This is a genomic window from Paenibacillus sp. ACRRX, assembly GCF_022346885.1.
Classification (GTDB): Bacteria; Bacillota; Bacilli; order Paenibacillales; family Paenibacillaceae; genus Paenibacillus_B.
On record NZ_JAKRNK010000009.1, the window covers coordinates 1 to 57,671 of the forward strand.

44 protein-coding genes (1 of these 44 running past the window's edge) are annotated in these 57,671 nt (G+C 47.2%); 22 read left to right on the forward strand and 22 right to left on the reverse strand.

Going from position 1 to position 57,671, the window contains the following annotated elements; all coding sequences use genetic code 11:
- Positions 1 to 651: 651 nt before the first annotated feature.
- Positions 652 to 3,351, reverse strand: coding sequence for a calcium-translocating P-type ATPase, SERCA-type (locus MH117_RS21655; RefSeq protein WP_239332402.1), 2,700 nt, complete (start codon positions 3,349 to 3,351; stop codon positions 652 to 654).
- An 804-nt stretch (positions 3,352 to 4,155) separates the two neighbouring features.
- Here MH117_RS21655 and MH117_RS21660 point away from each other — a divergent pair.
- The gene (locus tag MH117_RS21660; protein WP_239332403.1) at positions 4,156 to 5,832 is read left to right on the forward strand and encodes a glycoside hydrolase family 13 protein; all 1,677 of its coding nucleotides are present in this window, start codon (positions 4,156 to 4,158) and stop codon (positions 5,830 to 5,832) included.
- Between the two features lie 145 nt (positions 5,833 to 5,977).
- On the opposite strand, the gene MH117_RS21665 is transcribed toward MH117_RS21660, so the two are convergent.
- The 8 genes from MH117_RS21665 to MH117_RS21700 all read right to left on the reverse strand — a co-directional run bounded on the left by MH117_RS21665 (position 5,978) and on the right by MH117_RS21700 (position 15,768).
- Positions 5,978 to 6,751 carry a DeoR/GlpR family DNA-binding transcription regulator gene (locus tag MH117_RS21665; RefSeq protein ID WP_239332404.1) on the reverse strand — a complete coding sequence of 258 codons (774 nt, stop codon included), beginning with the start codon at positions 6,749 to 6,751 and terminating at the stop codon, positions 5,978 to 5,980.
- Positions 6,735 to 7,769: an ABC transporter ATP-binding protein gene (locus tag MH117_RS21670; RefSeq protein ID WP_239332405.1), complete on the reverse strand. Its 1,035-nt coding sequence runs from the start codon at positions 7,767 to 7,769 to the stop codon at positions 6,735 to 6,737. The genes MH117_RS21665 and MH117_RS21670 overlap by 17 nt, the downstream gene beginning before the upstream one ends.
- The gene (locus MH117_RS21675; protein WP_239332760.1) at positions 7,766 to 8,530 is read right to left on the reverse strand and encodes an ABC transporter permease; all 765 of its coding nucleotides are present in this window, start codon (positions 8,528 to 8,530) and stop codon (positions 7,766 to 7,768) included. The genes MH117_RS21670 and MH117_RS21675 overlap by 4 nt, the downstream gene beginning before the upstream one ends.
- A gap of 71 nt (positions 8,531 to 8,601) precedes the next feature.
- The gene (locus MH117_RS21680) at positions 8,602 to 9,447 is read right to left on the reverse strand and encodes an ABC transporter permease (RefSeq protein WP_239332406.1); all 846 of its coding nucleotides are present in this window, start codon (positions 9,445 to 9,447) and stop codon (positions 8,602 to 8,604) included.
- Positions 9,448 to 9,525: 78 nt separating this feature from the next.
- Positions 9,526 to 10,362: an alkaline phosphatase family protein gene (locus MH117_RS21685; RefSeq protein ID WP_239332407.1), complete on the reverse strand. Its 837-nt coding sequence runs from the start codon at positions 10,360 to 10,362 to the stop codon at positions 9,526 to 9,528.
- Between the two features lies 1 nt (position 10,363).
- On the reverse strand, positions 10,364 to 11,407 hold the full coding sequence (locus tag MH117_RS21690; RefSeq protein ID WP_481857291.1) for an ABC transporter substrate-binding protein: 1,044 nt from the start codon (positions 11,405 to 11,407) through the stop codon (positions 10,364 to 10,366).
- 701 nt (positions 11,408 to 12,108) lie between these two features.
- Positions 12,109 to 14,223 carry a polyphosphate kinase 1 gene (gene ppk1, locus MH117_RS21695; protein WP_239332409.1) on the reverse strand — a complete coding sequence of 705 codons (2,115 nt, stop codon included), beginning with the start codon at positions 14,221 to 14,223 and terminating at the stop codon, positions 12,109 to 12,111.
- A 21-nt stretch (positions 14,224 to 14,244) separates the two neighbouring features.
- On the reverse strand, positions 14,245 to 15,768 hold the full coding sequence (locus MH117_RS21700; RefSeq protein ID WP_239332410.1) for a Ppx/GppA phosphatase family protein: 1,524 nt from the start codon (positions 15,766 to 15,768) through the stop codon (positions 14,245 to 14,247).
- 591 nt (positions 15,769 to 16,359) lie between these two features.
- Here MH117_RS21700 and MH117_RS21705 point away from each other — a divergent pair.
- Positions 16,360 to 17,973 carry a Ppx/GppA phosphatase family protein gene (locus tag MH117_RS21705; protein WP_239332411.1) on the forward strand — a complete coding sequence of 538 codons (1,614 nt, stop codon included), beginning with the start codon at positions 16,360 to 16,362 and terminating at the stop codon, positions 17,971 to 17,973.
- Positions 17,974 to 18,028: 55 nt separating this feature from the next.
- Here the strand turns inward: MH117_RS21705 and MH117_RS21710 are convergent, their stop codons facing one another.
- A complete protein-coding gene (locus MH117_RS21710; protein ID WP_239332412.1) occupies positions 18,029 to 18,997 on the reverse strand; it encodes a zinc dependent phospholipase C family protein in 969 nt (322 codons plus the stop codon).
- Between the two features lie 478 nt (positions 18,998 to 19,475).
- On the opposite strand from MH117_RS21710, the gene MH117_RS21715 reads away from it, so the two are divergent.
- The 4 genes from MH117_RS21715 (at position 19,476) to MH117_RS26595 (ending at position 22,626) form a co-directional block, all read left to right on the forward strand.
- Positions 19,476 to 20,798 (forward strand): glycoside hydrolase family 125 protein, encoded by a 1,323-nt coding sequence (locus MH117_RS21715; RefSeq protein ID WP_239332413.1) that lies wholly within the window; start codon positions 19,476 to 19,478, stop codon positions 20,796 to 20,798.
- Positions 20,799 to 21,168: 370 nt separating this feature from the next.
- Positions 21,169 to 21,621 (forward strand): chemotaxis protein CheX, encoded by a 453-nt coding sequence (locus tag MH117_RS21720; protein WP_239332414.1) that lies wholly within the window; start codon positions 21,169 to 21,171, stop codon positions 21,619 to 21,621.
- 16 nt (positions 21,622 to 21,637) lie between these two features.
- Positions 21,638 to 22,414 carry an SDR family NAD(P)-dependent oxidoreductase gene (locus MH117_RS21725; protein ID WP_239332415.1) on the forward strand — a complete coding sequence of 259 codons (777 nt, stop codon included), beginning with the start codon at positions 21,638 to 21,640 and terminating at the stop codon, positions 22,412 to 22,414.
- 77 nt (positions 22,415 to 22,491) lie between these two features.
- Positions 22,492 to 22,626 carry a GNAT family N-acetyltransferase gene (locus MH117_RS26595; RefSeq protein WP_275444778.1) on the forward strand — a complete coding sequence of 45 codons (135 nt, stop codon included), beginning with the start codon at positions 22,492 to 22,494 and terminating at the stop codon, positions 22,624 to 22,626.
- A gap of 5 nt (positions 22,627 to 22,631) precedes the next feature.
- On the opposite strand, the gene MH117_RS21730 is transcribed toward MH117_RS26595, so the two are convergent.
- Positions 22,632 to 22,907 carry a DUF2573 family protein gene (locus MH117_RS21730; protein WP_239332416.1) on the reverse strand — a complete coding sequence of 92 codons (276 nt, stop codon included), beginning with the start codon at positions 22,905 to 22,907 and terminating at the stop codon, positions 22,632 to 22,634.
- Between the two features lie 147 nt (positions 22,908 to 23,054).
- Between MH117_RS21730 and MH117_RS21735 the strand changes: the two genes are divergently transcribed.
- The 5 genes from MH117_RS21735 (at position 23,055) to MH117_RS21755 (ending at position 29,366) form a co-directional block, all read left to right on the forward strand.
- Positions 23,055 to 24,362, forward strand: coding sequence for a DEAD/DEAH box helicase (locus MH117_RS21735; protein ID WP_239332417.1), 1,308 nt, complete (start codon positions 23,055 to 23,057; stop codon positions 24,360 to 24,362).
- 549 nt (positions 24,363 to 24,911) lie between these two features.
- Positions 24,912 to 26,327, forward strand: a complete 1,416-nt coding sequence (locus MH117_RS21740) for an ABC transporter substrate-binding protein (protein WP_239332418.1) — start codon at positions 24,912 to 24,914, stop codon at positions 26,325 to 26,327.
- 296 nt (positions 26,328 to 26,623) lie between these two features.
- The gene (locus tag MH117_RS21745) at positions 26,624 to 28,021 is read left to right on the forward strand and encodes an ABC transporter substrate-binding protein (protein WP_239332419.1); all 1,398 of its coding nucleotides are present in this window, start codon (positions 26,624 to 26,626) and stop codon (positions 28,019 to 28,021) included.
- A 242-nt stretch (positions 28,022 to 28,263) separates the two neighbouring features.
- A complete protein-coding gene (locus tag MH117_RS21750; protein WP_239332420.1) occupies positions 28,264 to 28,794 on the forward strand; it encodes a hypothetical protein in 531 nt (176 codons plus the stop codon).
- Positions 28,795 to 28,832: 38 nt separating this feature from the next.
- Positions 28,833 to 29,366, forward strand: coding sequence for a hypothetical protein (locus MH117_RS21755; protein ID WP_239332421.1), 534 nt, complete (start codon positions 28,833 to 28,835; stop codon positions 29,364 to 29,366).
- Positions 29,367 to 29,530: 164 nt separating this feature from the next.
- On the opposite strand, the gene MH117_RS21760 is transcribed toward MH117_RS21755, so the two are convergent.
- Genes MH117_RS21760 through MH117_RS21770 form a run of 3 tightly spaced genes read right to left on the reverse strand, consistent with a single transcriptional unit; the run spans position 29,531 to position 33,454 of the window.
- Entirely contained in the window at positions 29,531 to 30,736 is a 1,206-nt protein-coding gene (locus MH117_RS21760) for a Ger(x)C family spore germination protein (RefSeq protein WP_239332422.1), read from the reverse strand.
- Positions 30,720 to 31,823 carry a GerAB/ArcD/ProY family transporter gene (locus tag MH117_RS21765; protein ID WP_239332423.1) on the reverse strand — a complete coding sequence of 368 codons (1,104 nt, stop codon included), beginning with the start codon at positions 31,821 to 31,823 and terminating at the stop codon, positions 30,720 to 30,722. Before MH117_RS21765 ends, MH117_RS21760 begins: the two co-directional genes overlap by 17 nt.
- A gap of 5 nt (positions 31,824 to 31,828) precedes the next feature.
- The gene (locus MH117_RS21770; protein WP_481857292.1) at positions 31,829 to 33,454 is read right to left on the reverse strand and encodes a spore germination protein; all 1,626 of its coding nucleotides are present in this window, start codon (positions 33,452 to 33,454) and stop codon (positions 31,829 to 31,831) included.
- 294 nt (positions 33,455 to 33,748) lie between these two features.
- Here MH117_RS21770 and MH117_RS21775 point away from each other — a divergent pair, with 294 nt between their 5' ends.
- Together MH117_RS21775 and MH117_RS21780 are read left to right on the forward strand one after the other, a co-directional pair.
- Positions 33,749 to 34,540 carry an ABC transporter ATP-binding protein gene (locus MH117_RS21775; RefSeq protein WP_239332425.1) on the forward strand — a complete coding sequence of 264 codons (792 nt, stop codon included), beginning with the start codon at positions 33,749 to 33,751 and terminating at the stop codon, positions 34,538 to 34,540.
- The gene (locus tag MH117_RS21780; protein ID WP_239332426.1) at positions 34,528 to 35,802 is read left to right on the forward strand and encodes an ABC transporter permease; all 1,275 of its coding nucleotides are present in this window, start codon (positions 34,528 to 34,530) and stop codon (positions 35,800 to 35,802) included. Before MH117_RS21775 ends, MH117_RS21780 begins: the two co-directional genes overlap by 13 nt.
- A gap of 219 nt (positions 35,803 to 36,021) precedes the next feature.
- On the opposite strand, the gene MH117_RS21785 is transcribed toward MH117_RS21780, so the two are convergent.
- Positions 36,022 to 40,161, reverse strand: a complete 4,140-nt coding sequence (locus MH117_RS21785; protein ID WP_239332427.1) for a collagen-like protein — start codon at positions 40,159 to 40,161, stop codon at positions 36,022 to 36,024.
- A 312-nt stretch (positions 40,162 to 40,473) separates the two neighbouring features.
- Here MH117_RS21785 and MH117_RS21790 point away from each other — a divergent pair, with 312 nt between their 5' ends.
- Entirely contained in the window at positions 40,474 to 40,971 is a 498-nt protein-coding gene (locus MH117_RS21790; RefSeq protein WP_239332762.1) for an 8-oxo-dGTP diphosphatase, read from the forward strand.
- Positions 40,972 to 41,016: 45 nt separating this feature from the next.
- Here the strand turns inward: MH117_RS21790 and MH117_RS21795 are convergent, their stop codons facing one another.
- The 4 genes from MH117_RS21795 to MH117_RS21810 form a co-directional block, all read right to left on the reverse strand.
- A complete protein-coding gene (locus tag MH117_RS21795) occupies positions 41,017 to 41,787 on the reverse strand; it encodes an HAD-IIB family hydrolase (RefSeq protein WP_239332428.1) in 771 nt (256 codons plus the stop codon).
- 105 nt (positions 41,788 to 41,892) lie between these two features.
- Positions 41,893 to 43,290, reverse strand: a complete 1,398-nt coding sequence (pdxR, locus tag MH117_RS21800) for a MocR-like pyridoxine biosynthesis transcription factor PdxR (RefSeq protein WP_239332438.1) — start codon at positions 43,288 to 43,290, stop codon at positions 41,893 to 41,895.
- A gap of 102 nt (positions 43,291 to 43,392) precedes the next feature.
- Entirely contained in the window at positions 43,393 to 44,688 is a 1,296-nt protein-coding gene (locus MH117_RS21805) for an aminotransferase class I/II-fold pyridoxal phosphate-dependent enzyme (RefSeq protein ID WP_239332764.1), read from the reverse strand.
- Positions 44,689 to 44,827: 139 nt separating this feature from the next.
- Positions 44,828 to 45,457 (reverse strand): pyridoxamine 5'-phosphate oxidase family protein, encoded by a 630-nt coding sequence (locus tag MH117_RS21810; RefSeq protein WP_239332440.1) that lies wholly within the window; start codon positions 45,455 to 45,457, stop codon positions 44,828 to 44,830.
- Between the two features lie 146 nt (positions 45,458 to 45,603).
- On the opposite strand from MH117_RS21810, the gene pdxR (MH117_RS21815) reads away from it, so the two are divergent.
- The 3 genes from pdxR (MH117_RS21815) (at position 45,604) to MH117_RS21825 (ending at position 48,560) form a co-directional block, all read left to right on the forward strand.
- The gene (gene pdxR, locus MH117_RS21815; protein WP_239332442.1) at positions 45,604 to 47,106 is read left to right on the forward strand and encodes a MocR-like pyridoxine biosynthesis transcription factor PdxR; all 1,503 of its coding nucleotides are present in this window, start codon (positions 45,604 to 45,606) and stop codon (positions 47,104 to 47,106) included.
- A gap of 13 nt (positions 47,107 to 47,119) precedes the next feature.
- Positions 47,120 to 47,905 (forward strand): helix-turn-helix domain-containing protein, encoded by a 786-nt coding sequence (locus MH117_RS21820; protein ID WP_239332444.1) that lies wholly within the window; start codon positions 47,120 to 47,122, stop codon positions 47,903 to 47,905.
- A gap of 169 nt (positions 47,906 to 48,074) precedes the next feature.
- A complete protein-coding gene (locus MH117_RS21825) occupies positions 48,075 to 48,560 on the forward strand; it encodes a DinB family protein (protein ID WP_239332446.1) in 486 nt (161 codons plus the stop codon).
- 286 nt (positions 48,561 to 48,846) lie between these two features.
- On the opposite strand, the gene MH117_RS21830 is transcribed toward MH117_RS21825, so the two are convergent.
- Positions 48,847 to 49,533 (reverse strand): MIP/aquaporin family protein, encoded by a 687-nt coding sequence (locus MH117_RS21830; RefSeq protein ID WP_239332448.1) that lies wholly within the window; start codon positions 49,531 to 49,533, stop codon positions 48,847 to 48,849.
- A 189-nt stretch (positions 49,534 to 49,722) separates the two neighbouring features.
- Here MH117_RS21830 and MH117_RS21835 point away from each other — a divergent pair, with 189 nt between their 5' ends.
- From MH117_RS21835 to MH117_RS21845, 3 genes are read left to right on the forward strand one after another with little or no spacing between them, the layout of a single operon-like run.
- On the forward strand, positions 49,723 to 50,199 hold the full coding sequence (locus MH117_RS21835) for a GNAT family N-acetyltransferase (protein ID WP_239332450.1): 477 nt from the start codon (positions 49,723 to 49,725) through the stop codon (positions 50,197 to 50,199).
- Positions 50,200 to 50,248: 49 nt separating this feature from the next.
- On the forward strand, positions 50,249 to 50,578 hold the full coding sequence (locus MH117_RS21840; RefSeq protein ID WP_239332452.1) for a hypothetical protein: 330 nt from the start codon (positions 50,249 to 50,251) through the stop codon (positions 50,576 to 50,578).
- Positions 50,579 to 50,592: 14 nt separating this feature from the next.
- Positions 50,593 to 51,060 (forward strand): DinB family protein, encoded by a 468-nt coding sequence (locus MH117_RS21845; RefSeq protein WP_239332454.1) that lies wholly within the window; start codon positions 50,593 to 50,595, stop codon positions 51,058 to 51,060.
- Between the two features lie 143 nt (positions 51,061 to 51,203).
- Here the strand turns inward: MH117_RS21845 and asd are convergent, their stop codons facing one another.
- Both asd and MH117_RS21855 read right to left on the reverse strand, forming a co-directional pair.
- Complete coding sequence (gene asd, locus MH117_RS21850) at positions 51,204 to 52,007, reverse strand: archaetidylserine decarboxylase (protein WP_239332456.1); 804 nt, start codon at positions 52,005 to 52,007, stop codon at positions 51,204 to 51,206.
- Positions 52,008 to 52,165: 158 nt separating this feature from the next.
- On the reverse strand, positions 52,166 to 53,278 hold the full coding sequence (locus tag MH117_RS21855) for a YheC/YheD family endospore coat-associated protein (protein WP_239332458.1): 1,113 nt from the start codon (positions 53,276 to 53,278) through the stop codon (positions 52,166 to 52,168).
- 141 nt (positions 53,279 to 53,419) lie between these two features.
- On the opposite strand from MH117_RS21855, the gene MH117_RS21860 reads away from it, so the two are divergent.
- Both MH117_RS21860 and MH117_RS26740 read left to right on the forward strand, forming a co-directional pair.
- Positions 53,420 to 54,586: a glycosyltransferase family 4 protein gene (locus tag MH117_RS21860; RefSeq protein WP_239332460.1), complete on the forward strand. Its 1,167-nt coding sequence runs from the start codon at positions 53,420 to 53,422 to the stop codon at positions 54,584 to 54,586.
- 125 nt (positions 54,587 to 54,711) lie between these two features.
- On the forward strand, positions 54,712 to 57,671 hold the 5' portion of the coding sequence (locus MH117_RS26740) for a WIAG-tail domain (RefSeq protein ID WP_239332462.1). It continues 2,224 nt past the right edge of the window; only the first 2,960 of its 5,184 coding nucleotides appear in the window; it begins with the start codon at positions 54,712 to 54,714; its stop codon lies beyond the right edge, outside the window.

Below are 57,671 nucleotides of genomic sequence, written 5' to 3' on the forward strand. Positions count from 1 at the left end.
GCTCGCCGCGTGCGATAGCGTAGGCATAGCAACGGACCTATCCCGCGCAAGGTCAACTAAGGCCGAAATTCCACCTTAGTAGACGATCCAGATGCACATGAGCGCCTGATAAGGCGGGATACCCGCCTAAAGGAGGCTCGCCACGTGCGATAGCTTAGGCATAGCAACGGACCTATCCCGCGCAAGGTCAACTAAGGCCGAAATTCCGCCTTAGTAGAGGATCCAGATGCGCATGAGCGCCTGATAAGGTGGGATAGCCGCCTAAAGGAAGCTCGCCGCGTGCGATAGCGTAGGCATAGCAACGGACCTATCCCGCGCAAGGTCAACTAAGGCCGAAATTCCACCTTAGTAGACGATCCAGATGCACATGAGCGCCTGATAAGGCGGGATAGCCGCCTAAAGGAGGCTTGCCGCGTGCGATAGCTTAGGCCTCGCAGCGAGGTAAAGCTCAGGCATGGCAACGCGCCTATCCCGCGCAAGGCCAACTTAAGGCCGAAATCCCGCATTAGTTGGGGATCTAGATGCGCATGGGCGCCTGATAAGGCGGGAAAGCCGTCTAAAGGAGCTTGCCGAGTGCGATAGCTTAGGCCTCGCAGCGAGCATTCCCTCTAAAGTCTGTGTCCCTCTTTTTATGGAGAAACTGCTCCATCCTTAGGAATCGCGCCCTGTTGCCCGAACGATCAGTTTTACGATCTCCACGATTGGTATGATCGCAACTGCACAAGCAATAACGATTAGCCATTGTTCGCCGTTAAGCGGCACAACATCAAACAGCTCATTCATAAATGGCAGCAAGATAACGAGCACTACAAGCAAGCCAGATACGATTGCAGCGCCGTTTAAATATTTGTTGGAAAAAAAGCCTATCGTAAACAGCGACTTTCGATTGGATCGCACGTTAAATGAGTGCGTTAATTGAATTAAGCCTAGTGTGGCAAATGCCATCGTCACCGCAATATCCTCGGCGTAGTGTGTATGGCCCCAGTAGTAGGCAAACAAAGTCAAGGCGGCCTCCATAAGGCCTTGATAAATAATCCCACTGCCAACACCGTCTGCAAAGACACTCTCAGATGACTTGCGCGGCGGCCGTTTCATAATATCGGCCTCAGCTTTTTCCAATCCAAGCGCTAATGCCGGCAGCGTATCTGTCACAAGATTAATCCATAAGATATGGATTGGGAATAAAATTTTCCAATTGAGCATTGTAGCTATAAACAAGGTTATCACTTCGCCTAAGTTAGCAGATAATAGAAACTGAATAGTCTTGCGGATGTTGCTGTACACCTTACGTCCCTCTTCAACAGCTACTACGATGGTCGAGAAGTTATCATCGGCGAGCACCATATCAGAAACACCCCTTGACACATCCGTTCCAGTGATCCCCATGCCAACACCGATATCAGATGTCTTTAAGGCGGGTGCATCATTGACACCGTCGCCTGTCATCGCGACTATTTTGCCACGTTTCTTCCACGCCTGCACGATTCGAACTTTATGTTCCGGAGACACTCTCGCGTATACCGAATACTCTGTTACCTTCTGCTCGAAGTCTTTTTCGCTGATCTTGTTCAGTTCGCTGCCAGTCAGTACGCCGCTATCATCTTGGATAATGTTTAGTTCCTTGGCTATTGCAGCAGCCGTATCCCGATGATCACCTGTAATCATAACCGGACGAATACCCGCCGCCTTGCACACACGGACGGCTTCCTTGACTTCCTCGCGCGGTGGATCAATCATGCCGACGAGACCGATAAATACGAGATCGCGTTCTACCGCATCAGGTGTCAGCTGCTCAGGCAGAGACTCACAGTCACGATAGGCAAGGGCCAACACACGCAGCGCCTTGTCTGCAAGCGCTTTGTTGGCAGCAGCAACTGCTGTACGATGGGCGTCTGACATCGGCTCAATGCTGCCATCGCGTAAAATGCCGCTGCATCGTTCAAGCAGCACGTCTGGCGCGCCTTTTGTCATGACGCGATATGGCTGTGCATGATCCGCAGTCATATCGTGTATGGTTGTCATTAGCTTCCGCTCTGAATCAAACGGAAGCTCCGCCCGACGTGGATAACGGCTTTCTCCATCACGTTTGTCAAAGCTCTGCTTTAACGCAAAATCGACCAGGGCCGTTTCTGTTGGATCGCCAATAAAGCCGATACCATCTGCACGATCGCCGCTTGTAATCTTTGAATCGTTGCAAAGCGCCATGACTTGCAGAAATACTTCATGCCCGGCTAGCTGCTGCACAGGGTCTTGAGAAGGCTGCATCACGTCCCCCACATAGGCTTGCAGTACCGTCATTTTGTTCTGTGTTAGTGTTCCTGTCTTATCTGAACAAATAATCTCGGTGCTTCCAAGTGTCTCAACAGCAGGCAGTTTGCGTATGATGGCTTTGCGTTTGGCCATCTTTTGTACGCCCAGCGCCAAAATAATCGTCACGATAGCAGGCAGTCCCTCAGGTATGGCAGCCACAGCAAGCGAAATGGAGGTAAGCAGCATATCCAGCAGTTCTCGACCTTGCATGTAGCCAACTACAAAGATGATAACAGCTACTACGACGATAATGATGGTAAAATATTTGCCCAATTCATTAAGCTTCTTCTGGAGAGGCGTGACCTCGTCTTCCTCCTGCGTGATAAAGCCTGCAATTTTACCAACCTCGGTATTGGCACCTGTGCCGGTTACAACACCTACACCACGTCCATAGGAAACATTGCTGCTCATATAGGCCATGTTTTTGCGATCGCCGATGACGACGTCGGCTTTGTCGAGCGGTTCAACATCTTTCTCCACCGGGACAGATTCTCCGGTCAGGGCTGCTTCTTCGATTTTTAGAGATGCAGACTCCAAAATTCGGATGTCTGCTGGTATAACATTGCCAGCTTCAAGCAGAACGATATCGCCAGGAACAAGATCTTCCGCTCGAATCGTGATCGTCTCGCCACCGCGACGCACCTGAGCATTAGGAGAAGACATCTGCTTTAACGCAGCGAGTGCTTGCTCTGCCTTGTTCTCCTGAATGACACCAAGTACGGCATTCAGCACGACAACAAACAAAATAATAAAGGCGTCTGTCCATTCTCCTAAAATGCCAGAGATCAAGGCGGCAGCCAGAAGAATAACGATCATTACATCTTTGAACTGGGCCAGCAGCTTGGCGATTATAGATTTGCCTTCTTGTTCCTGCAATGCGTTTTTGCCATACTTGCTTATTCTGTTAGCTGCCTCAGCAGTAGATAACCCTTGCTCACTGCTGCCTAGATGATCAAGCGTGTCGGATGTACTCCACGTATGATAAGGCTGAATGGATTGGTCTTGCTGTGAGTGAGATTGTTCATTTTCCAATACTGTCATCTCCTATCCACTTCTATTTTGAGTGTAGATTCGTCAGATTATGTATGGGGGAAAATATGAGCATTTATATTTATAATACCCCCAATCAGGCGGTTCAAGCTGTGCGTTAACAGCGAGGATGGATCTAATGGTGGAGTGGTGGAGCGTAAGCGGTATAGCAGCGAGTGGTAGCAGGTGCGGATGCGCTGTATCTTATGCAAATTATTATATTTTATGACAGATCCCAAGTTCGATTTTACTTCTTGAATGGCATATGGTTGCAGTTATATAGATGTCATTAAATTGAAGTTGGTGGAAATTAGCATTGGACAAGCAGGCATATAGGGTAAAGAAGGAATGGAATCGGTATTGGGATTCGCATGAAGAGAATCAAAGGAAGCTAATTTGCGCTTGCACAGTGTCCTGTAGGCCCAGTACTCTATCTTCTGAATTTGGGAGAGGCAACATATGTTTAAGGAATAGGGAGGTTAAGTTATCCATTTGACAAGCAAGAAAGGGATTCGGAAATAATCAAATATAATAACTATACCTTAATATAAAAGTGAGTATTTATAAATGGTGTGCATTTCGTAACTTGAATAGTTGGGCAAGCATGATATAATTTTTATGCAATCGTTTGCACAATGTGTGTGAGGCGTTTGCATGAGACATGAGAAATTTTACGGTAAGAATAAATGCATTCCATTAAAAGATGGAAAGTACCTTTGAGCGTTTGATAATTATTCGTATTCAAAGTGTTACGCGAACAGGAGCAACCCCGGCAACACGCATACTAACGCAGAGTGGGAGAAGGAGTGGAGAACGATGAAACAGACATTTTGGAAAGAAGCAGTTGTGTATCAGATCTATCCACGCAGCTTTAAAGACAGCAACGGTGACGGCATTGGTGACATTCCAGGCATTGTCTCAAAACTGGACTATTTGCGGGAACTGGGGGTCGATGTAATTTGGTTGTCTCCAGTTTACTCTTCACCTAATGATGATAACGGCTACGATATTAGTGATTACCGGAATATTCATGAAGAGTTTGGAACATTAACTGATTGGGAAGCGCTTACTGAAGGTCTTCATAAACGAGGGATGAAGTTAGTAATGGACCTGGTCGTTAACCATACGTCTGATGAACATGCATGGTTTGAGGCATCGCGGCAATCGAAGGATAGTCCATTTAGGGAATATTATTATTGGCGTGAAGGCAAGGATGGTCAGGAGCCAAATAACTGGACTTCCGTATTTAGCGGTTCTGCATGGGAGTATGACGAGAAAACTGAGGCCTACTTCCTGCATTTGTTCTCCAAGAAGCAGCCAGACCTCAATTGGGAGAGCCCTAAAGTTCGCCGCGAAGTATATGAGATGATGCGGTGGTGGCTCGATAAAGGCGTCGACGGTTTCCGCATGGATGTGATTAACTTTATTTCGAAAACACCAGAGCTTCCAAGTGTTGGGGAAGACCGTTACGCATGGGGCGGCGATCACTTCATGAACGGGCCGAAACTGATGGATTACTTGCTGGAGATGAAACGAGAAGTGCTGGATCATTACGAGGTCATGACGGTAGGGGAAATGCCGGGCGTTAATGCGGATCAGGCCGTAGAGATTACAGATGAAGAGAACGGTGCGCTTAACATGGTATTTCAATTCGAGCATGTTGATATCGGATCAGGCGCAGGAGGCAAGTTCGATTTGAAGCCGTGGACGCTGCATAAACTACGGGGCATCTTGCACAAGTGGCAAATTGGTTTGGCTGACAAAGGTTGGAATAGCCTTTACCTGAACAATCATGATCAACCACGGATGGTGTCGCGTTTCGGTGATGATGGCGAATATCGTGTCCTGTCCGCTAAGATGCTGGCCACACTTCTGCATACACTGAAGGGAACTCCTTATATTTATCAAGGTGAAGAATTGGGAATGACGAATGTAAGCTTTGAGCGTATTGACCAATATCAAGACATTGAGACGTTAAATATGTATCGGGAAGCGACTGAACTGCATGGCAAAGCTCCGGCAGATGTGCTGCGTTCGATCCATGTGAAAGGTCGGGATAATGCACGTACACCAATGCAGTGGGATGCATCAGCTAATGGCGGATTCACGACAGGCTCGCCTTGGCTGGGGGTTAATCCTAATTATACGGATATCAATGCGGAAGCCGCGCTTCAGGACACAAATTCTATATTTTATTATTATAAAGAGCTCATTCGACTCCGTAAGCAGCATCCAATCATGGTGTATGGGGCGTATTCTCTTTATCTTGAAAATGATGAATATATCTATGCCTATTCTCGTGAATGGGAAGGCAAGGAGTGGGCGATTGTGCTTAACTTTGCCCGTCACGAAGTATCTTTTAGTTGTCCAGATCATTGGCAGGGCCGCAGCTTTGCCCGCATGACAGGCAACTATGATGATACGCAGATCGACAGGATGCAGGATTTCAGGCTTCGTCCATTTGAAGCGCTCGTGCTAGAGCTGGACTCTTGATTCACGTTGGATATTATTCCTTAATATAACATTTATTATCTATACTTTATAAAAAAGACCCTTGTTTGGATAGACTGCTGAGAGGCAGCTTGTCTGGCAGGGGTCATTTTAGTATTCTGCCTATAAAGTAGTTTCGTCTGGTACTTTAAGCAACAATCCAAGTGGTATCAATGCCATGTGTTGTCCAGTTGGTCGGCATCCTGTCACTGCTGATGACCGTGCTGACATGAGCAAGCGGACAGATGTTGTAAAATTGCGATTTGTCGAGCTTGGTATGGTCGGCAAGCACAAATACCTGCTCTGCATTAGCTGACATGACGGAGGAGCATAACGCCTCTTCCATCTCGTAGTCGCTAACAGTAGTTGGTGTAATGCCGCCACAGGAAAGGAACGCCTTGTCGAAGCGGAAATTCGATAGCATCTGATACGTCAATGCGCCGGTGACGGATTTCTGGGCAGGCTGGGTTGTACCGCCCAGCATGATAACACGGCCATCGAACAGGCGCGCCTCAAGCGCTTCCATCAGAACATTGGCGGCGGCAAGCGAGTTGGTTACAACGGTGACCCGCACTACACCTCTGATGGCGCGTGCAAGCTCCAGTGTAGTGGTGCCAACATCTAGAACGATAGTATCGCCGTCCTGAATGTAAGAAGCGGCTTTGCTGCCAATAGCGACTTTGGCTTCGCGCATCATGTTTTGCTTCTTCTCAAATCGAGGTTCCGCTTTGGCATGCGTGAAGCCGATGGCGCCGCCGTACACTCGTTTTAAGAGTTGTTGTCCCTCTAGATCAGCTAGATCTCTGCGTATCGTCTCTGGGGTCACTTGCAAGGTGTTGGCCGTGGTTACGACGCCTACTTTGCCATGCCGCTGAATTTCCTCCAGTATAAATTGCTTGCGTTCTTCAGGCAGCATCGTCATAGAGGGGAATCACATCCTTCGGGTCAATATACCAAGTCTTGGTCTCTCCTATCATTGCGTGTTCAAATGTGCGATGCAGGTGGTCGGCATAAAGGCGACAGCCTTCAATAATAAATTCACAGCGAGTAATGTTGCCTAGCATGGAAAGATGATCGACCTTGCCTGTCAGTGCGATGCCTTGCTCAAAGGGCTCTTCACTCAGTGTTTCCGGTCGGATTGCATACAAGGAAGCAGTAGATTCCACTAGGCTGCCTGTGTGAGCAAGGGATGGCAGCATCCGACGCAACTCTTCGCGTGAGACTACGTTGTAATTGCCGATAAACCTTGCAACAAATGGACTCCGGGGTCGCGTATAGATATCATGCGGTGTACCTGCTTGCTCAATCCGACCGCCGTTCATTAGATAAATACGATCGCTTACTGACATGGCTTCTTCTTGATCGTGCGTGACGAGCACGGTTGTCATATTTAGACTGCGTTGAATATCACGAAGCTGTTTACGCAGATGCTTGCGGATCTGAGCATCTAGGGCGCTTAGCGGCTCATCCAACAGCAGGAGCTTAGGCTTAGTCACCAATGACCGCGCGAGCGCGACTCGCTGCTGCTGCCCGCCGGACAGCTCGCGTGGAAATGCTTTTTCCTTGCCTTGAAGGCCGACAAGCTCAATAATTGCGGCTACTTCTCGTTCAATCTTCTTTGATTCAAGTCGCTTCATTTTTAATCCGAACGCAATGTTGTCCGTAACCGTCAAGTTGGGGAACAAAGCATAAGACTGAAAGACCATACCTACCTGCCGATCGCGTGGAGCCGTATGAGTGACTTCTTTGCCATCTATATATAGCTTGCCGCTGTCTTGCGTCGCTAGACCCGCAATAATACGCAGCAGTGTACTTTTCCCACATCCGCTTGGACCGAGCAAAGTAATAAATTCGCCTTGCTCAAAACTTAGGTCGAGGTGATGAAGCACGGCTTGTTTGCCAAAAGATTTGGAGCATTGCTCAATTGTCACGTATGTCATTGGGAATCCCCCTTTTGTTGTGATTGTCCGATGGCACCGAGCTTCATCAATAGGCCGCTAATGATAGCCATAATAATGAAATACGACACGACAAGCGCGCTTGCTATATGACCGCTGCGGTTTAAAACACCGAATAAGTAAATTTGCAATGTCTCAAACTTGCCCCCTACTAAAATGTTGATTAGGACAAATTCGCCAAACAGCATCGAAAAAGACAGTAATGCAGATACAAGAATGCCTGGCATAATGTTCGGTACGATAATCCGAAGAAATGCATGCCAGCGGCTTGCACCGAGTAATTCAGCGGCTTCCATTAAGGAGGCTGCATTCACTGTACGTAGGCTGTTGCGTGTACCCTGGTATATAAACGGAAGCATACCAACTACATATGCGCCACCAACTACGATTAGCATAGAGATTCCCTTGCCTGCATAAGCACGAATTAAGCCGACAGCCATAATTACACCAGGCAGGGCATAAGTGGTCATCACTAGTGCCTGTACATATCGTTCTAATCGAGGTGCATACACAACGATTGCAAATATGGCTGGAACTGTCACGATCAACGAGACAACAGTAGCACTGGCACTAAGTATTAGGGAGCGTCCAAAGGAATTTAGGAAGCGCAAATCCTGAAATAAGGCCGTAAACCACTGCAAAGTCAATCCTTCTGGCAATATAGTCTTATTCCATTCGGTGGCGAACGAGTACAACACAGTTGCGAGCAGAGGCAGGAGTAAGTATAGGCCGCAAATGAGCATCACCAAATGGTAGAAATGAAAACGACGCCATTTGTTCAGCGAATGATTATTCGAATGATTTGTTGTACTTGTCATCGCAGATCCCTCCGAATTCGGCGTGTGAGCCACTCGTTAATGATCAGGGCTGCGACTAAAGTGAGCCCAAGCATTGTGGCTAATGCACTGCCCAGCTCTGGTCGTGCGAACACGTCACCCGATACTAATCCGCTAATGCGGATTGGCAGCAAGTTGTACGTGCTCCCCGTCAGTGCGTATGCGGTAGCGTATGCCCCCATGGAGTTGGCGAACATAATGCTGAATGTGCCTGCAATGCTTGGCAGCAGCACTGGAACACCTACGCGCAGCCAGAATTGAAAGGGGGAGGCACCAAGCAGGGAGGCTGATTCCTTCCAACTATCTTGAATACCATGATAGATAGGAAATAGCAGTAGTACACCTAGCGGCAATTGAAAATAAATATAAATAACGGTCAATCCGCTCCATGAAAATAAATGAAATGAATCCATCAGATTAATGCCAAAATGCTGCAGCAGGATTGTAAATAAGCCGCTGTTTCCCAGCAGGACGATAAAGGCAAATGCGAGCGGAATTCCAGCAAAATTCGACGTTAGGTTAGTAAATACCAAAATGCGCTGCTGCCATTTTATCGGGAATTGAGTGACGCCATATGCAGCAAACACCGATAAAATGATACCCATTGTAGCAGACCAAACTGAAATGAGTAAGCTGTTCTTAAAGGCCTGGTTATAGAACGGATTGTTGAAAATCTCCTTATAGTGCGTGAATGTCCAGCCAGTGCCGCCTTCCACTTGAAAGCTGCCAATGACCATAGACAGCAGCGGCACAAGCATAAATAGAACGATAAAGCAGCAGAAAGGAATTAGTGTGGTTACCAGCAGTCCATTCCACTTTCTCATAGCTGACACTCCTTTGTTATCGAATAGACAATGTACGACAAACCACACTTATTTCCGAGGAAATAACAAGTGCCCCCGTTACACGGAAGGCACAGGCTCTGCTTGAAGTATAGTGAGTGGCAGCATTACGTTTGAAGCACGTATATTCAGCAGATGACAAGCAAGCGGCGCTATTTGCAGCTGGGATACAGCCTCTTCATATACACCTGGCTGAACTTTGCTGCTAATCACATATAACGGTACGGAACGCTCATCGTCTGTGGTACCGTTGTGCATGCCATCATCATTCATGCCATGATCGGCTGTGACAATGATCTGGTAACCAAGTGATGTCCAATAAGGCAGTGTATGTGCTAACAGCATGTCAGCTGCTATAGCTCGATTACGATAAGCCGCAGAATTGCCGCTATGTTTATGACCTTCGTCGTCAATGTTCATCGTATGAAGGTATAAGAAATCGGGCTTAGCGGTTTGTAGAAGATGCTGGGCATCTGCAAATAGGTGCGAGTCCGGATAATGGTCCTCCCAATAAAAAGTTCCGTGCTGGATCGGAAGATCTGTGTTCCATTGGTAGCGGTCTGTCATAGGATTAAACGGTGCTTTGTTATACAGTTCACTGACCCAGTGATAGGCAGCGGTTGCATTGGTTAAGCCATGCTGTCGTGTGAGATGGAACAGACTTTGCTCATGAGACAGTCTAACGGTGTGGTTTGTCGTAATGCCATGTCGGTAGACAGGTGTGCCTGTGAGCAGTACTTCATAAAGCGGTCTAGAAAGGCTCGGCAGCTCGGATTTGACCTTGAATCTTGCCGCTAAGCCGTGTTCAACAAGATGATGCATGTAGCCCAACTGCTGGACGGCCGTGCTGTATTTCAGGCCGTCCAGCATAATAAAGATAAGTTGATTTGTTAGCACATTATTTAACATGAATAAGTACCTGTTCCTGCCATAGCTGCGGAAGCTGCTTGGTCGTTGCTTCCCACGCTTTCATATCTTTGACTGGGCGAACATTTTGGTACATTTCACTTGGTAGCAGCTTGTTCTTGGCGTCATCTGGCAGCTTGGCATTCTCACGAATAGGTCGTGCGTAACCACGCGCCAGATTGGCTTGACCTTCGTCAGATAAGATGTATTCACGAGCAAGCATCGCGGCATGCGGATGTTTGGCATATTTATTAATCAGTGTTGTGTAACCACTAATGACAGAAGCTTCGGCAGGGATAGTGACTTCAAAGCGATTTTTATCGATTTGGTCACGATAATTTAGGGCGTTGAAGTCCCACAGGATACCAACTTCGACTTCACCCTTTTCGAGATTAGCCACACTTGAATCAATAGGATTAATTCGTCCTGCCTTGGCCAGCTCTGCAAAGAAATCGATACCAGGCTGGATGTTCTTCTCATCACCACCGTTAGCAAAAGCAGCTGCAAGTACGCCGAATTGAGCTTGGTTGGCTTTCATCACGTCACCGACAGATACTTTATAACCGCCATTTTTCAGGTCTGCCCATGATTTTGGAGGAGAGGCAACTTTATTTTTATCTGTAATAAATGCAAGTGAGCCCGTATAACCAAGCAGCCAGTGGCCTTCTTCGTCTTTAGCCCAATCCGGGACATCGTTCCAATAGGAAGTCTTGTAAGGGAGAGTTAAACCCTTTTCTTTGGCTAATGGACCAAACGCAATCCCAACATCTCCGATATCTGCTGTTGCATCATCTTTTTCCGATTCGAACTTCGCCAGTTCTTCGGCACTCGACATGTCTGTATCAATATGCTTCAAGCCGTATTTCTTGTTCAGATCGTTCCATGATTGCACCCAGTTTGCCCACGTATCCGGCATTCCGACAGAATTCACTTCACCTTCGCTTTTTGCCTTCTCTGTGATCTGTTCTAGCGTAAGCTTGGATGTATCCAGACTCTCGCTGCTAGTAGAACCGCTGGTGCATCCTGTCAACAACATGATCGAGACGAGCAATACAGTGGAACAACGAATGATAAATGCGTTTTTCATGTGTGGACTCCTTTGATTTAAGATGTTTGGTTGTGTTGCTTTGTAAGGCATACATCTTGTCTTTACCTTCACAATCGTAAATCATCAAAGTTAAACGGGTGTCATCTGGGCATAAAGGGTTTGTAAACACACAATCTGTAAGCGCTTTCTATACATGTATGAACATTGGGTATAAATATTACCAGCCGGACAGCGTTCCACATATAAATAAAGATGTTGGGAGATGTAGGGCTGTTATTGCATACGATAGCAGCACAACTAGTTCGGTAACTTTGCTGAGGAAAAAGGTGCTCAATAGATTGATTAGAACACATAAGAAACTACAGCAGACAGAAGATAGAAGCTATCATATATAAATATTCATCTTCATTCTTGGCATTGTGATTAGTTAGACGATGAGGGAATGCGCGGTTGGATAGGTGCGAGAAATTCAAAATTTTTCGATCAAAAAAACGGACTGCCGTCAGGCAATCCGCACGAGATCATAATTATGGTTTGCTCATCTTTCCCTTTGATCGAAATGATACATTTCGCGCATAGATTGGATGCACTTGGCTGATCACTGTTACAGATTGGCCTACATAGAAGGACAAGCTCCTGCAAATATCTCTAATGATTATTCATATGAAAAATTGCTTAATTTAAAGGGGTCAGTGGTCATACGCAGATACCTTTAACGTCATAACGCGATCAGGAGCTTGACGTGGTTGTAATTGTAACGTGACAGGCTGCAGATGCGAGCGGGACGCTTCTTTGATGAGCAGCTGTTGGGCATGAATACGCAGCTGTGGTTTGGTTTTCTGCTTTAAATAGCTGCCATCGGGCAGCAGATAACGGCTTTTGACGTTATCTTTCATATAGAGGGACAAAATGTCCATAATACGGTGCTTTAATTCAGGAAGCTCAATCGGAAACATCGCTTCTACACGCCGATCCAGATTACGCGGCATCCAATCTGCGCTGCTCAGGAAGGTCAAGTCTTTTCCGCCATGATGGAAATAAAATATACGTGTGTGTTCCAGAAAGCGACCGACAATACTTTTGACTGTAATATGCTCACTTAGGTCTTTGACGCCGGGTCGCAGACAGCATACTCCACGTACAATAAGATCAATACGCACACCAGCTTTGGACGCTTTGTAGAGAAGGTGGATCAGTTTGACGTCAACCAGCGCATTCATTTTTAACATGATTCGTCCCGTTCCGCCTTTTTTGACGACGTCGATCTCATATTCAATCAATTGCTCCAAACGTTTGCGGAGGAACAAGGGAGCGATTGAGCACTTGTTCAAACTGGAAGGGACGGAGTAGCCGGACAACATGTTAAAGATGGTGGAGGCATCACTCCCAATCTGGGCATTCACAGTCAGCAGCCCCATATCGGTATAGAAGTTGGCCGTCACATCGTTATAGTTGCCTGTACCGAGATGGACATATCGACGTATGCCGGTTTCTTCGCGGCGGACGATCAGAAGCATCTTCAGGTGTGTCTTCAGGCCAACAAGGCCGTATATGACATGGCAGCCTGCCTGTTCAAGTCGCTTGGCCCAATGAATATTGTTCTCTTCGTCGAAGCGCGCTTTGATCTCTACTAGCACAGTGACCTGCTTCTTGTTCTCGGCTGCTTCAATCAGGGCTTGGATGATAGGTGAATTGCCAGATACGCGATAAAGTGTCTGCTTGATGGCAAGTACATCCGGGTCTTTAGCGGCGCGTCGGATTAGATTAACAACTACGCCAAAGCTGTCGAATGGATGATGAAGCAGCCGATCCTGTTCTCGAATCCATTCCAGCAGGTCAACCTCACGTTCATGCGGCATAGGTGGCTGGAATGGGGCGTCATGCAGATGGTCATATCCTGTAAGCTGCGTGATCTTATTCATAAAAGTCAGATCAAGCGGACCATCAACGTAATTGATGCCTGCATCAGGATCGTCTTCTCCATCTTGAGTAATCATGCGGATCATCTCTTTACTTGACTCAGCTTCCACCTCAAGTCTGACCACATTACCCCATTTTCTCATTTTTAACGATTGCTCGATCTCTTTCAGGAGATCTTCTGCACCGTCCTCGTCTATATCAAGATCAGCGTTTCGTGTAATACGGTAAGCTTTTATCTCGGTAATATCATAGCCGCTGAACAACATATCCATATGCATTTTCATCACATCTTCCAAAAGCACAAATTCCCGCCCTTGGCCATGTGAAGGGAGCTCTACTAATCGAGACAGTACTTCAGGCACAGCTACGGTAGCAAAAGCGGTTTCGCCATCTTCGGGGTCTTGCACGAGCAGGCCGATATTCAGACTCTTGTTCTGAATGAGTGGAAACGGTCTACTCTGGTCGACGACCATAGGGGTTAGGACGGGAAAGATATGCTCCGTAAAATAACTTTTTAGAAATTGTTTCTCGGGTAAGCTTAAGCGGTGCGCTCTCTTCAGGTGTACTCCTGACTCACGGAGCTTGGTGCGCAGATGCTCATACAGCTTGTATTGGTCTGCTACGATCTGCCGTGCGATCTGCTCGATGCCTCGCAGTGTATCCTGTGGCGTTGATCCGGAGTGATCCTGTTTATGGTAATCGGCTAATATTTGATCAACAACGGATGCTGCGCGCACCATAAAAAATTCATCTACATTGGAGCAGCTAATCGCCAGAAACTTACACCTTTCCATTAATGGATTTGACTTGTCATAGCCTTCTTCCAATACGCGCCGATGGAAGGCGAGCAAGCTCCATTCTCGATTAATCAGTGTCTTTCGCATCGTATCACTCCTTACCGGAAGTTAGGGTTTTAGACGGATCGGGTATCCGCTTATTTGTTCAAAGGATGGGCTTTCCTGCATAAAGGCCCAAGTTTCCAGTTCAAGGCTTCCTTCGTAAAGGGGCTTCACTTGCAGATATTCTCCATGCTGCCAAGTTATCTTAATGTCTTGCACTTTCTGTCTATGGGAACAGTCCAAGGCATCAGCCAACTTAAGTAGGGAAGTGAGTCGAGCCAAAGCGATATTTTCTTCAGTGGACAGTTCCGGTCGAATAGGTACCATCGTGCCACGGGGATGATAGAGTGCGATGCTCGCAATAATCTCTTTCTGCTTGTCCGTTATCCCTAACATGTCCATCGATTTCAACATGTGATAGGAATTAGCTGCGTGTCCTTCTTGTGAAATGTGCTTGCCAATATCGTGTAAAATAGCTGCCAGTTGGAGGCATAGTTCGTATGATGCGTCTAAATGAAAAGAAGCGTTGCACTTGTGCAGGAGCTTCGTTGCTAGTTCTTTGACTTTTAAAGAATGAGCGATGTCAAGCTGGTAGCGCTCAGCCGTATGGAGAGCTGTTGCTATCATATCTGCGACATAAGTATCGCTCAGCGTACCGTCGGACCATTCCGCTGCGAGTTGATGCAGCACGCCATGTCTCAGCGACAGGTCAGGAATCAAAACATGCTCCGCAGCTGTTGCTTTCCATAACTCGGACATAATAATGCTGGTCGGAATCATCTGGTCAGCACGCTCTTCATCCAACTGAAACTTGTGAGCTAGCTTAAAGGTGCCGGACTGAATAATATCGCGGTGATATCGATTAAACACATCAGTACTCATGCCACGGACGTCAAGCACTAGCTCATGTGTGCGTTGAACCAAGGAAGCCGTTTCTCCACCTAACACAAGATAATGGGGGAGATTATAGGCTTGTATCCGCTCATGCAGCATACCAAGCTGGCTTTCGATGTATTGCTGCAATACTTCTGTATATTGAAGCGATTCCCCCCGGAGGGAATCGAGAATTTCTTTCAGCTTAAGAGTGCCGATTCTTACATGGTCAGAGAAACGGAGCTTGCCATCGGCAAATACGCTCATTTGCACCCCTGCGCTGCCTATCTCGACCATGAGCAGGCCTTCTGCTCGTAGGGTCGGCATAGCTGTCAAGCCATAATTCAAAGATTGATAGGTCAAAAATCGTTCAACCGAACGATCGATGAGCTCTACGTCCATCTGTGTTGCCTGACGGACATGTTCCAAAAAATATAAGCTGTTGCTGGCTTCTCTAACTCCGCTAGTGGCATAAGCACGGTAATGCCTTACGCCGTAATCCTTCATCAACTGTGACATATGCTTGAGAGAGCGACACACGCTAAACATGGCCTCAGGTCGGATCCGCCCATTTGTAAAGGTGTCATCGCCGATGGGAGAGTCTAGTCTGACGTCCTCAAGCACCCGAAGCTGCCCTGGGCCCTCTATCTCTGCAATGAGCATCTTTATCGCATTAGAACCAATATCGATTGCTGCGGCTATTTTCGGTTGACTCATCTGCACATCTCCTTAACCGATGTCTTGACTACGCAAAAAATGCCGAAATTTATCAACGTATATGAGATACTCGGCTTATGCGTCTTTAAATGTAGATTAATGCATCTTTCCTATGCAGGTCATAGATTTACAAATACTTAATATGAATGTGTAAATCATGATGAAAGCATTGGACGTACTTAAATAAGGATAAGAGGAATAGCGTGCGGACGCCTTGAATGAAAGCGGATATGACGGCCCTCTGTATGATTGCAGAGCGGGAGAGTATTTCATTGCTTGCTGGTTTCGATTACTGATGTCGGTTGAGGAAAGCAGGACAATGGAATGAAAGAAATGTACTAGCCAATGTGGGTGGGAACATAGAAACTTTATTACGTAGTGTATGCAGTAGGTAAGTAAACATTTATTAGAACCAAGCTGAAGCCGCTGGCATAGCTCATTTTATTTTACAGGCTTATATATAAAGAAAATGTAAATAAATAGATCATATAATGGTCATTTGACGAAATACATGATTAAATGGTTCGTAACGCAGCAGGGCTGTACAAGGATCATAGACCGTAAGTTTATTAGCGTCAGGAGTGAGGGTATATGACAAATTTGCAGTTGGCCCGAGGGAGTCAGCCGCTTCGACATATCGGTATCGTAGATGTTGGTTCGAATTCGGTCCGCTTTATGTTAGCAGAGGTTCATTCGGATTTATCTTTTCAGGTTGTAGATCAATGGAAGGAAGTGCTTCGACTCGGGGATGAATACGATGAGCTTGGAGCAATTCCAGAGCATAAATGTGATCATTTGATCTCAACGCTACTCTTATTTAAACGTCTAGGCGAAAGTTATTTGAATTGTGAAATAATAGCTGTTGCTACGGCTGCGCTGCGCAAAGCGACCAATCAGGAACTTATTTTGCACCGAATTAAAGAAGAAACAGGTATCCAGCTCAGTATCATTAGCGGTGAAGCGGAAGCTTATTTGGATTACTTGGCTGTAATATCAACAATGAACGTTAAGGATGCGCTCATGCTTGATATTGGTGGCGGCTCACTCGAATTGGTATGGATTGAGAATCGGGAGATGAGAGCAAGCATCAGCTTGCCCGTAGGCGCGCTGACACTTGCAGGGGAATTCGATGTCAGAGATCAGCTGTCTGCGGAAGAAGAAGACAATTTGACTGCTGCCTCGTTGCAGTGGCTTGAACAGGTTCCATGGCTGGAGAGAACCAAGGGACTTCCTTTAATTGGCGTCGGGGGAACGATGCGTACGATCGCTAAGATGGACAAGGCAGAGCGCCGATATCCATTTGACTCGCTGCATCATTACGAAGTGGTTTCTAATGACGTACTGAACTGGCATGAACGATTAAAGGGAATGTGTCTTGCTCAAAAAGAGGCTGTACCAGGATTGGCAAAGGACCGGGCAGATATTATAATGGGCTCGTTTACCCTTGTATCGGTGTGGATACGTGCTCTTCAGATTCCCAGGCTGCTGGTTAGTGCCAAGGGAGTCAGAGATGGGGCGCTGTTTGAAGTGCTGCGTAAAGAAGGTCTTAGCATTGACGAGCCGCTGATGTTCTCGGTGCACAACCTGATGCATCGACTGCATTTAAATGAGCGACATGCCTATCAAGTGGATAAACTAATGGACATGTTGTTTGACCAACTTCAGCCGCTGCATGATCTTGGGCCAGAATGGAAACGAATCGTGAGAACAAGTGCTTTGCTGCATGACTCAGGGATTGCGATCCATCACTTGGAGCGGGAGCGTCATGCTTTTTATATGATTATGAATGCAGATTTGTATGGCTTAACACCGAGAGAAGTTATCTTGAGCGGGTTAATTGCTTCCATGGATCGTAAGCAGAAGCTGAACGAATCTTGGAAAGCTTATGACGCTTTGCTGCTGCCTCAAGACAAGCAGGCAGTACGGGTGCTGGGGCTGCTCCTGCGATTGGCGGTCGGTTTTGACCGCATGCGGACGTCATCGGTAGAATCGATTCGCTGTGAAATACACAGACAAGATGTTGTTCTGCATGCGCGGGCGGATACGCCGCTGCTCCTGGAGGTATCGGAGGCGTATTCGCTGCGAGCCAGCTTCCGTAAGTGGCTGAAGCATGATCTGGTCATCGTAGCCGATGTAATACCACGAGGCGATAGACGATATAACCAGGCGGTAGACCAAAGAAAGACTGCCGAGCATACAGACTAAAACAAAGCTCTCGAGTCAGACTAACTCGAGAGCTTTGAAGCTGCTGCCTTTTATTTTAACGTTCCCAGATTGGATCTTCAGCCACAATTGGACGATTCTGCTCCAGCGACAGCCCTGTCTCATAAGAACGATTGCCGATTGCCTTGATCAGGTTGGCAAGTGCGTTTGACGGTACTGCGTCAGCAATCGTACCTTCTTCTGGCTTAAAAGAATCTTTCCAATATGCCAAAGCCGCCGCAATAGCGGATGAAGCATCACTCGCAGCTGTCTCCCACATGTCCCAAATACTTGTCGTGTAGGTTTCACCCGAGCCCGTAGGGTCAAGCCACGGGCGATTCGCCTCGTTCATGACATCATAGTGGGCAACCCTGCGCTTGTATACAAGCGGTTCGGTTTGCCCAAAGGTGATGACCCGCTTCCAGCCGCGCGGGTCATGGAACAGCTTCTGCGCGCCAATCATTGCGTGATTCGCTTCATTCCATGCTTCGCGGCGAACAAGGCCGCGATACGCAGCGTAGTGGCGCTCCGTCATCCGCTCGAAAGCGTCGACGACCGCCTCAGGAAACGATCCGCCGGTATCAATCTCTTTCCACACCGGCGTGTTCCACGTCTCAAGCCCAAGCTTACGCTTGACGACATGCGTATCCATCAGTACTTCGAAGCGCTGATGGTCCCATTTTCGCGAGCCGGAACGGGAGAAGACGTAGGGATGCATGTTGCGATCGAGCACGTGATGAAGCATAAAACCAAGCATATAGATGGACCTTTGGCGATCTTTGGGGTCTGTCTCGGTTATAAAGTCCAGCAGGACAGGCCCACAATGTTCATTGTGCATCAGGCTTCCTACCAGGTTCATCGTTTTATCTGTCTGCCAGGGGAGAAAGTGATGGTAAAATAAAAAATCAGGTCCTTGGCAGCCCATATTAAAGAGTCTGAGATCAGAGGGGGATTGAAGCCAAGTGTCTAATCCAGCCGCTCTCATGGCCTCCTGTCCAAAAATGAGATGTGTCCAAATATTAGGCATTCCGGTCCTCCTTTAATACATATGTATTACATTAAAATGAGTTTGTACACTATAGGCATAACGATGAAGGCCATATATAAAGTTGTCAATGTTTTTATATTCACAATACCATAAAAGATTCCGTAAAAGTGTTGAGATTCATGCGATAAGATGCTAGATATGCCTTTTTTATATACGAGCAGATGGAGTGTTCAAACTAAACTTTTATTTGACAAATAATCTAAAGTTTATACACCCGCAAGGGGTGGCTTGATAAAGCGTTTCCATGTAAACTGATAGGGTCAGAACGATAAGGTTAACGGTACCACCGTTCCTTGCGTAAGCGTTCTCTTTTATATGTTAAATTACGTAGCTAGGGCGTCCTAAAGACCGCGCGCATGAATGCTAACGGAGAGTACCCTATCAGCATAGCCAGGCACTCTATTTATACCTACTCACAAATATACTTTTCAACCTATAGAAAAATGGAGGAAACATCATGGAACAATTCCGCTTACCTAAGATTGACGTTCCCAAATTCGAACTGCCAGAGGCCGTAAAACGAGTACTGGCAGAAGCAGAGCAGGAGCTGGCGCATCGACCGAAGCTCTTAAAATTGTTTAAAAACTGCTTCCCAAACACGTTAGAAACAACAACGAAGCTGTTAGATGACGGCACGACTTTTGTATTGACAGGTGATATTCCTGCCATGTGGCTGCGTGATTCCGTTGAGCAGGTGATCCATTATGTGCCGCTGGCTAAAGATGATGCCGATTTGCAGCGTATTATTGGTGGTCTGATCAAGCGCCATATGTATTATATCAATATAGATCCTTATGCAAATGCATTCAATGAAACAGCGAACGACTGGCATTGGGATGCAAATGATCAAACGGAAATGTCTCCATGGGTATGGGAGCGCAAATATGAGCTTGACTCGATGTGCTTTACGATCCGACTTGCTTATATGTATTGGAAAGAAACGGGTCGCACAGATATTTTTGATTCCAACTTTAAATCCGCTATGCGGAAAATTGTCGAAGTATGGAAGACGGAGCAGCGTCATTTCGAACAGTCGCCATACCGCTTTAATCGTGAAAATTGCCCAGAAATCGACACGCTTCGCAACGATGGCATGGGTATGCCGGTCAACTATACCGGAATGACATGGTCGGGCTTCCGCCCTAGTGACGATGCGTGTGATTTCCATTATAATATTCCGTCCAACATGTTTGCAGTCGTATCCTTACGTCAGATGCAAGAGATTGCTAAGTATGGATTCCGCGACGAGCTATTTGTTGCTGAAATGAAGAAGCTGGAGGGTGAAATTAACCACGGTATTCAATTGTACGGTGTTGTTAATCATCCGGTATACGGTAAGATATATGCTTATGAAACAGACGGCTTTGGCAACCAGATTTTGTTGGATGACGCTGGTACGCCTAGCTTAATGTCCATACCGTATTTGGGATATGCTTCGGAAACAGATCCGATCTATCAAAATACGCGCCGCTTTATTTTAAGCAAAGAAAATCCGTACTATTTTGAAGGCAAAGCTGCCAAAGGAATAGGTAGTCCGCATACACCAGATGGATATGTATGGCACATGGCATTGTCTATGCAAGGCTTGACGGCTTCAACAGATGAAGAAATGGTCGAGATGATCAACCTGCTTGAAGCGACGGATGCAGATACTGGCTTTATGCATGAAGGCTTCCACTCAGATGATCCTTCCATCTTTACACGTGCATGGTTTGCATGGTCCAACAGCTTGTTCTCACAGCTCGTGTACAAAGCGATGAAGCGTGGTCTGCTTAAATAGTTGGCCAGAAACATCATCGTGAGCTTAGCGATTCAGAAGTAGGACATGTCTGGATTTGTAACGATTCGAAATAGGGCGAGGGGTTCTCGTCCTATTTCTTCATTCCTCCACTTAGATTTGACTTCGTCCAGGTATTACTTGGCTAATTTCCATTCTTTAGTTCATCGAACACCCATTTTTCACGAATAATTGCTTGTTGATCTGTAATAAGGGCTTGTTATTGCAGCTTTTTCACATAATAATATAAAAACGAGTAGTGCTTTCTGAAACGTTTTCAGTATAATAGTCTTAGAGTTTCTGGGTGTATGAGGACGGTTTGATTTTGTCGAATATACTCCCTTAGTGTCGGAAAGGGGCGAAAGCTACAGATATGAAAGCCGAATGGATTCAGCCTTTTTTACAATCGGCGTGCAATGTGATCGAACAGATTGTACAGGTTCGTCCTGAACGTGGGGAGCTTGAAATGTTATCTTGGAGCGGCGCACATGATCTACGTATTCAATTCAATCTGACTGGACAGATGACCGCTCATGTCGCATTCGGCTTAAATGAAGGTGCTGCTCTCAAAATGGCCTCGGCTATGATGGGGGGCTTCCAATTGGAGGCTCTGGATACGATGGGGGAAAGTGCTATTTCCGAGCTTGGCAATATGATAAGTGGTAATGCGTCCACTTTATTGTATAATCAAGGTATTCACGTTGATATTACACCTCCGCAACTGCTGCTGATCGGGGCAGCGCCGAACTGTGGTTCAACGGCGATGACGGTGCCGTTGCACGTGCGGGACATTGGGCGATTTGATATTATGATGCGCATAGGTTAGAGAGGTAGAGACCGAGATGGATATAAAAGGATCAGTCGTTGTCATAACAGGTGCTTCAAGCGGAATTGGTGCTCTAACCGCCCAACTTGTCGCTGAAGCGGGAGCAATACCAGTTCTGGCAGCGCGTTCTACAGATAAGCTGGCACATGTGTCTGCCCGAATACAAGGACAGCATGAATGTGTTCAACTCGACGTTACTAATGCGGAAGAAGTTGAGCATGTCATGGCACGGATCATAGAAACATATGGACGTATTGACATTTTGTTGAACAATGCGGGCTTTGGCCTGTTTGAACGAGCAACTGATCTGACATTAGGTCAATTTGAAGCGATGATGGACGTTAATTATATGGGGACTGTCCGCTGTACGAAGGCAGTATTGCCTTCGATGCTGGAACGACGATCAGGCCGGATCGTGAATGTGGCTTCTATGGCGGGCAAGATTGGTTCACCCAAGTCATCGGCGTACTCTGCTTCTAAACATGCTGTACTCGGATTTACGAACTCGTTGCGGATGGAACTGGCAGGCACTGGGGTAACCGTGTCGGCCGTAAATCCGGGCCCGATAGATACACCATTTTTTGACGTGGCAGATCCGACGGGCCATTACGTGAACAATATCAAGTGGTTTATGATGCCTCCAGAACGTGTAGCCAAACGGATTCTTCGTGTGATGGAGCGCGGCACTTCGGAGGTGGACCTGCCATGGTTGGCTGCGGCAGGAACCAAGTTTATGCAGCTGTTTCCGCGTATATCAAACCGCGTTGCAGGCAGGATGCTGAATAAGAAATAACGCGCTGCTTACATAACAAGAGTCCGCTGTCCTGACGGGAAGGCGGACTCTTTACATATGTTATGAAAGAGGTGCATATGTGGTTGCGCAGCGGACGTACATCTGTCGGCGGCTATTACCCTAAACTTGGCTTGTCGGCGCATGGCGATTCGTTTGATCTTTCCCCAATCGGTCCACACACCGACATGTATAAAAATTTGTCAAAGGATTGAGACAGCTAAGTGTTTCCGTTGGTCGGGTGAGCCTTCTGCTGGGCCTCATGCAATGACTTTACTTGCTCAAAGATTGTGCGAATAGCGGCCTTTGCTTCAGGGTGCTGTTCGTTCCAATGGCGAGTCAGGTGGGGCATTGTTTTGTGAATATGACTAAACGTAGCCCATACTTTAAGCATTTGTATGGTCTGTTCATCGTCCTTGCCTGTTAAACGCTCGCTGTAGGTGAGCAGCAACTGCTCAAACGCTTCATTTATTGTATCGTTCCATATTTTATCCATGTTATAACTCCTTTGTTAAGATGAGTGACATGTTCAGGCTAACATAATTGGTCAACAGATGAAAGTTGGAGGAAACGTCGGAATTCGTTATAATGAGACGAAGAAGACAAGCGATCAGGTATTGCTTCATAGAGAGGAAAGAGTGATGTGACCGTTTCATTTACTGATTTACAAGTTGACGCGGGCTTGGTAGAACGCCTGCAAGCCCGTGATATCCATACGGCTTCTCCGATTCAGGCAGAAGCGATTCCAGCAGCGCTGCAAGGCAAAGATGTGCTGGCACAATCCCAGACAGGAACAGGCAAGACATTTGCCTACTTGCTGCCGCTTATTATGAGATTGCAAGCGGATGAGAAACGAACGCAGGCTGCCGTGATTGCACCGACACAAGAGCTGGCGATGCAGATTGTACGTGAAGCGGAGGCGCTTCTGGAGGGCAGCGATACGATTGTGCAGCCGCTAATTGGCGGTGCTGCGCTGCATCGTCAGGTGGACAAGCTGAAGCTGCGTCCGCAATTAGTGGTGGGAACGCCTGGACGAATCCGCGAGCTGGTCGAGATGAAGAAGTTGAAAATTCACGAAGTGAACACAATTGTAGTGGACGAAGTGGATCATGTTTTACAAAAGGGCGGAGCCAGCGATACGGACATTATACTGAATCGTGCGAAACGCGACCGCCAGTTGTTGTTCTTCTCTGCTACGCTGCCGGCAGATGTGAAGCGGCTCGCCGAGAAGTGGATGCACGAACCCGTTGCTATCGGCATCGAGCCAGATAAGCGGGTTGCTGATTCGATCGAGCATCTCTTCTTTGTCACGGAAGAACGTGACAAGATCGACCTGCTGCGCCGATTGGTTCGACATTGGAAGCCGAAGCAGGCTATCGTCTTTGTGAACGATTCGCAGATGATTGGCGAATGGGAGTCGAAGCTTAGTTATACACAGTTGTCCGTTGGCTCGCTGTACGGCGATGCCCCGAAGCAAGAGCGAGTGAACGTGCTCCGTCGCTTTCGCGAGGGCGAGTTCCAACTGCTGCTTGCCACGGACGTGGCTGCACGGGGGCTTGATATTCCCGAGCTGCCATACGTGTTCAGCCTGCAGCCTGCTCTGAATGCGGAGCATTATGTGCACCGTTCGGGACGTACAGGTCGTATGGGACGACAGGGAGTGTCGGTAAGTATCATTACGGAACGTGAACGCTTTATTATACGCAAGTTCGAACGTGAGTTGCATATTCCCATTAAGGAACGCAGCTTCTATGATGGTCGTATTTCGGAAGCGGAAGCAGACCATCTCCGTGCAAAACCACGTACTGCCAAGCCATCCTTTACATCCGACAAGCCGTCGCGTGAGAAGGTTGTTCGGGACAAAGGCTCCAATGGTCGTCACCGTGACCGTAAGAACAAGGGGGCGCCGAAGTGGCTGAAGGAAAAGCAAAATCAACCGAAGCCTGAATAAATGTGTAGAAGCTGTCCGCTGCGGAAAAAGATAAGCAGCAGGACAGCTTCTATCTTTGGTCGGTAGCACGCTAGGGTCGATCTGTCAGTTTAGCTGACCCCCAAAATACCAGGCCTCTTTCCGTGATTGTAAGATCATCATCTGTTTATCTGACAATTATTCTAATCTGGTTAGAATGCCAGGTCTTTTTTTAGTGCGATATTGAACTCATCTTTTTATGTTGGTATCAACAGCTTGAAGCCTGATGTTCATCATTTCGCCGTAATTTTCATCGATAACCGACTCTACTCTACTCCCGCAATTAAATATTGCTGGACTTTTTGTTGTTCTTCCCTTGATACACCTACCCAATTGGGCATTCAGAACAGTGCGTTCATATAATAACAAATTTATGATATTCCTCGTTGTAGCTGGGGATGTTGCATTCTATCAGATCAGATAAAAGTGAAGATATGCTAGAGTTAGGATACCTATATTACGGTTCTGTAGTTGAATATTGGAAAATAGCTCTTTATACTGGTATATAAGTGGGAAAAGGAGGAATAGAAGTTGTTGCGATTACATAAGGGTTGGAAAGCATTGTTAGCGAGTATAATGGTGATTGTCTTATTAAGTGGTTGTATGGGTGAGAAGTCCGTATTGGAGAAAATGCCGGAGAATGGCGGCAAGCTAAAAGTGATGTATTGGGACGAGGAGCAATTCTATCGATCTTTTGGCAACTATTTTAGCATCAAATATCAGAATGTTGATTTTGAAGTTGTTAGTATGAATTCCATGTTTGAACAAAACCAAGAGAAGGAAAATGAGAAAAAAGATCCGGATCAACGGCTGCTTGAATTTATCGATAAAGAAAAGCCGGATGTCATTATGTTGAGCCAAGAGCAAATATCAAAATTGGTCGAGAAGGGCAAGTTATATAATCTGGACCCGATTATTGCTCAGGAACAAGTGGACATGAAAGATATGCTGCCAGGTATGATTGATATGTTCCGTGAACTTGGGGGCGGCGGTTTGTATGGCATGGCGCCATACTATTATACGCAGGTTGTATACTATAATGCGGATTTATTTAAGAAGCAAGGGATCGACCTACCTAAACATAAGATGTCATGGGAAGAACTGCTGAACTTGGCTGCGCGCTTTAATCAAGGATCTGGGGAAGATCAGATGTACGGCATAGCCAACCAGTTCTCAGACAGTTCCCAACTGTTAATGAACATCGCTCAAGCTTCTAATCTGCAGGTATTGGATGCGCGGGGCGAGAAAGTACTGCTGAATTCAGATGGATGGAAACATTCGTTTAAGCTGGTAGCGGATGCGATCCGCAACAAAGCCTATAAAGCGGCAAAACCAGATAGCAACGGCAATTATATGGGATCTGATCAAAATGAATTTATGCAGGGCAAAGCCGCGATGGCCTTGGAAAGCTCATGGTATGCCAACAATATTGTCAATATGAACAGATACGGCAACAATAAAGAGCTCAAGCCGTTTGAATGGGGAATGGTGACGATGCCTGTAAATCCGGCCAAGCCAGATGAGTCGCCATACATTAGTTTTTATAATATTTTTGCTATCCATCAAGACTCGCCTAATAAACGTCTGGCATGGGAGTTCCTGAAATTTATGAATGGCCCTGAGATGGCTAAGGCTGCCTCCAAGACGATAAGTGGGGAATTACCAACCCGCACGACCTACTTTAAAGAAATTAGTGGCAAGAGCGCGGAAGCGTTTACGATGTTAAAGCCTTCTTCAGCTGCCATTAATATGTATCGTGCATTTGAAAATAATAAAGTTCCGCAGGACTTCTACGGCAACCTCAATACATCCATACTGAAAGCTATTGATGATATCGTAGGTAACAAAGCGAGTGTAGATGAGGCGTTAGCTGCACTGCAGCAGGATTTACAGTCCAAGCTGGATGCAAGTAAGAAGAAAGCGGCAGAACAACCAACCAAAAAGTAACCAGGAAGAAAAGCCATGATTGCATGAATTGCAATTGTGGCTTTTTTATGTTGTTCAGCGAGTGGGGAGAGATCATTATTTCTTAATACTTTTATGAAATCCTTAAATAGTTCTTAACCTTCTATTAATATCATAATTTTCATGTTTTTATGTGGTACGATTTGATTCATTGCCGGGTCTATAACTGACATTTCAAGCTGAAGAAAAGTCGTGTGTGAGGATGGATTGAGTTAAAGGAAGAAAAGAAAATAGATAGATCATAACCATTCAGGTGTAAAATAAAGGAGGAACTACAGTTGTTGCAATTACATAAGAGTTGGAAGGTCCTGTTGGCAAGTATGATGATCTTGGTGTTATTAAGTGGATGTATGGGTGAGAAGCCAGTGTTGGAGAAAATGCCAGAGAATGGTGGCAAGTTAAAAGTTATGTATTGGGATGAGGAGCTATTTTACCGATTTTATGGTAATTTCTTTTCTATCAAGTATCAGAATGTTGATTTTGAAGTCGTTAATATGAACGCCATGGATGAGGAGAATCAGGATAAGGAATTCAAAGATCCGAATCAGAAGCTGCTGGAATTTGTTGAGAAGGAGAAGCCAGATATCATCATGTTAGATCAGGAGCAGCTGCCTAAGCTGGCTGAGAAAGGCAAGCTATATAATCTGGATCCGATACTCGCACAGGAACAGGTGGATATGAAAGATATGCTGCCAGGTGTGATCGATATGTTCCGCGAGCTCGGAGATGGCAATTTGTATGCACTGACACCTTACTATTATGGTTCAGCGGTTTACTACAACGCAGACTTATTTAAGGCGCAAGGTGTCGAACTGCCAAAACACCAAATGTCATGGGAGGAGCTGTTGAATCTTGCGGCTCGTTTTAATAAAGGTTCTGGGGAGGACCAGACGTATGGGATTGCCAATCAGTTTTCAGAAAGTTATGATTTTTTGATGGATGTGGCTCAATCGACTAATTTGCAAGTACTGGATTCTCGTAATGAGAAAGTGCTGCTACATACAGACGGCTGGAAAAACTCATTTAAACTGGTGACGGATGCTATACGGAACAAAGCCTATAAACTGCCAGAGCAGAACAACAATGGCGGGTACTCGAGTTTTAACAACAACGAGTTTATGTCAGGCAAAGCGGCAATGGCTATGGAAGGTTCATGGTTTATTTACAATATTGTAAATATGACCAAATATGAGAAAGATAATAAGCCGTTTGAGTGGGGCATGGTGACGATGCCTGTCAACCCGAGTAGACCAGATGAGTCGCCATACATTAGCTTTAATGGGATTTATGCCATAAACCAAGACTCACCTAATAAGCCTCTGGCATGGGAATTTTTGAAGTTTATGAGTGGACCAGAGATGGCTAAGGCAGCCTCCAAGAACTTAGGTGACCTTCCGATTCGTACGACATACTTAAAAGAAATTGGTGGTAGTGGTAAGAGTGCGGAAGCCTTTACCATGCTGAAGCCAAGTTTAGTACAAAATATTCGGAATTTTAGAAATAAAGATGTACCCAAAGATTTTGAAACCACTATTCGCACTTTGGTGGGACAAGCTATTGATGATGTAGTTGCCAATAAGAAAAGTATTGATGAAGCATTGGCAGCAATACAACAGGAGCTGCAGATGAAGCTGGATACGCACCGTAATGCTGCTGAGAACAGTCCAAAGAAGTAATCTATAACCGATGCACCTGATGGTGCTTCATATAAACCCGTAGGATGCACTTAAGTTAAGTACTATGTCCTGCGGGTTATTTGTGTTGTTTTGTTGAACTTATACAATACAGTTCTATTAATAGAGGTGTGCTGCTCAAAATGGAATCTGTTCTCATATACAGATTTTGGATGGTATTGTATGTTCAGAGAGAAGGTACAAGATCGATAATTTTCATGAAGAAGAACTATAGGAGAAATTCGATGAAATATCTTAAAAGAGGAATGTTTATTTTGTTATTTGTGCTACTTACCAGTCTTCCTTTGATTTTTGAAGTCTATGTCGATTATAGCAATAAGAACATAATTAAAATTGGTCTGGAAAAATTATATAAAGAGTATTGCAATGAAGTTGTGGAAGTTACGGTGAATGCAAACCTGATCCAAGAGAGTGGGTTTATGTTTGGATATAGGGAGCACAAGTTTTACGCAGTTACCTCTTCGAAGAGATTTCCTTCTGTTTCGGGTGACTATGGTAAGAAAAACATATTAATCTCGGAATTTGGATGTTCGAATGAGATGTTCAGACTAGATAAGGACTTACAGCGGTTTATTCCAAGAGAAAATTTTATGGAGGTGCATGATGATAAAGGAGGTATTCCGATTGAAATTATTTTTGTGTATGTGGAGATGTATTTGATCATTATAGTATCTTATGCAGTATTTTATTTTGTTAATAAAGTAAAAAATGTGATAAAACGAAGAAAACTGCGCCATAATAGCGACAGATTGTAGCAGTATCTCTATTGAATTATGAGGGAGAAAAATTAGACATGAAGTTTCTTAAAAGTGCAACATTTAAATTTATATTGATCTTTGTAGTGATCAGCTTACCCTTAATCACGGAAGTAGGTCTGCACTATAAAGCGAAGCATGATATTAAAGTAGGGTTGGTCAAGTTGTATAAAGACTATTGCAAAGAGGATGTAACTGTGGAGGTACAGGTTAAATTTATACAAAAGTTGACGATATTACCCGGTGGGCTACAGGAATATTGGATCGCGAATACGACATCCTCAAAAGTTCCACACCTAGAAGGCAGATATGGGAGAAAAGATATTTTACTTGAAGATTTTTTGTGTTTTCCTAATGATTTACGATTGAACAGACTGGAAAATAAATTTGAGATCAATACAAGTTGGAGTCGAGATGGAGAAGACAACGGCGGTATTTCAATATATTATTTGTACTTATACGGTGTGGTGTATTGTCTATACTTCTTGTCGATCGTGATATATGTGCTGTTCCGATTTATCAAGAAGTATCTTAAACGAAGACAGCATAATGTTAAAGATGACTGGATCTAAAAAGAGATCGAATACACTATACCTGCAAAAAGTTAATATTCGTGGATGTGTTATTAGTAACAATCATCAAATCCATTTAATTTATGAAATTGATAATAAAGGGAATAGGAACAATAGCCCGCAGGTGCACTTAAACCAGGTGCCACGACCTGCGGGTTATTTGTTTAATCTTGACTTAACCCCATATTCTCCAGTCCATAGTCTTCGATCTGAATAGCAATATCGTACGTGATCGGGATTGTGGAAAATACACGGTTCCAATCTCGTTTTACTTTATTCCAGACGTGAGGGTGCTGAATTCTAAGGGTCGTACTGAAATCAGCTACATCTGCCTTCGTCTTTTGCATTTCGTTTATAGTGTCTTGGATATAGGTTTTAGCTTCCGATATTATTTGTCCTTCCGATTGACGTACGAGCTGTATCGCATGTTTGGGATCTACTTTCAGGTTACGCCAATCTTCAGAAATACGCCCTGTTGACTGGATATGGATATGAAATGAAATTTTATCTCCTTGAACAATCGCGTTCATTTTAGATTTAATCCTTGATATTTCGTATATAAACTGGGTCTGATTGTTCTTATTACGGATCGTTAAGAGTCCCCCTTGCTTATGCCCTGTTATCCATGCCAAGCCTTGCGCGTGCTTTGGGCTAAAGAAGTTTGTTAATAGATGAGTGTTACCGTCAATAATGCCACCGCCGCTAAAAACGATGTTGCCCTCTTGAACATCAATGGTCTGTAAAATAAAGCTGGAGTTGCTTTGCAGCTTGGAAATTGCTTTTTGCAGCGTGAAAGTTGGCAATATTTTCGTGGAGCGGTATTGATTATCTGAGATGGACTTGATTAAATAGGAAGGAATATCTATTTTAGAGCTGCTTAAGGTACGAGCAGCATCCTCGCGAGCGATAAAGATAAGACAGCTCTCGCGGAATTCCTCATCCCGAAAAAATAAATTTAACAGCGTCTCCATCTCAATCCTTTCGGCTAATTTTCGCCCAATGACAATTACTTTTACGTGCTCTCCGGATACAGGCTTTGTTAGTAAAGACACTCTTCGCGTCAACTCATGTATTGAATCACCTATAGCTGTTATGTTGTGATAGGATTCGGACGGAGTACTAGCGCCAGCGCTGGAGCTTCCTCTAGTCTGGGTTGGAATGAGATTCTGGTATGTGACCTTCAATTTGTACGGTGGTGAAGCAGCTGATTGATCGCCATTCTCTTCGGTGACTAGATCGAATCCCGCACCAATTGAAAAGGTGAGGTCTTCAATCTTTTGACTATCCCAACAGCCGGTGTTTATATTTATGATGATCAAAAGGGCGAACAACAGCTTCCATTTACTGATTAAACTAGGATGTACGGCCATATCGAATATCCTTTCTGCAGAAGCTAACAAGCATCAACAGTACTGGCAACAGCAGCATAAAGTAATAGAGCATGTAGATGTATTTCAGCAAAGAAAAGACGTCATCTATATGGTTAGGAAGCATAGCTAGTATATAAATGACAGGCAGGGATACAAAAATCCAAATGGTTGGTTTAGACTGTGCTAGGAAAGTCTTTAATACTTCTACCATAAAAAAATGATAGAGGACATAAACCGTGAATATTTGCAAGATCCAAACCGTCAAGAGAAAAGAATCGTAGCGTTCAACGAGAACGCCTGTGTATTCAAAGGAACGGATTAAGGAGATCGTTGGCCAAGCGCTTATTTTGGCTCCATCTAACGTCAACCCGCCGATGACAATAACAGTTGTTAGAAAATAAACGATCGTTGGAATACCAACACCCACCCAAGCTGCATGATAAGCATTCTTCCATTGTTTCAGATAAGCAGGTAAGATGAGCAGCGCTTCAATACCAAGGAACGATTGAAACGTTTCCTTGACGCCTTTTAATACAGGTCCAAATCCTTTACCTAATACGGGACGCAAATTGTTAAGGTCGAACACTTTTAAGCTAAGTGCAAGACAAATCGCCAGTACAAAAAGAGTTAACGGTAAAATAAAAGTCAGCATGCGGGTGATCGCATTTAAGCCAGCAAATAGTAGATAAAGAGACACCGCCATCATGGCGATGATAATAACTGATTTGGGTGTTCGCTCGAGCAGGAACAGGTTCACCACTTCTGCCAAAATTCGCATCTCATAGCTGCATAATATGATAAAGTAACTTATTAATATCCCGTTAATGAACTTGCCAATCCATCTGCCCATAATAAGCTCCGTACATTCAAATAGCGTCATTCCGGGGAAACGTTTGCTAAACCAGAGCAGCAGGTAGCAGCAGCCTATTACCAGACATCCACAAATTAGAATGGACAGCCATCCATCAGGTGTATCCATAGCTAATGAGAGACTGCCTGGCAGCAGAAGGATGCTGGTGCCTAAAATGTTATTCGCCAGAAGTATGGCTATTTGCATCGCGGACAAGGACTGGGACCGTGTCTTCACATGTATCATCCTTTGGGCTTAGGATTAGGATCTTGGCGCACAGCATCCTTCGGGTGGTTCATTCTTGGCCGTCTCTTCAATAGGAACAGAGGAACTCTGATCAAAAAGTCCTTCCAATCTTTCAAACCAGCAGCTTGAGGCGGAGCTGTGGGCGAATCATAAGGAATACCAAAGCTATGAAGGCGGACGATGTGGGTATACAGCATAATAAAAAATAACAGTACCCCATAGAGACCCAACGTTGCCGCACAAAACATGGCCACAAAACGTAAAATTCGAATCGGCATTCCGGCTTCGTAATGTGGAATGGCAAAAGAGGTAATGGCGGTCAAAGCGACCACGATGACCATAATTGGACTGACAATACGCGCTTCAACAGCTGCCTGGCCGATGACTAACCCGCCCACAAGACCCACTGTTTGTCCGACAGGTTTAGGTAGACGCAACCCTGCTTCTCGTAGTATTTCTATGGATATTTCCATCAACAGCGCCTCAACAATAGGGGGGAAAGGTACTCCTTCTCTGGTCCCCGCCATGGACACTGCCAGTTTGGTTGGGATCATGCCGTGATGAAAGGAAACAAACGATATATAGATAGCCGGCACGAACATCGCGATAAAGGCAGCCAGATATCGCAGCATTCGAATAAGGGTACTAGGCAGCCAGCGCTCGTAATAATCTTCCGGGGACTGCAGCAGCATACTAAATGTCACAGGTGCAAGAAGTACAAAAGGCGTTCCATCCAGTAGAATGGCTATCCTGCCTTCCAGCAGCGCCGCAATGACTCGATCTGGCCTTTCCGTGTTTTGCATTTGTGGAAAGGGGGACAAGAAGTCGTCCTCAATGAGCTGTTCCAAATAACCCGATTCTGGCAGATCATCGATATCAATCGCTCGTATACGCCGATCCACTTCCGCCACTAATTCAGCATTAGCCAGGTCTCTTATGTATATAAGGGCGGCCTGAGTCTTGATCCGAGCTCCTAATTCATATGGTTGAATGGTCAAATTTCGATCTGCCGCACGAATTCGAAGCATAGAGATGTTATCCCCAATAGACTCCACGAAACCGATACGCGGTCCTCTGACCAACGGTTCGGAAATCGGTTCCTCACTGTTTCTGCCATTGCTAGTTTTCACATCCATAACGAGTGTCTCTGTTACCCCATCAACAAGCAAAGCGACTGAACCACTAAGAAGCTTGGATACAACATCCTCGGAGTTAGGAGAAAGTTCTCCTTTGCATATCGGTATATAAGACTCGTGCAGCGTGGACAGCAATTGTTCCGGCTGCTTTGACAGGATTGAGCTGATAGAATCTCGGTTCTGCATGATAGGAGAAATAATAAAGTCGCTGATCATTTTTTCATCAACTAAGCCATTAATAAACAAGACAGCGCTATTACGGGAACTGTTGTCACATAACGTCAAATATCTGATGGTTAAGTCACTGCTATGGCCCAATTGGTTACAAACATAGTCGACATTTTGATGCAGAAAGCTGCTTATAGCGGGATTGTGCCGCTCATAGTCGGCATTTGTCTGATTTGAAGACGAATCGTCAGCGGATGAATCCAATGTTGAATGTTGATTGCTGTTGTTATATAAATTAGCAGCTTGGTTGTATGGCATTCCTGACTGACGTTTCAATTGTTTTAGCCACTGCATCAGCAGATACATCCCATATGGACCTGCAAAGATGACAATTGCACCAACCCAAATGTCCCATTCCATGATTCTTGTTATGTTCATCTGCATCACCCTGCACCTAATATGCTCTTCAATTCATGCTGTCATACATGGTTGGCGGATGACCAGACTGTTCCTCATGGCAGTACGCGCGTGCCAATATTAAGGAACCATAAATGTTAGCGTTCGCTTCCTCGCCATTGGTTCGCTATAATACAGAAGAGAGGTGAATGGAAGATGAATCCTTTATTAAATGTACATCATCTTACTGGAGGATACAGCATAGGCAAGCCTGTGCTGCATGATGTAAATTTTACTGTGAATCCAGGAGAGATGGTTGGCTTGATTGGTTTAAACGGTGCAGGGAAAAGTACAACAATGAAGCATATTTTAGGGTTAATGGAGCCGCAAAAGGGCAAAGTCACGCTCCAAGGGATGACACTGGCGGAACAACCAGAGGAGTATCGATCAGGGATAGCTTATGTGCCAGAATCACCACTGTTATATGAAGCACTCACGGTACGAGAGCATCTTGTCTGGAGCGCGACTGCTTATGGAGTGGATGAGGATGATTTTAAGAAGCGGGTAGAGCACCTGGCCAAGTTGTTTCATATGACGTCACATCTGGATAAAGCGGCCCAGCACTTATCCAAGGGGATGAAGCAGAAGACAATGTTGATGTGTGCCTTTGCTGTGCGGCCTCCTTTGTATATTATCGATGAACCCTTTCTTGGGCTTGACCCACTTGGTATTCGTTCGCTGCTTCAATTTATGAGCCAGATGAAGCAGGAAGGGGCCTCGCTGCTAGTCAGCTCCCATATTTTATCGACGATTGAGCATTATTGTGATCGTTTTGTACTTCTCCATCAAGGCAAAGTCTTGGCGTCCGGAACAGCAGAGGAGCTTAAGGAGCAATTGCTTCAACGTGGTGGCCATGTGCAGGCGACTGATCGACTAGAAGACGTATTTTATGCATGGGTAGGGAACGAAGGCTTGGACAGTGACGGGGGTCTGTCATGGCACGAGTAGAGGCTAGCCGCCAGTCTTCACCAGAATCGAACATAAAGCGGCTGTTGACACCTGAAAATCTGTGGGCGAAACGAGTTAGCACGTTCTGGGGGGAAATAGCACCTTACCTGCGTTATGTCGTACAGAGTGGCCTTGGCATGGTGCTTGTTTTTGGCATTGTCGCCGGAATTGCATTATACGCTTCCTTTATTGAACATATCCCGCCGCAGTTTCCAGTAAGGGAGTTAGCATGGGTGCTGATGTCACCTCTTGTTGCCTACATGACGTTAAGAACGTTTTTGGTTCCGGCAGACTTGGTGTTCCTCCTTCGTCAGGAACATAAATTGGGGACTTATCTGCGGAAGAGCCTTCGTTACAGCTTGTTTCCTCGAATGCTGTTTCTTATGATGGGCTGGGCTGTGTTATGGCCGCTTTACCATCGTGCAGACCCTGAGCCCAAGTCATTTGTTGTTATGCTTCTCGTGCTGATGGTATTGAAGCTGGTTGCTTTGTATGGGTCTTGGGTAGAACGTCATATTTCAGATATGCGTTGGCGATTCATCATGCGTACAGCCCGATATATATGGGCATGGGGGGCAACTGCGTGTTGGCTGTGGCTGGATGTGTCTTTGGCGGGCATCGTTACAGGGGCTGCAGGAATTATGTATGTTATTTGTGCACGTCGTATCCCAGCTTTACGCTTTCCATGGGAAGCCCATATGGAGGCAGAACGGGTTCACGTGAACCGAGTGTATACTTTTTTAAGTGGATTTGTGGATCTACCTACGATGAATGAGCGAAGATTCGCGAGGCCTTGGCTGGATCGGTTAGGCAACCGTTTTGCGTTTAGACGGGATCAAGCTTATCGTTACTTACTGACGAAGACATTTTTACGAAGTGAGTTGTTAGGGATCATTTTGCGCCTTATGGCGATTGGTCTACTATTGCTTTGGTGGACAAGGAATACGATGTGGAATGGGCTATTAATACTGTTGTTCCTGACAGCGATTAGTGCACAATGCAACGCGTTGTATCAAATGCACCGGCATGATGTATGGAGACAGCTGTACCCGCTGGAAAAAGAAGCTCGAACAAATGCGGTATTACATCTCAGTACTGAAATTCAGACGATCGCTGCACTGCTGCTCCTTGTTCCCGTATGGACGGGTATGACTTCCACTGGCTACCGTTTGTCAGTATCCGTTTTGTCTGCTGTGTTTATTTTTTTATTCCGATTGCAAAATAAGGCCAAACACCGGAAACAGGATGACGATGAGGATTAAGGGCTCATAACACTTGAGCATGCGATAGCAATGAATAAGCTCACCAGTCCGTAAGGATAAGGTGAGCTTATTTGCATGATGATCAAAGCACCTCGCCCCATTAGAAAGCGAGGGACGAGGTGCTCTTCATGGCTGAAAACGTGTATTTATTTGTTCATATTCATGAATAAAGGTGAGCTTTTTAAAAATGAAATAATAATACTTAGCTAGCTTAATTGCTTAATTGCTTAATTGGATTATTGTTAATGCAGCTCCGGCACTGCCGCCTAGCAGTGTGGCTGCGCCCAGCAGTCCAAATAGTTGTAATGAGATGGTGGAATTAGCTGTGAGTGGAACGATAATATCGTTGTTAAATGAAGATAGAGATAGTACTGGAGTAATTGTTGAAGCAAGGTTGGCAGCACCGTTAATAAGGAGACGTGAACTGACTAATAATGCAGCTGTTAAGTTGATTTGGTAGGTGATATAGTATCTTCCTCCTACTGCTACTGTAAACACGGTGTTGGCTCCATTCACAGTAATACCTGGACCAATGCTCTGCGCGTTAGGCAGGGCGATATTTGTGCCGCCGAGAATAACAGCAATAACCGCACCAGTTGTATTGGCAGCAAATGCAGAAGTAGCTGTTGTACTGGTACCAGTAGCGCCCGTAGCCCCGGTGGCCCCAGTAGCCCCGGTAGCCCCAGTGGAGCCGGTGGCGCCAGTAACGCCGGTGGCACCAGTAGGGCCAGTAACGCCGGTGGCACCAGTAGGGCCAGTAGCGCCGGTGGCACCAGTAGGGCCAGTAGCGCCGGTGGCACCAGTAGGGCCAGTAGCGCCGGTAGCACCAGTAGGGCCGGTGGCTCCGGTAGCACCAGTAGCGCCGGTAGCACCGGTGGCACCTGTAGGGCCGGTAGCGCCAGTGGCTCCAGTAGCACCGGTAGCTCCAGTGTCGCCGGTAGCGCCGGTAGCCCCGGTGGCACCTGTAGGGCCAGTAGCGCCGGTAGCGCCAGTGTTGCCCGTGGCTCCAGTAGCCCCGGTAGCCCCAGTGGAGCCAGTAGCGCCGGTAGCGCCTGTGGCTCCAGTAGCCCCGGTAGCACCAGTAGCTCCAGTAGCTCCAGTAGCGCCCGTGTCACCGGTAGCACCAGTAGGGCCAGTGGCTCCAGTAGCTCCAGTAGCGCCCGTGTCACCGGTAGCACCAGTAGGGCCAGTGGCTCCAGTGACTCCAGTAGCCCCAGTGGCTCCGGTAGCGCCCGTAGCACCGGTGGCACCAGTAGGGCCAGTAGCGCCAGTAGCTCCGGTGGCGCCAGTCTCGCCGGTGATACCAGTAGCGCCGGTGGCACCAGTAGCCCCGGTAGCGCCAGTAGCGCCAGTAGTACCAGTAGGGCCAGTGGCTCCAGTGACTCCAGTAGCCCCAGTGGCTCCGGTAGCGCCCGTAGCACCGGTGGCCCCAGTAGGGCCAGTAGCGCCGGTAGGGCCAGTGGCTCCGGTAGCACCGGTAGCGCCCGTAGCACCGGTAGCGCCTGTAGCACTGGTAGCGCCAGTAGCACCCGTGGCTCCAGTAGCCCCGGTGGCGCCAGTAGCGCCAGTAGCACCGGTGACTCCAGTAGGGCCGGTAGCACCCGTGTCGCCGGTAGCCCCAGTAGCCCCAGTAGCGCCGGTAGCTCCGGTAGCGCCAGTAGCGCCGGTGGCTCCAGTGACTCCAGTAGCCCCAGTGGCTCCGGTAGCGCCAGTAGCTCCAGTGTCGCCAGTAGCGCCAGTAGCGCCGGTAGCACCAGTAGCGCCCGTGGCACCTGTAGCGCCGGTGGCACCAGTAGCGCCAGTAGCGCCGGTAGCACCAGTAGCGCCAGTAGCGCCGGTAGCACCTGTGGCTCCGGTAGCACCAGTAGCGCCCGTGGCACCAGTAGCGCCGGTAGCGCCGGTAGCGCCGGTAGCACCGGTGGCGCCCGTAGCCCCAGTAGCACCAGTGGCACCAGTAGCGCCAGTAGCGCCGGTAGCCCCAGTAGCGCCCGTGGCACCTGTAGCGCCGGTGGTACCAGTAGCGCCCGTGGCACCAGTGTCGCCCGTGGCACCAGTGTCGCCCGTGGCACCAGTGTCGCCGGTGGCACCAGTGTTGCCCGTGGCACCAGTAGGGCCAGTAGGGCCAGTAGGGCCAGTAGCGCCGGTAGCTCCAGTAGCGCCGGTGGCCCCAGTAGCACCGGTAGCTCCAGTAGCACCAGTAGAGCCGGTGGTCCCAGTGTCACCGGTAGCGCCGGTGGCTCCAGTAGCGCCAGTGTCACCAGTAGCACCAGTAGCACCAGTAGCTCCAGTAGCTCCAGTAGCGCCCGTGGCACCGATAGCGCCAGTGTCACCAGTAGCACCAGTAGCACCAGTAGCTCCAGTAGCTCCAGTAGCTCCAGTGACTCCAGTAGCGCCAGTGGTTCCAGTAGCCCCGGTAGCTCCAGTGACTCCAGTAGCGCCAGTGGCTCCAGCAGCACCCGTGTTCCCGGTAGCGCCCGTAGCGCCAGTAGCCCCAGTGGCACCAGTAGAACCGGTAGAACCGGTAGCGCCCGTGGCCCCAGTAGCTCCGGTCACGCCAGTAGCGCCGGTGGCTCCAGTAGCACCAGTAGCGCCGGTAGCGCCCGTGGCACCAGTGGCTCCAGTGGCTCCAGTGTCGCCCGTCACACCAGTAGCACCCGTGTCGCCGGTAGCCCCGGTGGCCCCAGTAGCTCCAGTATCGCCGGTAGCACCAGTAGCGCCAGTAGCACCCGTAGCCCCAGTAGCGCCGGTGGCTCCAGTAGCGCCAGTGGCTCCAGTAACTCCGGTGGCTCCAGTAACACCCGTAGCACCGGTGGCTCCAGTAGCCCCAGTAGCACCTGTGGCTCCGGTAGTGCCGGTAGCGCCGGTGGCCCCAGTGGCTCCAGTGGCACCCGTGGCACCGGTAGCCCCGGTAGCACCAGTAGCTCCGGTGGCGCCCGTGGCCCCAGTGTCGCCGGTAGCGCCAGTAGCCCCAGTAGCCCCAGTGGCACCAGTAGAACCGGTAGCGCCCGTGGCTCCAGTGGCTCCGGTAGCGCCGGTGGCACCAGTAGGACCAGTAGCCCCAGTAGCGCCAGTAACTCCGGTAGCTCCAGTGTCGCCGGTAGCCCCAGTAGCCCCGGTAGCGCCAGTAGCCCCGGTAGCGCCAGTGTCGCCCGTGGCTCCAGTAGCGCCGGTCGCGCCTGTGGCTCCAGTAGCGCCAGTAGCGCCGGTGGCTCCGGTAGCGCCGGTAGCTCCAGTGACTCCAGTGACTCCAGTGGCGCCGGTAGCGCCGGTCGCGCCTGTGGCCCCAGTAGCGCCAGTAGCCCCGGTGGCTCCGGTCACGCCAGTAGCGCCGGTGGCTCCAGTAGCCCCGGTAGCACCAGTAGCCCCGGTAGCACCAGTAGCACCAGTAGCGCCAGTAGCGCCAGTAGCGCCAGTAGCGCCGGTGGCCCCGGTAGCGCCCGTGGCCCCAGTAGCTCCGGTCACGCCAGTAGCCCCAGTAGCCCCAGTAGCGCCCGTGGCCCCGGTAGCTCCGGTCACGCCAGTAGCGCCGGTGGCTCCAGTAGCCCCGGTGGCTCCAGTAGCCCCAGTAGCGCCCGTGGCCCCGGTAGCTCCGGTCACGCCAGTAGCGCCGGTGGCTCCAGTAGCCCCGGTAGCCCCAGTAGCGCCCGTGGCACCGGTAGCTCCGGTCACGCCAGTAGCGCCCGTGGCCCCAGTAGCTCCGGTCACGCCGGTAGCGCCCGTGGTTCCAGTAGCCCCGGTAGCCCCAGTGGCCCCAGTGGCTCCAGTAGCGCCAGTAGCACCGGTCACGCCAGTAGCGCCCGTGTTGCCAGTAGCACCAGTAACGCCAGTAGCCCCGGTAGCCCCAGTGGCCCCAGTAGCCCCAGTAGCACCGGTAGCGCCAGTAGCCCCGGTAGCGCCGGTAGCGCCGGTGGCTCCAGCATCCCCAGTAGCACCGGTGGCCCCAGTAGCGCCAGTGGCTCCAGCAGCACCCGTGTTCCCGGTAGCCCCAGTAGGGCCGGTAGCTCCAGTAGCTCCAGTAGCTCCAGTAGCTCCAGTAGCCCCGGTGGCTCCAGTAGCGCCCGTGGCACCGGTAGCTCCGGTCACGCCAGTAGCGCCGGTGGTTCCAGTAGCCCCGGTAGCTCCAGTGACTCCAGTAGCGCCAGTGTCACCGGTAGCTCCAGTAACTCCCCTTGGACCTGCAGGACCAACTGGTCCTGTTGCCCCAGTAGCCCCTGTATTTCCTGTAATCCCCGTTGCTCCTGTGGGCCCAGTAGGGCCAGTTGGCCCTATAATTGGTGGTGGGTGAGGTGGTGGAGGAAATATGGAATTGCAGCTTTGAGGCGGAAATATCGAGTAACATTGTGGCCTATCATGCTGCATGAGCATCCTTCCTTTCGTCATGGATTGTAAATTTTGTGTTTATTTTTAAACAACAGGTATGTTAGCCTAACAAACCTGCAATACCGATTACAGCAATATTCTATGTATTCATAGGTAGGGCTGTGCGCAGCATGGACGACTATCTCTGCCTCGCTCAACTAGGACACAAGTGCTGCAAAGAGTGATTAGAACGATTGCAAACGCAGCTTTTTAATTCTAAGATAATAATGGAATATGGGGGTCATTTCGCGGTAAAGTATGATATTTATAGAAAGACCACATGGATATAGAGAGTATGAGTTAAATATGGAGATGAATGACATGTCAACAGATATTACACACCAACTTTACACGATGTGCATGATAGCAGACGGAGACAAAGTACTGCTACTGAACAGGCCGGACAAGCGAGGTTTTCCAGGTTACATTGCTCCAGGTGGCAAGGTAGATTTTCCCGAAAGCATCGTGAATGGTGCGATTCGCGAAGTGTATGAGGAGACGGGGCTTATCGTCAAGCAGATTCAATATAAAGGGCTAGCGGAATTTTGTGATCCGGATACAGGGCTTCGATATATGGTTTTTAATTATTTGTCCACATCCCATGAAGGCGAGCTGCTAGAGCATCCGCCAGAAGGCGAATTAATATGGATTGATCGCGAACAAGCACTAGAACTTCCTATGCAGGATTGGTTTAAAAGCAGGTTTTTGTTATTTTTTGAACCAGGCACATTTGAGATTAGCTCAGTCTGGAGCGAGCAGAAGCAACTGACGTTGGATCGAACGATTAAGCACTATACAGCTATTTCATAAAACTACTTACGCATGTGGCATGGAAAAGAAAAGCAGCTAGTTCGCTTAGTGCGAAGTAGCTGCTTCCGTGCTGAATCTGGACAACGCGGTGAGGATCTGATCCTCGGTGTCTGATCCCATTCTAATTTGTTCCGATGCGATTTTCTGGAGCCCAGGGTGATCGCCAATCATGACGGAGTACGCGGCGTGGCAGAACATGGGGAGATCATTCGTATCGTTACCAAAGCATATGAATTGACCTTCCTGTATGCCAAATTGTCGTAGTGCAACCATCTTGTCTACAGACTCAGCAGTAATATCTACGATCTCCTCATCTGAATGGTGATGAATAGTAATCGGTAACGCTGCAAGATCTTGCTGAAGCGCTGCTGCATCCATACAGCTTGTAACGAGGAATTTAGCAGCTTTGGTCTCTGTAGTTAAGTTAACACTGGCAGCGAGGCCGCTTGGATCTACTTTGGCTAAAAAGGGATGGCTTCGATCACCCGCATAATGGTAGTCCCACGCCAAATCAATCAAGTAAGAAGCTTTATGCTTGCTGCTCATGCTGATCAGCTGCTCTAAGATGGATTGTGGAATAAAATTAAGCTGTACTAACTCGTGATTATAATAAGTCATTGCACCATTAGCACCGATCATTAAGCAATCATGTAATCGTTTGTCTAGTACAGGCAGCATGTCTCGGCAAGGCCTAGCTGATGCAAAGCCGACAACGTGACCTTGTTCTCTCAGCTTAAGCAGCTCCTCTTGTATTAGCTGGGAGACAGGCTCGCCTTTAAAGCAGATCGTACCGTCGATATCAAAAATGAAATTCAAAGTGCTCACCTCGTGTTTGATGTGTACCTCTCTAGTGTAGGACTTTTATCGTAAGTCAGAAAGGTACAGATCTTCTTCAATGAAATGGGACAAGACAGGATGTGCTTAATGTGAAGAGAACCAGCTGTACGCGAGCAGCTTTACACCAGCAACCATCTGCTCTTCATCTAAAGAACCAACACCAAGCAGCACTACAGGCCAGCGCTTAGTTGTATCTGTCCAGTATCTGGATGTCCCATACACACGTACGCCTGCGGCATGTGCCTGTGCGAGCAACTCTTCTTCTGTACAATCGAGATGAACTTCCAAAAAAACGTGCATACCCATATCCTTGCCTTGAATAGAGACGGAATCTCCCATATAAGTGAGAATGGCTTGCTGCAGATGATTCATCTTCCGCTCGTAATATTTTCGCAACCGAGCAACATGTTTGTGCCAGCACCCTTCTGCCAGAAATGCTGCTAATGTCAGCTGATCCAGTCTTGATACGGGTTGATCGTATTCTGAGAGTCTGTTATCCATGAGCTCGATGACTGAGTCTGGGACGATCATATAACTGATGTGACATAGCGGTATAATAGATTTGGATAAGGAGCCGATGTAGATGATATGGTGAGAGCTCCCCATGCTGCAAATGGAAGGAAGCGGCGTTTCCGAATACCGATACTCCCATTCATAATCGTCTTCGATTAGCCAACGGTCTTCGTGAGCGGATGCCCATTCTGCTAATTGCATGCGCTTGTGGAGCGGCAGAACCAGCTTGCTGGTAAACTGCTGCGATGAGCTTACGTAAAGTGCATTAACACCTGAGCGTTCAACATGAACCAGATCAATTCCGTCCTCTAACAGCGGGATGCCTGTAACATCGTAGCCCATATTATGAAATACAAGTCGTGCCCCATCATACCCTGGGTTCTCGACACCTAGTCGAATTTGTTCCTTGTCGAGCAATTGAGCCAAAACCGTCACTAGCTGTTGCGGAGTCGATCCAATAATGACCTGATCTTCACGGACGTGGATACCTCTTCCACTGTGTACTAATTTTATAATCTCGCTTCGCAAAGCCGCTTCACCGTAAGGATCGCCCACAACCTCATATTGCTCGGAAAATTGTTTGAAAAGCCGGTTTCTCAGGCGATTCCAGACGGAGATTGGGAAGTGACGCAGCTCAATATTGCCATACTTAAAATCTATTATTTCTTGGGCTGTGACGCTCGAAGCGGATAGTGGTTTGTCACTGTCCGACAATACCGTCTCGACTATGGAAGCGACAATGTATCCCTTTTTTGCAACGCTATAAATGTACCCCTCTGACAATAGGAGCTGATATGCTGCATCAACTGTGTTTTTATTAACATGTAATTCCAGTGCGCACTTCCGAATGGACGGCAGCGTGCTGCCCGCTTTCCAGTGTCCATTCCTTATTTCAGACTTCATATAATCAAAAATCCGCTTATACATCGGTAAGTGAGCGGATTCCTGCGGCAACATGAGCGTAGTCATAACTTATCTCCAAACTGACATGTAGAATAAAGCGCCAAGGGCCTCAGAAGCGGATCTCAATCCGACAACTTTGGCCCTCGCGGCATGCATATATGAATAGTTTTAGGATTGCAGATCCAGTACACCCTGATAAATCTTGTCAAATAGCTCTTCGAGGTTCTCTTCCTCAATACAGGAGAATGCAACTCGCAGGTCGGTATCCCCAAGCGCTATAGTGCCGATTCCGTAATTGTCAAGCAGATGAAGGCGAAGAGTCTCAGCATTCACATGATCCAGCTTCAAACACATGAAATATCCGGAGTTAAATGGATAGTAGGTCCATACGCCTGAGTATTTACCGCTATCAAGCAGGGACTTCACTTTATTGGCGCGGCCTTTCATAATGTTAAACTTTTCTTGCTTCTGGGGTTCAAAGTCAGGCGATTGCAGCGCATGCAGCACAAATGTCTGGGATGGGTGCGGGCCGCTTGAGATTGTAGAACGGATAATTCCCATCGTCTTCTGCTCCAATGCGGCAAGCAGTGAATCTGATGTTGAGGCGTAGGTGATAAAACCTACACGGAAGCCCCATACGTATTCTTCCTTCGTTGCACCGTCAACTTTAACAGCCAGCACATTTGGATGAATGGAGGCCAATGCGCCAAAGAGTGATTCGTGGACAGAGTCCTCAAAGAATAACCCGAAGTAAGCGTCATCTGTAACGACAACCAGCTTCATGCCGGCTTCTGCTGCTTCCTGGATGACGGCTAGGATCTTCTCCCCTTCTTCTCTGCCTGGCGTATATCCCGTCGGATTGTTCGGGAAGTTCAGCACGACAATGGCCTTGCCCTTATCGCGGTTTGCCAGTAGAGATGCGCGCAAAGCCTCACTGTTAAATTTCCACTCGTCATTGTAGAGCGGGTAGTAAACCATTTCTGCTCCCCGACGAATGTTAAACGTCAATTCGTAATTTTCCCAGTTTTTGTCTGGCATAATAACAACATCACCATCATCCGCGAACAGGTCTGCCACAATACTTAAGCCATGTGTCAAGGCATTGGTTACGATCGGATTGCTAATATTTTTGCCAACAAGGGAAGGGTTCTCCTTCAACATTTTCTCTCGCCACAGCTTCCGGAGCTCAGGCTTGCCTGCAGGAGGTGCATATGGATAGATGTCCTTCGGGTTAAACGCAGACAGTTGATCTTGGATGACCTTCAGGTGCATCGGAGCTTTGTCTTCGATTGCAATACCAATCGTGGCATTAAACAGCTTGGCTTTGCTTGCTGCCTCCGCGGATTGGCTTAATATGCCTTCCTTAGGAAAGTAAATGAGTTGACCCAAGCGGGACAACATGCTGAAGATTTGTTCATTTTCCTGACGAATCGTTTCGTTTAACTGGTGAGCGAGTGGGTTCATCTTTTCCATCCTTCCAACTTCATTCTGAATTGAACTAATCACCCTATTATACCATTAAGCTTAATCATTCGTCATTGTGATTTGGGAATCTGTTCCTTTGTTAGGAACTCTTTTTGTCTCACGGGTGTTTACAGGTGTATTAAGAGAAAGGACAACGTCGAACGTCCAGCTTTTCCATCCATGCGATGGTTTCTGCATCGCCAGGAGCCTGTCTATCCGCCAATCCTTGTTTGACCATTTGGTGTTTCTTTTCAGGCAAGTTTTGGCCAAACTTAAATTTGGCTGTAAGATCCTCAATATTTAGTTTGTAAATAAAGAGGGCAGCATCTTGTTTGGCATATCCAGACATGGACCAGTCAAATGGCTCATAACCGCCTTCAGGCTGCAATTTCTCCATAAATGCTGTGAAAAATTTTGTTTTCTCAGCCGAATCCGAGACGATCGACATCGTGCCTCTAATATGCACAGATCTAAAATAAGTGGTGGCTGGACATGCAAATACGGGGTCTACAAAATGGGAGGGAATGAGAGCGTGCATTTCCGAGACATTAAAGGAAGCCTGTGGGTGCTGCTTTAACTGCTCGATTTTCTCTCCTTTACGACTGCTATGGAAGTACAACGCATGCTGCTCTGGCATGTGGATGTACATAATTGGCGTCAGCCGTGGATAACCGTCGTCTCCCATCGTTCCAAGAACGCCATAAGGTTGCTCTTTCAAAAAATCGTTAATTAATTCTTGTCCCTCTACTTCGAACTCTGCCCGTCTCAATTTGTCCGCCTCCCTGATTCCTTCATTGTTATAACCTTATTTATGCTTATGAGCATATCGCAAAAAGTGATCATGCAATAAGATCCAATTTGGATTAATATGAATGTACCAGTTACATGATGACCAAGTACGAAGGAGATAAACTCATGAACGGCCTAGCTGCATACACGACATGGTTAGAAAGCGGATACGGCAAGGGTGAGGCTTTATATCGCTCCATCAGGCAGCACATCTTAGAAGGCAAATTGACAAGCGGTGTTCCTTTAGCTTCAACCCGTGAAGTGGCAAAACAACTATCATTGTCGAGAGGAACAGTCCTCTCAGCGTATGATCGCCTTATATCGGAAGGCTACGCAGAAGCAGCCCAGGGCAGCCATACTAGAGTGGCTCGCATGTTGAAGCTGCCGCTGCCTTCATTGAGCGGGCAAGCCGCTCCGGAAGTCATGCTGTCCGAATGGGCAGAAAGAGTTGTTCAAGCGGAAGGCAGCGTACCTAATCGTTTATTTAATCCTTCTGCACCGAATACGATTGATCTTAGTCTTGGCTGGAGCTCAAGTCACGGCTTTCCAGTGGAGGACTGGCAGCGATGTTTGCGACTGGCTATCCGTGAAATGGATTGGCAGCAACCACTGGCCCAATTGGGCAGTGCTGGACTTCATCCGCTGCAGCAAGCCATTGCCGCTCATCTGATGCGTCACCGTGGCGTGTCTGCTTCACCTGATCGTATCGTGCTGACACATGGCTCCAAGCATGCTTTAACGCTGCTGGTTCAACTGCTTGCGGGCCAAGGTGACGCTGTGCTTATTGAGACGCCAGGCTACAGAGGCATTCATGAAGCCGTCCGAGCGGCGGGCGGCGATCCTCTTTATTTTGCAGTCGAGATGGAATCGCAACTTAGCGAATTGCTCCATGGTTCTGAGGTACGATTAGCAATCGTGACCCCCAATCGACATTTCCCAACGGGGCGTACGATGAGTGTTAATGCTCGTGGCGAACTGTTGAGTTGGGCCCAGGCCGGGCAAAAGTGGATTATCGAGGATGATTATGATAGCGAGTTTGGATTTGGCGGCAAACGTTACGAACCTTTGCAGTCGATGGATCGACATAGTCGAGTCATTTACGTGGGTTCTTTCACTCGTACCTTGAGCGCCAAGCTTCGTATAGGTTACATGGTTGTGCCTGACGTCCTGCTGACACCTGTACATTCGGCACTTCGCCTGTATAGTTATAATGAGTATGAACGTGTGGAATACGCTGCGCTTGCACGTTTTATGAACAGTGGTGAATACGAGCGTCATCTGAGGCGGATTAATCGGGAACATCGTCGAAAAGTACAAATATATTGCCGGATTATGCAGGAAAATGTAAGTCATTTGTTTAAATGGTATGCTGAGGATGTAGGTCTTCATCTGTATGCACGGTGGATGCAGCCGTCAGCGATGTATCAGACCTTTTGTGAAGAAGCAGCACGCAGGGGTGTTGTTTGGCAAGATGGGAGACACTACGATATACAGGGTGATGCTGCCCCTGTCAGCGCTATATTTGGGTTGACCTATGTGGATGAGGAAGCATGGACAATCGCATGCCAACGTATGCGCTTAGCGTGGGGGGCAGTGTCTCAACAGAAAAATATGTTAATGGATAAATAAAGGAGGCAACGACATGTTGAATGCCGCGCCGACTTCTTACGTCTGGAAGCCTGCAATTGCCAAAATTACATGTGAGCCGAATTGGAGGTGGCAGAAGCGGGAAAAGCCGATGGCCAATTATGATTTGTTTTACGTGTGGAGTGGCGAAGGGGAAGTAATTTTAAATGACGTGCCCTATCAAGTGAGCAAAGGGAGCTGCTTTATGTTCCGGGCAGGCGATCATACAAGTGCGACGCATAATCCGCAGAAGCCGCTTACATTAACGTATATTCACTTTGATGTAGAGGAGCCGGTTGCTCTTGTGCCTGTTGCCTATCGGGAGTTAAGCGAGACGGTTGATTTTGAGCATTTGCTTGCTCGCTTTGTCCGGTTGTATATGACTAAGCCCTATGGCTATGACATTGAGATACAGCTTGTTCTGAAGCAGATGATGATCTATCTGCTCCGAGCTGATCAGGAGGAGCCAAGTGAACGTAATACAAGCCATCAATTAGCAGTTTCCATTCATGAAATCGCCAATTTTATTCGCCAAAATCCGAGCATGACCCATCGAATTGAAGATTTATCGGCGCGGGCACATTTGTCGCCGCGTTATTTTTCAGTGAAATTTAAAGAGTTGATTGGTATGTCTGTCCAAAGTTATATTATTCGTTCGCGAATTGAACGAGCAGAACATTTGCTGCATCATGCTGGAATGAATGTGACAGAGGTGGCGGATGCGCTCGGTTATCGCGATATTTTTTTCTTCAGTCGTCAATTCAAGCAGTATACTGGACGCAGTCCTTCCGAGATCCGATAATTAGTGGTATTTGTTTAGTCATTGATGTCAGATCCTAGGGAAGTATAAAATAGAAAGAAGTGAGAAGTGGTAGAGTTGTAAGACAAGGAAGGTATGGAGGTTTATCGAATTCCTATACATAGAAGTCTAAAAGCGAGAAAGAGTAAGCCAACATGGGGGGATGAATACGATGACTACGAAACAAGAGAAGATTTCTATTATGAAGGAACTCATTTCATTTGTGGAATCATTAAAGCCTCTAGACGAAACGACTTGGTCTACTCCTTTGCAAGAAGGAAAATGGTCTCCATGTGAAATTATAGGCCATATAGCGTTATGGGACCGATTTTTTTACGAAGGTGCAGTATTACGTATCGCTCAACATGAACCATTAACACTTAAAAAGGTTGATTTTGAACAGTTTAATCGCGAGGCGAGTGAATACAGCAAAACCGTATCCAAGGATGCATTACTCGAATTGACGATCCAAAATAGAGCGGATATTATAGCAGCGCTCCATCGTATCCCTGATGAGGAATATCCGATCGAGCATGGAAGCGGCAAGCTTTCAGTAGATAGTTACATAGATGACTTTAAGTATCATGACCATCATCATATGGATCAGATCAAGCGATTTTTGGAAGCGAAGTCAAGTCATAACGTCATTCAAGCATAACCAAGTGGACAGACTTAACACGTGCTATATGTACTAATGAAGGGCAGGAGACGATGTCTGTTGACAATATGGATGTGATACAGGTATGAGGAGTGCAGCAGCTGCACTCCTCATAATGGTAGTTATACCGCTTGACTGCCTGAGCATAACCTGACCGCGTGATTGCGTCGCTTTGTATCGGATGAGGCCACTAGATCAGACGGGAACGTTACTGAAATGGTCACATGTTCGATGACTCATTTCCATGCAATTCAGGATCTTCTTTTCTTGGGTGATGGTTATTTGATTATGCCTGCTGACTCCGTTGATTAATCGTTTTATAGGCTAGAGCGGCTAGAATCGCACCGATAAGTGGAGCAAGGATGAATACCCACAGCTCGGAGAGGACCTCTCCACCTAGCAGAATAGCAGGCCCAAAGCTTCTTGCTGGATTAACTGAGGTACCAGTAAGCCCGATTCCAAGAATGTGAACGAATGCGAGCGTAAGTCCTATGACTAACCCGGCAACGCTGCTGTTACTGGAACCGGAGGTTACTCCGAGTATGGTGTAAATAAACACAAAGGTTAGAATAATCTCAACAATAAACGCCATTCCCATCGTAATTCCTATCCCATAACCAGTGCCGAAGCCATTCTGTCCGAGATTGGACACAGTCGTTGTGCCTGTAGAGCTAATGATGGCATAGAGGATTCCCGATGCGGACACAGCTCCGAGGAGTTGTGCAATGACGTAACCTATGAAATCACCACCTGAACATTTCTTGGTAAGCAGCATAGCCAATGAAACTGCAGGATTAATGTGACATCCTGAGATTGGTCCAATTACGTAAGCCATAGCTACGATAGATAAACCAAAAGCAAATGCGATTCCAAGATAGCCAAGCTCACCGCCTGCTGTTGCTGCACTGCCACACCCGAATAGGACAAGAACGAGTGTTCCTAAGAACTCGGCTATATATTTCTTAAATGACATGCTTAACCTCCTTTATCATCAATGTCAGTTTCATCCTATTCTTAGGAGTTTATTTCTATGCTCTGAGATCAGTTGTTAAGTGGTTTTTATCACGCCTACGCCGTATTATATTTATATAAAATAATTAGTGAATTCATCTTTAGCACATACAGCAGTAAGGATCAGTAGTATTCATGAGGTATTTTGTCGGTGAAAGACATTAAAAGAGGTATCATCCAGAAAGAAGGTAACAGCATGATTACGATTGAACCCATTAGCCATGAGGACCTAACGGCCTTAAATGGGCTATACGAAGAATTGATGGGGGTTTCTGGTAGTTTGAGCCGTATGAATACGGTGTATGATCATATAGCTGCCAACTCTCAATACAGACTGCTCGGCGCTAAGTGTGACGGGGAACTGGCAGGTTCGATTACTTGTATTTTATGTTGGGATCTTGTTGGAGATTGCCGGCCATTTATGCTGATTGAGAATGTTGTTGTTTCCTCTCGCTTCAGAAGACTTGGTATTGGCAACAGGCTGATGGAGCATGCGGAGCATATTGCACGCAGTTATGAATGTACTTGTACAATGCTGATCTCAGGTTCGCAGCGGACAGAAGCGCATCGATTCTATGAGGCATTAGGTTATACCGTTGATGTTAAGGGATTTAAGAAGATGCTATAAAGCGGCTATTACGGACAACAAGTAAGGAATTTGTGGAGGAAAAAGGACCGTGTTTATTAAAATTTATCGCTATTATGTTCAACCTAATCAACTTAATAAGTGCCTGACTATTGTGGATCGCTCCGATCAGATTTATAAGACTGTGGTCGACTATACGATGCTTCATGTCCGCTGTGAAGAGGAGCCGACAAAGTTTGTTGAGATTCAGATGTATGAAAATGAGCAGGTATATGAAGCTGCCATGGACATCTTGAATCGTAACATAGAGCTGGAATCGTTATACCAGCAGTTCCTAGCGATACTAGACCCACAGCGACCGAAAGTACATGAAGAAACATGCAAACGATTAACTGAACATATGATTGTTGGCGGGGAATAAAAGCGAGGACTATATTGAACTTATATGTAGAGGCTTCATTACACCAACTGAAAGTGGCAGTACAATCGGTGGTCAAGATGATGGACCAGTTAACAGATTCAGAGTTGGACATATCACCGATAGCAAATAAGCGTTCATTGCGGGAATTACTCGTACACTTGTCCATGATCTGTATGGCGGATAGGCGTATCGTCGAGGGAGCGAGTGAAGAAGAGATGCGTGTGTTCTACAAGGAGCACGAACCTCACACGCTGCAGCGTGCGAAAGAAGTAGCATTGGCAGGACTGCATCAATTGGAATACCTTTATAAGGGATATTCCGAGGTGGAGCTTATGGAGAAGACTACATCGTATTGGGGAGTAAGTTACTCCCGATATGAATGGCTGGTGGAGATGGTAGGCCACGTTTACCATCACCGTGCACAACTGCATATGATGATGACAGAACATGTTCGCGAGCCGAAGGTGATATTATTTGAGTAAATGTGACCTCGCAATTGTCGCAGTGCTGTAAGACTTGCGACGTGCCGTGAGCGTAGCAGATACTGCTGACTATAACGACAACAAACCGTCTGACGGCACTCTGAAGTGGGAGCGCGGTTCAGACGGTTTTGTCATTTAATAATTTATGATTTGGCTGTTTTGGTATGAAGCTGTCCGAGTTCCTCGCCCATCTTCACCTTATCGCCTAATTTGAGATTCCCACGTGGTGTAAAAGTTCCGGTATCTGTCAGCAGTACAACGGTAGAGCCAAACTCGAAGTACGCCAATTCCCCGCCTCTTTCATAATTAGCATTCACCTTATCATCCACGTAGCGTATGCTACTAACATTAAGGGCTCCAACCTTCACTACGGATACTTCGCCATGATCATGGCGGATGTACGTAATCAATCGTTCATTGCGACTGAGCACACGCCGCATATGCTTTAATCCAAAATCATTTACTGGATACACTTTTCCAGGAACATATTCACTTTCTACAGTGTGTCCGGTAACTGGTGAATGGATGCGATGGTAGTCTGTTGGGCTGAGATACAGCACAAAATAAAAACCGTGCTTATACTTTTGTCGATGTGGTGAGCGATTCAACAGTTCATCGAGCGTGTAATCCTGCCCTTTTACATTCAGAATCGTACCATCTTCAATCTGGCCCATCCCCGTAATCATACTGTCAACAGGGCTTAGCAGTTTGTCCTGTCCTTCAGCCAGCGGTCGTAGACCGGGCTTTAATCGACGTGTGAAAAAGTCGTTAAGTGTCTCGTACTCCTGTAACGCTTTTTCCGCCTCCTCAATATGAATGCCATAAGACTTGGCAAATGTCGGGATAAGTTTGCGGCTAAATCGTGAACTTGCCACCGTACCTGCGATCCGGGATACCCATTTGCGAGAGGACAGCTCCGTTAATAATCGCAACAATCGCTTCATCATAATTACGTAATCACCTATTTGTCGGTCCGCCTTTATAAAGGCGTCCTGCGTAGTTTAAGGATACCTGAAAATACAGTGGTTCCTTTGGACTATCTTGACACAGAACGCCTCATTTTTCAATAACATCATAAGTTGGAGCGTAAGGGAACGCGTTAACGTTAGTTAATAAGCGGGGCATTTTGAGGCTGATAAATCAGACTTGCGCCATATGCAATCGGGTTCTCATAAGTTAATTTCCATTCTGTAATTAGATTGGCTTCACGAAAGCTATAACGTTGATCGCGGCCATTACATTCGATGAATAGAGGCGTACCATCCGGGGATAGACCAATATCAAGACCTAGGTCTGCGAGATGCGGGAGTTGTTGTGACAAATTATTTGCGATTAGCAGCGATAAGCTGGAGACACGCTGTCGCAGTCTATGGAAGGGGAACGATGGTAAAGAGTTGGCTGCAATCTCTTCAAAGGTATGCACAGTCCCCCCCTGCGCTACATTGGTTAAGAAGGTGTATGAGGGCGCTACTTTTCCTACAATGCCGGTAATTTGCCAATTGCGACTTGCATCTCGTTGTACCGAAACACGAAGATCGAAAGGTCTGCCGCGAAACGTAGCAAGCGGCAGTGTTTGCTGTACCAAGTAAGATCCACGGCTTATGCGGGTCCTTATGAGCCCAGGCAAAGCTTGATTAAGGCTCTCAATCGTACGCCAACGGTTGCCTTTGGCAGCCGTGTGTACGGAGAACATGGCTTGCCAGCCTCGGGATGTGCGATCAAGCTTCATGATGCCTTTACCCACGCTACCACTAGCAGGCTTTAAGATGAGGGAGTGATGTCTTTCCATCATCTTAAAGAGGGTACCGTGCGCGGCCTGGACTGTATCCGGTAGGTAGGGGACGAGCGCCGGATCACGCTGCAGCAGTTCATGAATCGTCAGCTTGCTGTATCGATTCACTTGGTTGAACAACTGAATGCCCCGATTGACGAGTGCTCGAACTTTCGCGTGTAAATCAGAACGAAAGTAAATCGCCCGATTATGAATGACGGTCGGAACGGTCATTCGTTTCCGCGTATACATGCCATGACGGCGAATGTAGGCCGTTACTTGCAGGGAACGAACATCCACGTCTTCCAAGCGGAAATATACGGGGACAACGCCGTGACGTTTAGCAGCTTCCTCATAATACACAATCGCCTCGTGACGGGTTCTGCCGCGCGTGAGCCCTCGCAGCATGCTGGCGTTAAACAGAATACCTATACGGTTGTCTAACAATGGATGTACCTCCCTCTATGTCAAAGCGCTATGTACGCTTTGCAAGCGGTTTGTACAATATCGTATGTATGTCCGCGAGCATTCGCATGGACGAGTGCAGAATGCCGAATGTCTAATTTTACAGAATAAGAGGTGGATTGCATGCGGCTTCCCCGAGTAGCTGTCATCACACCCGGAACATTCCCTATTCCTTCAGGTGCCAGCAGCTCAGTCGAAAGAGTCGTCGAATATGTCGTCAGTATGGCTGCTGAACGTATGGAAGCACGTATATACGGCAGATTGTGGCCGGGGCAAGCACAGTATGGACTTGTTCGTGGGGTTCCTTGTGAGCGTATCCGATCATCAACGACACGCAGCTATATCCGCGACGTCATTCATGGTCTGGCAGCGTTTAATCCTGATATTGTGCAAGTGGAAAACCGGCCACGCTTTGTGTTGGAATTAAAACGTTCGTTTCCCAATACTAAGGTCTGGCTGAACCTTCATTCCACTACTTTTATGAGCCGTAAACATATTTCAGTGAAGCTTTTGCGCACAGCCTTCCGGTCTGCGGATCGGATTTTTGTCAACAGCCGCTATTTGTATGAGGAGGTTCGGCGTAAGGTGCCGGATTGCGAAGCCAGAATCGTAATTAACCCGCTTGGTGTGGATGGAGCACGTTTTAGGACGCGCTGGAGCGAAGAGGGAAGAGAACGATATACCGCCGGCAAAAGTAGTCATGGCTGGGAAGAGCGTAAAATCGTGCTGTATGTAGGACGTCTCATTCCTTTAAAAGGAGTACACCATTTGCTGCAAGCCGTTCCTAGGTTAAAGAAGTCTCACCCCGAGGTATTGCTTGTGATCGTGGGTAGTGCTTTCTATGGTTCCAAGCGCAAGACGAAGTATGTCAGAAGACTGGAGAGAATCGGGCGACGACATCGGGAGCATGTCCGTTTTGTTCCCTATGTGTCTCACGAAGAAGTGCCCTCGTGGTATGCGATGGCAGACGTAGTTGTTGTCCCTTCAGTAAGGAGAGAAGCTTTTGGTCTTGTGAACGTGGAGGCGATGGCTTCTGGCGTGCCCGTGATAGCTTCCAGGGTTGGCGGAATACAAGAGGTTGTAGTCGATGAAAAGACAGGATTGTTGGTACCTCCTCACCGGATGGAGGCACAGCTGAGTATAGCATTGGAGCGCCTTTTATCAGACAGGGCATTATGTGAGCAGCTTGGCCAAGCGGGTGTAGAACATGTAGAGTCGCTGTATACTTGGCGGCGTACAGCAGAACGTTGGGCAGATGAAATCAGCTTATGTGCGACCGCTTCTCGTTAATGGACGGGAACGGTCTTTTTTAATGCTTGGACCTTCTGGTCTGTAAGTGACGTGATGATAGCCTAACGCATATGATGTTACATCAATTAGGTTAAGACTGCAGTTAGTCGGAAAGGAGTAAGTTCGTGCAAAAGAAAAGGCATACGCGTTCGACATCCAAAGTGAAGAAACCACTATATATTGTCGATAATCCGAATACGTCTGAACTGAAATGGCTGGATCGATCTCCTAGGAACAGTACAGCAAATATGTCTAGCAAAAAAGAGGCCACATTAAGTGCGTTAGCGGAACAAGCATTAACTGCCCCAGAGGGAGCAGCGGGAAGCACAAGGGGGGCTGCAGAGATTGCAGGCACGGCCATTATCGGGGCTAGGTCTGTTCAACTTCCGCAGCAGCATCATGCTAAATCATTAATATCCCCAAGTAGCGAGAGCCCAATTGTGCTCGAGAAAAATTCTGAACCATCTCAATCATCTGAATCATTAATAAAAACAGATGATTCGGTGGTAAACATGAACACCGACACCCAGTTCATTGTAAACGAACCAATAAGGGCAGCAGGGGAATTGCCACTTTCCAAGGCAGCTCAGCACGTTGTCAGTGAAGAACAACGGGAGCATTTGTTAACGGAAAAACAACACAAACGCGTTAAAGCTTTTATCTACACAGATGACATTGTGGATGAAGCGATCACAAATGAGAAAATTGCTCCGTACTCCATCGATGGATCAAAGCTGAAGCGGGATAGTGTGAACGCCGACTCTTTGCGGGATCATGCCATTACAGGTATTAAAATAGTGAATGGGGCCGTTACAGGCGCAAAGATTGCTGCGGAATCGATATCTGGCGAGCATCTTATCAGTAATGCTATTTCTGGGAGCAAGATTAGGGATCGATCTATTACATCCGAGAAAATAAAGGATGGCAGCATCACTTCTGCGAAGCTGGCAGATAAGACGATAGACGCATCGAAGATCGCAGAAGGCTCGATTGAGACGAAGCATTTACGTGCGCTGATTATCTCGAATGAACTACTTCAAGAACAAGCCGTTACATCGGACAAAATTCGCAGTGGTGCGATTCATACAGAGAATCTAGCGAACGAAAGTGTTGATACTTCCAAGCTGGCTGAAGAAGCGATAACATCCTCAAAAATCCGTATGGGAGCAATAACCTCTGATAAGCTGGCACAAGAGAGTGTTCAAAGTGATAAGTTGGCAGAGCACAGCGTAACCCGATATCATTTGTCAGATTACTCAATTGAGTCTCGACACATTATGCCTTCGCAGATTGACAGCGAACATATTGCCCCCGAGGCCATCGCTGGCGACCATATCAAGATGGAATCGATATCAGGCAAGCAGCTAATGCCCGCAGCTGTTCATTCTTATCACCTTGTGGAACAATCGATCCATCAGGAGCATATCGGTCAGGGAGAAGTTCATGGTTGGCACGTGAAGGAGCAGGCCATTACTGTAGGAAAACTCGGAGATCAGTCTATCTCGACAGTTAAATTGGTAGACCATGCTGTAACCTCATCCAAGATAGCTGATCAAAGCATCCTACCGGGCAAACTGGCCGACGAAGCTGTTGAGGAGCGCCATATTGCGAAACATGCCGTAAATGCACAGCACATCGCGAACATGGCTATAAATGCGGAGCATATAGTGCCTCAATCCGTTGGGAAGGAGCATATTCTTGCAGCTGCGGTGGAAGAGCGACATTTGCGTAATGGTGCAGTCACTTCTTCTATTTTGGCGCAGCAGGCAGTGCAGAGCGGGCATCTTGATCTTCAAAGTGTATCGGCTGCCCATATTCAGGACTGTACAATCACAGCGGAGAAATTAGGCAGCGGCTGTGTAGTTACAGATGTACTTGCTGACGCTGCTGTGACAGTCGAGAAGCTGGCAAGTTGGAGTGTAACGTCTGAAAAAGTGGCTGACGGCAGCATTGCCCCCCGCCACCTGCAAAGTGGTGCTGTTACTTCGGTTGCAATTGGCCACGGTGTGGTGCTGGATGATCATATTGCGCCAAATATGATCGGAAGCGAACACATAAGAGCGCAATCCATCAAGTCGGAAATGCTGAAGAATGATACTATTACAAGCGACAAGATTATGCCGCAAGCCATTCGCGACTACCATGTGGGAATGGGAGCTATATATTCCCATCATCTAGCTGATCATATTGTAACCTCGTTGAAGCTGTCTCCGGAAAGTGTATCGAGCGATAAGTTAAGTGATTTGGCGGTGTCGACCAGCAAGCTTGCTAATAAGAGTGTAACTGCTGATAAGCTGGCTCCAGACAGTGTGGAGACCGTTCATATTATCGAAGGGGCTATCACACAAGAATTAATTCACGAGGAGTCGATTTTGTCTCGACACTTGACCGACGAATTGATCGAAACCAAGCATCTGTCCTTGAATGCTGTTGATCAGGGAGCCATCCAAGCAGGTGCTGTCACAACAGAGAAAATAGCGCCCCATAGCATCGTGTCGAAGCTGCTTGCTGCTGACAGCGTTCATGCTGAGCATGTAGCGAATGAGACGATCAGTGCTTCGCATATAAGCAAAGATAGCATACATTCGGAGCATCTGCAGGATGGGGCAATATCACAATCAAAGCTTGGCGAAGGCAGCGTGGGTGCTGCTCAACTGCAGGCATGCAGCGTCAGCGAACGGCATTTAGAAGATAACAGTATTACAAGCGCAAAAGTGGGAGCAATGGCTATTTCCTCCTTGCATCTAGCTGATGGGGCTATTCAAACACAGCATCTTAACGATGGTATTATCGGTGCCTGTCACATCCAGGAGCAGTCCATCACGTCGGGAATGCTGGTGGATAACAGCATTACGCAAGATAAGATAAATACAAATGCGATTACTGGCAAACACATTGCACTGGAGACGATTTCGGGTAAGCATATCCGAGTGGAGGCCATTCAGGGGTATCACGTCAAAAAGGGCAGTATTTATGTCCATCACCTCGGGCCGGACATATTATCCGGAGAATTTATAGCGGACGGCAGCCTAGACGGTGTGAAATTACAGGATCACTCGATTGGGAGCACGCATATAACCTATGG

Excerpts from the sequence above, each read along its gene's own strand:
- MH117_RS21655 (WP_239332402.1), bottom strand. The coding sequence starts at position 3,351 with ATGACAGTATTGGAAAATGAACAATCTCACTCACAGCAAGACCAATCC.
- MH117_RS21660 (WP_239332403.1), top strand. The coding sequence starts at position 4,156 with ATGAAACAGACATTTTGGAAAGAAGCAGTTGTGTATCAGATCTATCCA.
- MH117_RS21665 (WP_239332404.1), bottom strand. The coding sequence starts at position 6,751 with ATGACGATGCTGCCTGAAGAACGCAAGCAATTTATACTGGAGGAAATT.
- MH117_RS21670 (WP_239332405.1), bottom strand. The coding sequence starts at position 7,769 with ATGACATACGTGACAATTGAGCAATGCTCCAAATCTTTTGGCAAACAA.
- MH117_RS21675 (WP_239332760.1), bottom strand. The coding sequence starts at position 8,530 with ATGCTCATTTGCGGCCTATACTTACTCCTGCCTCTGCTCGCAACTGTG.
- MH117_RS21680 (WP_239332406.1), bottom strand. The coding sequence starts at position 9,447 with ATGAGAAAGTGGAATGGACTGCTGGTAACCACACTAATTCCTTTCTGC.
- MH117_RS21690 (WP_481857291.1), bottom strand. The coding sequence starts at position 11,407 with ATGTTGTTGACAGGATGCACCAGCGGTTCTACTAGCAGCGAGAGTCTG.
- ppk1 (WP_239332409.1), bottom strand. The coding sequence starts at position 14,223 with ATGCGAAAGACACTGATTAATCGAGAATGGAGCTTGCTCGCCTTCCAT.
- MH117_RS21700 (WP_239332410.1), bottom strand. The coding sequence starts at position 15,768 with ATGAGTCAACCGAAAATAGCCGCAGCAATCGATATTGGTTCTAATGCG.
- MH117_RS21705 (WP_239332411.1), top strand. The coding sequence starts at position 16,360 with ATGACAAATTTGCAGTTGGCCCGAGGGAGTCAGCCGCTTCGACATATC.
- MH117_RS21710 (WP_239332412.1), bottom strand. The coding sequence starts at position 18,997 with ATGCCTAATATTTGGACACATCTCATTTTTGGACAGGAGGCCATGAGA.
- MH117_RS21715 (WP_239332413.1), top strand. The coding sequence starts at position 19,476 with ATGGAACAATTCCGCTTACCTAAGATTGACGTTCCCAAATTCGAACTG.
- MH117_RS21720 (WP_239332414.1), top strand. The coding sequence starts at position 21,169 with ATGAAAGCCGAATGGATTCAGCCTTTTTTACAATCGGCGTGCAATGTG.
- MH117_RS21725 (WP_239332415.1), top strand. The coding sequence starts at position 21,638 with ATGGATATAAAAGGATCAGTCGTTGTCATAACAGGTGCTTCAAGCGGA.
- MH117_RS26595 (WP_275444778.1), top strand. The coding sequence starts at position 22,492 with ATGTGGTTGCGCAGCGGACGTACATCTGTCGGCGGCTATTACCCTAAA.
- MH117_RS21730 (WP_239332416.1), bottom strand. The coding sequence starts at position 22,907 with ATGGATAAAATATGGAACGATACAATAAATGAAGCGTTTGAGCAGTTG.
- MH117_RS21750 (WP_239332420.1), top strand. The coding sequence starts at position 28,264 with ATGAAATATCTTAAAAGAGGAATGTTTATTTTGTTATTTGTGCTACTT.
- MH117_RS21755 (WP_239332421.1), top strand. The coding sequence starts at position 28,833 with ATGAAGTTTCTTAAAAGTGCAACATTTAAATTTATATTGATCTTTGTA.
- MH117_RS21760 (WP_239332422.1), bottom strand. The coding sequence starts at position 30,736 with ATGGCCGTACATCCTAGTTTAATCAGTAAATGGAAGCTGTTGTTCGCC.
- MH117_RS21770 (WP_481857292.1), bottom strand. The coding sequence starts at position 33,454 with ATGCCATACAACCAAGCTGCTAATTTATATAACAACAGCAATCAACAT.
- MH117_RS21775 (WP_239332425.1), top strand. The coding sequence starts at position 33,749 with ATGAATCCTTTATTAAATGTACATCATCTTACTGGAGGATACAGCATA.
- MH117_RS21780 (WP_239332426.1), top strand. The coding sequence starts at position 34,528 with ATGGCACGAGTAGAGGCTAGCCGCCAGTCTTCACCAGAATCGAACATA.
- MH117_RS21785 (WP_239332427.1), bottom strand. The coding sequence starts at position 40,161 with ATGCAGCATGATAGGCCACAATGTTACTCGATATTTCCGCCTCAAAGC.
- MH117_RS21790 (WP_239332762.1), top strand. The coding sequence starts at position 40,474 with ATGAATGACATGTCAACAGATATTACACACCAACTTTACACGATGTGC.
- pdxR (WP_239332438.1), bottom strand. The coding sequence starts at position 43,290 with ATGACTACGCTCATGTTGCCGCAGGAATCCGCTCACTTACCGATGTAT.
- MH117_RS21805 (WP_239332764.1), bottom strand. The coding sequence starts at position 44,688 with ATGAACCCACTCGCTCACCAGTTAAACGAAACGATTCGTCAGGAAAAT.
- pdxR (WP_239332442.1), top strand. The coding sequence starts at position 45,604 with ATGAACGGCCTAGCTGCATACACGACATGGTTAGAAAGCGGATACGGC.
- MH117_RS21820 (WP_239332444.1), top strand. The coding sequence starts at position 47,120 with ATGTTGAATGCCGCGCCGACTTCTTACGTCTGGAAGCCTGCAATTGCC.
- MH117_RS21825 (WP_239332446.1), top strand. The coding sequence starts at position 48,075 with ATGACTACGAAACAAGAGAAGATTTCTATTATGAAGGAACTCATTTCA.
- MH117_RS21830 (WP_239332448.1), bottom strand. The coding sequence starts at position 49,533 with ATGTCATTTAAGAAATATATAGCCGAGTTCTTAGGAACACTCGTTCTT.
- asd (WP_239332456.1), bottom strand. The coding sequence starts at position 52,007 with ATGATGAAGCGATTGTTGCGATTATTAACGGAGCTGTCCTCTCGCAAA.
- MH117_RS21860 (WP_239332460.1), top strand. The coding sequence starts at position 53,420 with ATGCGGCTTCCCCGAGTAGCTGTCATCACACCCGGAACATTCCCTATT.